Origin of the sequence: Albimonas marina, assembly GCF_029223255.1 — a bacterium.
Lineage (GTDB): Bacteria > Pseudomonadota > Alphaproteobacteria > Rhodobacterales > Rhodobacteraceae > Albimonas.
In genome coordinates this window covers 1-57,229 of record NZ_JARHUC010000013.1, presented here as the reverse complement: position 1 = coordinate 57,229, position 57,229 = coordinate 1, and the positions used below count along the sequence as shown (strand labels likewise).

Sequence of the window (57,229 nt, the reverse complement as noted above, 5' to 3'; positions counted from 1 at the left end):
GTCACGTGATGCCCGTCCGCCGCGGCGACCAGGGTCGCTCCGGAATAGGAGACCGCGACGACGGCGGCGCTCACGGCGCAGGCGGGCGAACGGGAGGGTTCTCTGGCCGCCGGCAGTCCTCCAACACGTCGGACAGCGGCATTGTCCGCCGCGCCGACCTCTGAGCCAACCAAGCTGCTGCAATCCGCACGAACGTCCGCTTTTGGATCAGCGCTCCGGCGGGCGGTGACGGCGGCTCTGGGCCGCGACCGGACCAGGTCGCGACGGACGGTTTCCGGACCGTGACTTCCCCCGTCGAACTGTCTGAACTTGCCTCGCGCTCTGCGCACGCCAGCAGACGATAGCGGCCCCCGCGCTACGCAGAATGACCTCACGCGGCTCTTGGATCGCTCGCGTCCAGGCGCCTATGTCCCGAAAACCCATCGAGGAACGCTGCGCGGCCTCCCGGCCCCTCCAAGCCCCTCATATCGGCCAATGGCCACGTGTCGGTTGCCGGAATGGTTAAGAAACCCGAGGCAAAGGTCAATTCATGGCGGCCGCTACAGCACCGCCGCCCCGCCCCTCACGCGCATTTCGAATAGCCGCAGCTGAGGCAGGTCATGCAGCCTTCCATCATCTGCATCGCGTACTCCCCGCAGGAGGGGCAGACGGCGCCGGGGGCCTCGCCCACCGCGACGGCGCGGGCCTGGGGGTCGGACTTCAGGCCCAGGCCCTCGCCCTCCAGGAAGCCGGTCTCGACCATGTGGCGCTCGATCACGCCGCCGATGGCGGCGAGGATCGAGGGGACGTAGCGGCCCTCCATCCAGGCGCCGCCGCGGGGATCGAAGACGGCCTTCAGCTCCTCGACCACGAAGCTGACGTCGCCGCCGCGGCGGAACACGGCCGAGATCATCCGCGTCAGGGCCACCGTCCAGGCGTAGTGCTCCATGTTCTTGGAGTTGATGAACACCTCGAACGGCCGCCGGCGCCCGCCCACCACCACGTCGTTGAGCGTGATGTAGATCGCATGCGCCGAGTCCGGCCAGGTGATCTTGTAGGTCCGCCCCTCCAGCGCCTCGGGTCGGTCCAGCGGCTCGTGCATCCAGACCACCTCGCCGTCGTGGGCGGCGGCCGCGGCGACGCCGGGGTTCTCCGAGGCCTCCTCCGGCGCCGCCGCCGCAGGGGCCGGAGTCGTCGCCGTCAGCACCGACCCCGTCACCTGGTTCGGCCGGTAGGTCGTGCAGCCCTTGCAGCCGCTGGTCCAGGCCTCGAGGTAGACGTCCTTGAAGGCGTTGAAAGAAATGTCCTCGGGGACGTTGATGGTCTTGGAGATCGAGCTGTCGACCCACCGCTGCGCCGCCGCCTGCATCCGGACGTGGTCGGCGGGGGCCAGCGACTGGGCGTCGACGAAATGCTCGGGCCAGGGGGCGTCGCCCTTCAGCTCGCGCCACAGGGCGAGGGCCTGGTCGACCACCTCCTCCTCGGTCCGGGTCCCGTCGCGCTGCAGGACCTTGCGGGTGTAGGCGAAGGCGAAGACGGGCTCGATCCCGGACGAGACGTTGCCGGCGTAGAGGCTGATGGTGCCGGTGGGGGCGATGGACGTGAGCAGCGCGTTGCGGATGCCGTGCGCGCGCACCGCCGCGACCACGTCCTCGCCCAGCGCCTGGAGGGAAGGCGAGGCGCAGAACTTCTCGGCGTCGAAGAGGGGGAAGGCCCCCTTCTCCTTCGCCAGCTCGACCGAGGCGAAATAGGCCGCCCGCGCCAGCGCCTTCATCCAGGCGCCGGTCTGCGCCACCGCCTCCTCCGAGCCATAGCGCAGGCCGGTCATCAGCAGCGCGTCGGCGAGGCCGGTGACGCCCAGGCCGATCCGCCGCTTGGCCTGCGCCTCGGCCGCCTGCTGGGGCAGCGGGAAGCGCGAGGCGTCGACCACGTCGTCCATCATCCGCACGGCGGTGGCGACCAACTCGGCCAGTTCGGCCTCGTCGATATGGGCGTCGGCCTCGAACGGCCGGCGCACCAGGCGCGCGAGGTTGATCGAGCCCAGCAGGCAGGCGCCGTAGGGCGGCAGCGGCTGCTCCCCGCAGGGGTTGGTGGCCGAGATCGTCTCGGCGTAGGCGAGGTTGTTCAGCCGGTTGATGCGGTCGATGAAGATCACGCCCGGCTCGGCGTAGTCGTAGGTGGCGCGCATGATCCGGTCCCACAGCTCGCGGGCGCGGACGATGCGGAAGGTCTCTCCGGCGAAGACCAGGGGCCAGTCGGCGTCGGCGGCCACCGCCTCCATGAACGCGTCGGTGATCAGGACCGAGAGGTTGAAGTTGCGCAGGCGCGCGGGGTCCTTCTTGGCCTCGACGAAGTCCTCGACGTCGGGGTGGTCGCAGCGCAGCGTCGCCATCATCGCGCCGCGCCGCGCGCCGGCGGACATGATCGTGCGGCACATGGCGTCCCAGACGTCCATGAAGCTGATCGGGCCGGAGGCGTCGGCCCCCACCCCCGCGACCGAAGCGCCCTTGGGCCGGATGGTCGAGAAGTCGTAGCCGATCCCGCCCCCCTGCTGCATGGTCAGGGCGGCCTCCTTCAGCGCGTCGAAGATGCCGCCCAGGTCGTCGGGGATCGTGCCCATCACGAAGCAGTTGAAGAGGGTGACCGAGCGGCCGGTGCCCGCGCCCGCCAGGATCCGGCCGGCGGGCAGGAAGCGGAAGTCGCGCAGCGCCGCCTCGAAGCGGGGCGTCCAGGCCTCGGGGTCGGCCTCCTGGGCGGCGAGCGCGCGGGCGACGCGCGACCAGGTCGCCTCGACGTCGGCGTCGATCGGCGCGCCCTCGGGGGTCTTGAAGCGGTACTTCATGTCCCAGATCTGCTCGGCGATGGGGGCGTCGAAACCGGACATGCTGGGCCTCCGCGCTCAGGTCTCCACCATATTTGGGGGAGGGAGGAGGGTAATGCCACCCCGCCCCCACGGCAAGCGCGGGGCCGGCGCGGACAGGGTTTCGCGGTTCTTTCCGGCGCGGTTCCGGACGCCGCCGCCGGCCCCGGGCGCCCCGCGAGGGGGACGGCCGGGCGGGGCGATGCGGGCGCGCAGCGACCGCGAGGGCCGCCCGCGCCGGCCCCTTGCCGCCGCGCCGCCTCCGGCCGATAAGAGCCGTCGATGGCCAAGCTCTACTTCAACTACTCGACCATGAACGCGGGCAAGTCGACGCTGCTGCTGCAGGCGTCGCACAATTACCGCGAGCGGGGGATGCGCACCCTGCTGCTGACCGCGCGCCTGGACCAGAGGGCGGGCGCGGGGCGGATCGGCTCGCGCATCGGCATCGGCTCGGACGCCGAGACCTACGAACCCGGCGACGACCTCTTCGCCCGCATCCGCGCGCGGCTGGCGGAGGGCCCCATCGCCTGCGTGCTGGTCGACGAGGCGCAGTTCCTCGAACCCGCGCAGGTCCGGCAGCTCGCCTGGGCCGCCGACGACCTGGGCGTGCCGGTGATGGCCTACGGGCTGCGGGTGGACTTCCGGGGCGAGCTGTTCCCCGGATCGGCCGCCCTGCTCGCGCTCGCCGACAGCCTGCGCGAGGTGCGCACGATCTGCCATTGCGGGCGCAAGGCGACGATGGTGGCGCGCATCGGCCCGGACGGGCGCGCGGTCACCGAGGGCGCGCAGGTCGAGATCGGCGGCAACGACCGCTACGTCTCGCTGTGCCGCCGCCACTGGCGCGAGGCGGTGGGCGAGGGCCCCGCGGACTGAGGCCGGGCCGCCCGGCCGCCCCTTACGGGCCGATGTCGCGCATCGGCAGCTTCGCCACCGGCAGGCCGGACATCCGCAGGCCGTCGCGCAGCTTCTTCCACTCGTGGTCCTGCCGCCAGGGGAACACCTGCAGCACCCAGCGCGCCATGTTGCGCGGCGTGGCGGGCACGTCGCCCCACCAGCGCTCGTCCAGCACCGCCAGCAGCTTGCGCGCCTCGGCCTTCGCCTCGGACGTGCGGCCCAGGTGCGCCAGCGCCGCCGCGCGCCAGCCGCCGTTGTTGGGATGGGTGTCGCCCGCGATCCGCGCGGCCTCCAGCGCCCCCTCGTAGTCGCCCGCGAAGAAGCGGATCGAGGCGTGGTAGCCCCAGCGCGTGTGGTTGGGCAGCGGGGTCGCGGCCAGCGCCTGCCCGGCCAGCCGCATCGCCTCCTCGTGGCGCCCGGCCACCGCCCAGGCCTGCGCGACCGAGGTCATCGTCCACGGGTCGTGGCCGTTGAGCTGCAGCGCCAGGTCGAAGTTCATCAGCGCATGTTCCCAGCGCTGGTTGTAGGCCAGCGCCCAGCCCAGCGCGAGCTGCGCCCGGCTGTCGAGCGGATCGAGCGAGGTCGCCTTCTGCGCCAACTCCAGCGTCCGCGCATGCAGCGCCTCGGAGCGGTACACCCCTGGGCGCGAGATATGCGAGGTGTTGCCCAGCTGCACGCGCGAGGAATAGGCCGGCGCGAATTCGGGCGCGAGGTCGGTGACCTCGGTCAGCAGGCGGTCGGCCTCGTCCCAGCTCGCGGCGTTGAACTGCAGGATCAGGCTCTGCCCGCGCAGCCACATGTCGTGCAGCGAGGCGGTGATCTCGGGCAGGTGCGCGGTGCGCCGCAGGCGGTCGGCCGAGAGGTTCACGTTCAGCGCGATGGTGGCGTTGCGCAGCAGCTCCTCCTGCCGCGTGGTCCAGGTCTCGTAGGACAGGTCGAAGGCCTGCGACCAGACGAACACGCCGGTGTCGAGGTCGCGGATGGTCAGCGCCACGCGCAGCCCGTCGTCGCGCGTCCGCTCGGCCGTGGCCCGCACGCCGAAGCGGCTGCGGGCGGGGGCGTCGGGGTCGGCGCAGTTGGCGATGGGCGCGTCGCTCTCGGCCACCTGCCACTCGCGGAACCGCACCAGCGAGCCGATCAGCGAATGCCGGAACCCGTCCAGCATCATCCGCGCGTCCGGGTCGTCGCCGCGCAGCTCGAAGCCGCCCACCACCAGCAGCGGCGGCAGCCGCGGCGGGGCGCGGCGCAGCGGCGCGCGCCGCGCCTCGGCCGCGGGAATGCGCGCGATCCCGGCCTCCGAGGCGTGCTCGGCGAAGCCCGTCGCCGCGCCGGGCCCGGCCAGGATCCGCGCGCCCGGGCCCCGGGTCTCGCCCGGACCGGGCAGGTCGCCGCTCTTGATCCGGGCGACGAGCTCGCGGGTCGGCGCGGCCGGCTCGATGTCGTGGTCGTCGCCCAGCACCGTCCACAGGGTGTTGTAGACGGTCAGCGCCCCCGCCACGTCGCCGCCGCGGGCCAGGTTCTCCATCAGCCGGCGGGCGGCGACCTCGTGGGTGGGGTCGAGCCGCAGGAGCGCGCGCGACACCTCCCGCTCGGGCCGCCCGTCGGGCTCGGCGCGGTCGAGCGCGTCCAGCAGCCCCCGCTGGATCTGGTCGCGCAGCGTCACGCGCCGCACCGACAGCCAGCCGGCGAAGGAAGGGTCCACGTCCTCGCATCCCGCCATCAGGGTCGAGGGCAGATCCTCGGTCGACAGCAGCAGCGGGTGGATGCGGTCGGGGCCGAGCTGCGACAGCACGTCGGCCACGTCGCCGCGGAACCGGTCGGGATCCAGCGTGACGTGGGAGCGGTCGGTCTCGAACCCTTCGAAATCGAGGTCGCCGGTGATCCGGCGAAGCGCGGTGACCACCTGACGCAGGGAGCCGCGGGCGTGCTTCTCGTCCGACTCGGACCACAGCAGCCCCACCAGCCGCTCGCGCGATTCCGAGCTCGTCTCGCTCAGCGCGAGGTAGCCCAGCATGCACAGCAGCTTGCGGTTCACCACCCGGAGCGAGCGGCCGTCGTAGAGCAGGGCGGGCGCCCCCAGCATCCGGATCGTCAGTCGCGCCGACTCCACGGCCGCCGGCGGATGAAGCAACACGTTCAAGGCGTTGGACCCCCCTTTGATCACCATAGCGACGGCCCCTGCGGACGCGGAATTCCCCCGGCGGCGGACGCGGCGCTGGCTGCGGCCGCGCGAAGCCGCGACGTCTCCAGCGGCGACGGATCGGGCTGGAGGGTCGGCGCCATCGCCCAGACCACATGCAATCCCGGCCTGGGGCGAGTAAGCGTCACGCAGAGCACATGATGGTCGGCCGCAGCCAGTTCATCAACTACTCGTTGCAAATTTTGTTCATCTTTCGCGCCCTGAGATCCGCTTCCGTCGCCGTCCCCGGCGGGCGCGGCGTGCCGGCGCGGCCGCCCCCGCGGCGCGAGGCGCGGGTCCGAGGCGGGGTCGAGCGCGGCGCGCGCCAGCAGGGAGAGGTCGCCCTCGGTCGCGACGCCGTCTCCGTGATGCTCGAGCCGCTCGGCCAGCAGGGCCAGCGCCAGCTCCCCCTGGATCGCCTCGCGCGCGGCCGACAGGATCGCGTCGGCCATGACCGGGCGGGCGGCGACGCCGACGGTCAGGGCGGGGCTCTCGGCCTCGGGGTCGGCGTCGGCGGCGAAGGCGGCGGCGACGGGGATCCCGAGGTCGGTGGTCAGGTCCGCGAACCACATGGCGCGCCCCGTCTCCTCGCCGCGCCAGGAAGCGACCCGGGCGAAGGCGGCGCCCAGCGCGGGGTCGGTCGGATCGAACGCCCGCGGGGCCGCGCCGCCGCGCCACCACAGGGCGGCGGCGTCCCGCTCCACCAGCTCCAGCACCGCGTTCAGGCGGGCCTCCGTCTCGGTCCGGCCCGCGGCGCAGCCCAGGCCCAGGCGCACCGGCGGCTCGGGGATCTCGCGCCCCAGCCGGGCGGCGAGGCCGGGCCGGCGCAGGCAGCGGTCGGCCGACACCGCGACCTCGGCGCGATCATGCAGGCGCAGCGCGCGCACGTGATCCGCGGTGGGCGGCGTCCAGTCGAGCCCGCTGTCCACCACCTCCAGCCCGTGCCCCTCGGGCAGCAGGTCGCCCGGACGCTCGAACTGGGAGAGGAACTCTGAGGCCTCGCCCAGGCAGGCGGCGAAGGCGGCGGCCTGGGTCTCGGCCCCGCCGGCGTGGCTGCCCGAGATCGCGGGATCCACCCCCTCGACCAGCTTCGCGGGGGTCGAGCGGGCGCCCACGAACACCAGCCCCGGCGCGGTGGCGAGCGGGAAGCGCATCACCCAGTCCATGTCCTCGGCCGCCCGGCGCAGGCGCAGGGCGGGATCGTCCGGGGCCGCGGCGCCGGCCCCGTCGCCGGGCGCCGCGCCCGTCGCGGAGGTCGACGGAACCGGGGGCATGCAAGACTCCTTATCCAATGGGCTCGAGCATGGGTTGCATCGTGCGATTTCGCAACGTCTTGAAGCGCGACGCTCCCGCGACCAGTATGCGCGGCGCGCGACGCCCCCCACGATCCGCGCGCCTAGAGGGAGAACCGGGATGACCTCCGCAGCCGCCTCCGCCGCCGAGCTCGTGGGCGAGTTCGATTACGTGATCGTGGGCGCCGGCACCGCCGGCTGCGTGCTCGCCAACCGGCTGTCGCAGGACGCCTCGAAACGGGTCCTGCTGCTTGAGGCCGGGGGCAAGGACGACTGGATCTGGTTCAAGGTCCCGGTCGGCTACCTCTACTGCATGGGCGATCCGCGCGCCGACTGGGGCTTCAAGACCGAGGCCGAGCCGGGGCTCAACGGCCGCTCGCTGGGCTATCCGCGCGGACGGGTGCTGGGGGGCTGCTCGTCGATCAACGGCATGCTGTACCTGCGCGGGCAGTCGGCGGACTACGACCACTGGCGCCAGCTCGGCAATCCCGGCTGGGGCTGGGACGACGTGCTGCCCTACTTCAAGAAATCCGAGGATCACGGCCCCGGCGCGGACGACATGCACGGCGTCGGCGGGGAGTGGCGGGTCGAGGTCCAGCGCCTGAAATGGCAGGTGCTCGAGGCGTTCAAGGCCGCGGCCGTCGCCGCCGGCCTGCCCGAGACCGACGACTTCAACCGCGGCGACAACGAGGGCGTGGGCTACTTCAAGGTCAACCAGAAGGGCGGCTGGCGCTGGAGCGCGGCGACCGGCTTCCTCAAGCCCGCCATGAAGCGCCCCAACCTGACCGTGATGACCCATGCCCAGGCCGAGCGGCTGGTCTTCGACGGCGCCCGCTGCGCCGGCATCGACTTCCGCCACGGGACCGGGACCGACGCGGTCCTGAAGCGCGCCGCGGCGCGGGGCGAGGTGATCCTCGCCTCCGGCGCCATCGGCAGCCCCCACCTCCTGCAGCTCTCGGGCGTGGGTCCGGGCGACCTGCTGCAGGAGCACGGGATCGAGACGCGGGTCGAGGCGCCGGGCGTGGGCGCGAACCTGCAGGATCACCTCCAGATCCGCTGCGCCTACAAGGTCACCGGCGTGCCGACGCTGAACACGATGTCCGCCACCCTTCTGGGCAAGGCGAAGATCGCGATGGAATACGCGCTCAAGCGCTCGGGGCCGATGTCGATGGCGCCCAGCCAGCTCGCGGCCTTCGCCCGCTCCGGCCCCGACGTGGCGACGGCGGACCTCGAGTATCACGTGCAGCCCCTGACGCTGGAGGCCTTCGGCCAGCCGCTGCACCCGTTCGACGCCTTCACCGCCTCGGTCTGCCACCTGCGCCCCGAGAGCCGCGGCACCGTGCGCCTGAAGTCCCCCGACCCGCGCGCCCATCCCGCCATCGCGCCCAACTACCTGTCGACCGAGGGCGACCGCCGCGTCGCCGCCGCCGCGATCCGGCTGACCCGCTCGATCGTGGCGCAGGCGCCGCTGGCGAAGTACCGGCCCGAGGAGTTCAAGCCCGGCCCCCAGTACCAGACCGACGCCGAGCTGGCCGAGGCCGCGGGCCACGTCGCCTCGACCATCTTCCACCCCGTCGGCACCTGCCGGATGGGCCCGGACGCGGCCTCGGTGGTGGACCCCGAGCTGCGGGTGCGCGGCGTCGAGGGGCTGCGGGTGGTCGACGCCTCGATCATGCCCACGATCACCTCGGGCAACACCAACTCGCCCACGGTGATGATCGCCGAGAAGGCCGCCGACATGATCAAGGCCGCGGCCCGCGCCGGCGCCCGCGCCGCCTGAGCCGCGGCGCGCCCCGGCCTGCCGGGCGCGCGCCCCGGCCCCGAGCCGGGGCCTCGCCGCCACGCGCCGGGCCTCGGCCGTCCCTCCCGATTGACCGGGCCACCCCCTCTGCCCGCCCGGGACGCGTCGGCTCCCGTTGCGCGGGACCCGGGTTCCGATGCACTCTCGCGGGAGGGGCGCCCCGGCCCCGACGAGTCTCCGGAGCCTGCGCCATGTCCTCCGCCTTCCGCCGCCAGCCCCCCGCCTCCCGCCGTTCCCGCCGCCGCGTCGCGGCGCGGCCGGCCGGGGCGCTCGCCGCCCTCGCGCTCGCCGGCCCCGCCGCCGCGCAGCAGAGCGCCGAGGAGCTCGCCAAGCAGCTCGCCAACCCGGTCGCGAGCCTGATCTCCGTCCCCTTCCAGTTCAACTGGGACGGCGGCTACGGCCCGCAGGACGGCTGGAAGGCCTTCGTCAACATCCAGCCCGTCGTGCCCATGGACCTCGGCGAGGACTGGAACCTGATCTCGCGCACCATCCTGCCCGTGGCCTGGCAGGACGACGTCGTCCCCGGCTCGGAGCAGTTCGGCCTGGGCGACGTGGTGCAGAGCCTGTTCGTCTCGCCCAAGTCCACCGCCTCGGGGCTGATCTGGGGCGTGGGCCCTGTCGCCCTGATCCCCACCGCGACCGACGACGCGCTGGGGTCGGGCAAGTTCGGCCTGGGGCCCACCGGCGTGGTCCTCAAGCAGTTCGGGCCCTGGACCGTCGGGGCGCTCGCCAACCACATCTGGTCGTTCGCCGGCGAAGGGTCGCGCAACGACGTGAACGCCAGCTTCGTGCAGCCCTTCGTCAACTACACCTGGCCCAGCGCCACCTCGGCCTTCCTCAACACCGAGGCGACCTACGACTGGACCTCCGAGCAATGGGCCGTGCCGATCAACGCGGGCGTCAACCAGCTGGTCTCCATCGGCGACCAGAAGGTGCAGTTCGGCCTGGGCGCGCGCTGGTGGGCCGAGAGCCCCCGCGGCGGGCCCGAGGGCTTCGGCGTGCGCTTCAACGTGATCCTGCTGTTCCCGCGCTGAGCGTAGCTCCGGCGCCGCCCTCGGGCCGCGCCGGATCGTTCCCGCCCGCAACGGGTTGACCTTCGCAGCCGCTCCGTCACCTTTGCCGGGCGGAGAGAGATGGCGATCGGGGATGCGCGTGCCGGACATCGAGACCATGGACCTCGCGGGGCTGCTCGCCGCGACGGCCGAGGGCGACAAGCCCGCCTTCGCCGAGCTTTATCGGCGGACCTCGGCGAAACTCTACGGCGTGATCCTGCGTATCTGCAGGCGACCCGACCTCGCGGCCGAGCTGCTCCAGGAGAGCTACCTCAAGATCTGGACCCATGCCGGCCGCTTCGATCCCGGCCGCGCCTCGCCCATCGCCTGGATGGCCGCGATCGCGCGCAACCGGACCATCGACGCGATCCGGCTCCAGGCCGAGCGCGTCTCGGCCGCCTCGGACCAGATCGACCCCCCGGACGGATCGGGGGAGGGTCCCGGGCTCGCCGCCGCGGCGGGGCTGGACCAGACCGAGTCCCTGGCGCTGCGCGAGTGCCTGGAGGGGCTGAAGACGGACGACCGGCGCATGGTGCTGCTGGGCTATCTCTACGGGTTGAGCCGGGAGGAGCTGGGCGAGCGTTTCGCGATGCCGGTCAACACGGTGAAGACGCGCCTGCGCCGGGCCTTGTCGGCGCTGAAAGGATGCCTCGATGGCGAACCCGCCTGACGAGAACATGACCGCCGCCCCCTGGGAGGACGCCGACGCGGCCGAGTACGTGCTGGGCACGCTCGACGCCGCCGAGCGGCGCGCGGCCGGGGCGCGCATGGGCTCCGATCCGGCGTTCGCCCAGGCGGTGCGCGCCTGGGAGGGACGGCTGTCGCCGCTGGCCGGGATCGCCGCCGACGCCCGCCCCGCCATCCCCCCCGCCTGGGTCTGGCCCGCCATCGAGGCGCGCCTGCCCGGCGCCGCCCCTTCGGCTTCGGCGGCGCCGTCCGCCGCCCCCGCCGTCGCGCCCAGGCGCGAGGCCGAGATTATCGACCTGCGCGCGCGCCTTCGCTACTGGCGCGGCACGGCCGCGGTGGCGACGGTCGCGGCCGCTGCGATGCTGGCGCTGCTGATCGTGCCGCCCGGCGTCGTGCCCTTCGATCCGCGCTCCGCCCCCGGCCCGGTGGCCGAGGGGCCGCCGGCCGAGGCCGGGACCTGGGTGGCGGTGCTCCAGCCCGGCGGCGACGCGCCCGCCTACGTGGCCGAGGTGAACCTCGCCGCCGGCACGCTCAGCCTGCGGCCGCTGCGCCCCACGCCCCCGCCCGCCGGCCGGGTCTACGAGATGTGGGCCGTGGGCGGCGACCGGGCGCAGCCCGTCTCGCTGGGCCTGCTGGGCCAGGGCGGGGAGGTGCCGCTCGACGCGCTGGGCGGCCCGGTCGCGGGCGCGGTGCTGGCGGTCTCGGTCGAGCCCGAGGGCGGCTCCCCCACCGGCCAGCCGACCGGCGACGTGGTGTTCACCGGCGAGCTGATCCGCGCCGACTGAGGCCGAACGATCCCCTGACGCGACCCGATGCGGGCGAGTTGACAGCTGTCAACTCGCCCGTTTCGCATCTGGACGGGTCGGGACGGAGGGGCGCGAGGGAAAAGACGGCGGCCGCCTCCGTCTCGGGACGCGGACGGGCCGGAGGGCCCGCCGCGACGAAGGCGACCGCCGTCGGCGACGGGGCTCCCCAGCAGCCCGCCGCCATGCGAACGGGGGCCCGCGTCCCACAACGCAGACCCCCGCCGGGCGCGCGCAGAGGGTGGGTCGCGCGCGCCATCGAGGCCGCGCGAGGCGGACGTCGGGCGCAGACCCGACGCGCGCCGTGGCGGTCTCATGACGACAGATACGCAGGGAACGGGAAAAGGTTTGACGCCCGGCGGAATCTTTTCAGGATCCGCCGGACGAGGCCCCCGCGGGGGCTCGAGGGATGGCGATCGACCCGCCCGCGGTCAGCGCCGGCGGACGGTCCGGGCCAGCACCGGGAAGTATTCCGCCCCGAAGCCCGCGGCCTTGGCGGCCTGCATCCGGGCCTCGGCCAGCTCCGCCCCCTCGGCGACGACGCCGGTCTGGCGGGCGAGGTCGAGGGCGTAGGAGACGTCCTTCAGCGCATAGTCCGTCGGAAAGGCCCCCAGCGGGAACGTGTCGGGGATCATCGCCTTCATGCCGTGGTTGCGCAGCGCGAAGCTGTCGGCCGAGCCCTTGGAGAGCGTGTCGAAGAGAAGCGCGCGGTCCACGCCCGCCCCCTCGCCCAGCGCCAGCGCCTCGCTCAGCGCCACCACCGTCTCGAACAGCACCATGTTGTTGAGGATCTTGACCACCTGCCCGCAGCCGATGCCGCCGCAGAGCGTCACGTCGGAGGCGGCGCAGCGCAGCAGCGGCTCGATCTCGGCGAAGAGGTCCGGCTCGGCGCCGACCATGATCGAGAGCGTGCCCTCGATCGCCGCCTGCCGGGTGCGCGCGACGGGCGCGTCGGCCATGCGGGCGCCCTTCGCCGCGACCTTCTCCGCCAGCTCCCGCGTCAGGCCGACGGGGGCGGTGGAGGTGTCGACCAGGATCTGCCCCTCGCGCAGCGTCTCCAGCACCCCGCCGGGGCCGGCGACCACCGCCTCGACCTGCGGGCCGCCGGGCAGCGACAGGAAGATCACGTCGGCGGCCGCGACCACCTCGGCGATCGAGCCCGCCGCGGCCGCGCCGTCGCCGACCAGCCGGGCGACGGGGTCGGGGGAGAGGTCGAAGACCACCCCCCTCCAGCCGCTTTTCGTAAGGATGTTGCGGCAGATGGGCTCGCCCATCACGCCCAGGCCGATGAAGCCGAAGGTCCTGGTCATCAGCTCGCCTTCCGGTCCGGGTCCGCGGCCGCCGCGGGAATGATCAGGGCGTCCACCGCCACGATGTCGTCGCCCCGGCAGATCAGCGGGTTGACGTCGAGCTCCTCCAGCGCCGGGCCCGCGTCGGCCGCGAACTCGGAGACGCGGGCGACGATCTCGGCGAGCTTGCCGCGGTCCACCGCCGGCAGGTCGCGGAACCCGTCGAGGATCGCCGCGCCGCGCAGCCGCGCGAGCATCGCCGAAGCCTCGCGCGGGGTGACGGGGGCGGGGGCGGCGACCGAGTCCTTCATCAGCTCGACCAGCACGCCGCCCAGCCCCACCACCACCAGCGGCCCGAAGGCCGGGTCGCGGCGGGCGCCGACCACGATCTCGACCCCCTTCGGCGCCATGCGCTGCACCAGCACGCCGTCGATCCGGGCGTCGGGCGCATGGGCCTTCACGCGCGCCATCATCGCGTCGAACTCGGCCGCGACCGCCTCCGCCGAGCCGAGGCCGAGCGCGATGCCCCCGGCCTCGGTCTTGTGGGCGATGTCGGGGCTGTCGATCTTCATCACCACCGGGAAGCCCAGCGAGGACGCGAGCCGACCGGCCTCCTCGGCCGTGGCGGCGGCCTTCTCCTCGATCACCGGGACGCCGTAGCCCGCGAGGATCGCCTTCGCCTCCCGCTCGGTCACCGCGCCGCCGGCGGCGGCGGCGATGCGCGGGCCCAGCCCCGACGAGGGTTCGGTCAGGCGCGGCTTCTCGATCGGTTCGGGCGTGCGGGCGTGCCATTTCCACCAGCTCGACAGCGCCTCCATGCTGTGGCGCACGTTGTGGAAGACGACCACGGCCTCCGACGCCTCCGCCTCCAGCAGGCCATGACCTTCGAGGGCGGAGCTCATCCACGGAACGATCACCGGCTTGCCGGCCTTCTTCGCGAGCTCCCCCATCAGCTGGATGCGGGGGATCGAGGTGGCGATGGCGATCGGATGCGGCACCACGAGGGAGCCGTAGTCGTCCTGGTCCAGCACCGCCTCGAGGCAGTCGATCAGGCTCTGGCGGTCCGAGACGACCTGCGCGGTCACGTCCACCGGGTTGGCGGCGGAGCCGAACTCGGGGATGCGGGCCTTGAGCACCTTCTCGACCTCGGCCGAGGGCGGGGGCAGCGGCACGCCCGCATCCTCGCAGGCGTCGGTCAGGAACACGCCGGCGCCGCCGGAGGTGCACACGATGCAGGTCCCCTCGGCCTTGGGCGCCGGGGCCTTGGCGAAGAGGCGCGCGGTCTCGACCAGCGCCTCCAGCTCCTCGACGAAGACGCCGCCCGCGCGCTCGACCATCGAGCGGTAGGCGTCGTGCGCCCCGGCGAGCGAGCCGGTGTGGGAGGCGGCGGCGGCGGCCCCCTTCTCGCCGCGGGCCATCTTGCACACCACCGTCGCCTTGCCGGCGGCGGCGGCCTGCTTGATCGCGGCCTCGAAGCGGTCGGGGGCGGGGGCGCCCTCGAGGATCACGGCGATGGCCTTGGCCTCGGGATCCTCGGCCATGAAGGCCACGCAGTCGGCGACGTCGACGTCGGACGAGTTCCCGCAGGCCAGCGCGTGGGAGAAGAACTGCCCCCGCCGCATCCCCTGGGTCAGCGAGAAGCCCAGCGCGCCGGACTGGGCGACGACGCCCACGCAGCGCTGGGCGGGCTCGGCGTCGAAGCCCTGCTCGAAGTCGAGGGGCGGGTGGAAGGTGACCGCGCCGCCGTTGGAATAGTTGATGAAGCCCAGCGCGTTGGGCCCGATCAGGGGCATGCCGGCGCGATGCGCGAGGAGCGCGTTCTCCCGCTCCAGCGCCTTGCCCTTCTCGCCCATCTCGCCGAAGCCCGAGGCGAAGACGAGCACGCCGCCGGCGCCGATGTCGGCGCATTCCTCCAGCACGCCGCGCACCGCGTCGCGCGGGGTGACGAGGACCACGCAGTCGGGCACGCCGGGCAGATCGCGCACCGACGGATAGCAGGGCGCGCCGTAGAGCTCCTCGTAGCGGGGGTTCACCGTCCACACCTCTCCCGCGAAGCGGTGCAGGTTGCGGTGGGTCAGCATGCCGAAGCTGCCCTCGCGGGTGGAGGCGCCGACGATGGCGACGGATTTCGGAGCCAGCAGGCGCTGCAGCTCCGAAGCCTTGTAGAGACGGCCGCCGGCGCTCATGCGCGGGCCCGCGCGGGGTGGAGATGGGTCATGGGGTCCTCCCGGAACCGCGCCGGATGCGCGGGGGTCGTCGCGCTCCGGGCTTTCGTTGTCGAGTCAGGGGGCGCGGGGCCTCACCTGCCGCCCGGCAGGATGTTGCGGGATCGCCCGGGACGCAAGGCGCCTGTCGGGCGACCTCCACGTCAGGCGCCGGCCGGCGGGCCGCGCGAGGCCCCGGGTCGCGCCCGGGGCGCGGCGCCTTCGCCTGGAGACGCGCGCCGGGCGGCGGCCGGGTCAGGCGCGGATGTGGCGCACCACGCCCAGGCCCATGTCCACGAGGTCGAGGACGCGGGCCGCGTAGTGCTCGCGCGCGGCGAAGCCGGCGCCCTCGCCTTTGAGGAACTCCTCCTCCAGCGCGTCCACGAGGCGGGCGAGGCGGCGCTGGTGCACGCCCAGCTTGACCTGCACCGGGTCGGCGATCACCCCGGCGAAGGCCGCGGCGACCGCGCCCGCCGCGGCCATGCCCGCGGTCGCGCCCGCCACCAGCGCCGGGGAGGCCGCGGTCGGGAAGACCCCGTACCACAGCGACCCCGCGGTGGCGCCCAGAGGAAAGGCCGAGACCGCCGCCTGCTGGGCGAGCGCGCCTGCGAGCGCGGGGCCCAGCGAGATCGCGCCCGGGGTCAGCTGCTGGAAGGCCGCCGCCCCCGCGCCCATGGTCGCGATGCCCGTCGTGATCTCGGCCGCGGCCGAGCGGACGCCGGCGTATTCGGCGAGCGTGTCGGAGGCGCGCAGGCGCGCGGCGGCTTCGGGCCCGCGGAGGCGGGCCAGCGCCTCGAGCCGGGGGGAGGCGAGGATCGCCTCGGCCAGCGCGTCGCGGCCGGGCTCGGGGGCGCCGGGCTCGGTCCAGGGCAGCTCCAGCAGGTCGACGACCACGCGCCGCTCGACCTCGCGCGCGACCTGGGTGCGCAGGATCAGCCGGCGGCGGGAGAGCCAGTCCCCCGCCCCGCGCGCGCCGGCCTTGCGGGCGGCGGCGGCGCCGAGGCGCACCAGCACGGCGGCGGGGGCGAGCGCGAGGTTCGCCGGCGCGCGGGCGAGGTCCCAGCCCACCGCGTGGCGGTGCAGGCCCAGCGTGCCGCGCAGGCCGAAGGTGCGGGCGACGAAATCGTCGATGCGCGCGCGACGCTCGGCGAAATAGCTCCGCGCGGCCTCGGCCACCAGGGCGCGGGCCTCGGCCTCGGTCACCGCGTCGCGCGCCTCGGCCCGCGGATCGGGGGACGCGGGCGTCGGAAGGGGGGCGGGGTCGTCCTGGGGGGGCATCGCCGGCTCCGCTCGTCGCCCCCGGCGGAAGGGTCCCGGGGGCGGCCTTTCATGTAGCGCAGGGAGGCGGGGGCGGAAGCGGCGCCGGGCGGGTCCGGCGCGGCTTTTCGCGCGTCAGTCGAAGGTTCCGACGGCCTGGGCGACCAGCATGAAGGCCCGCCCGGTGCGGCTGTCGGCGAGCTCCAGCAGCCGCCCGGCGCCGCGGGGCTCGGCCGCCGCCCGGCGCAGCACGCCGTCGAAGCGGCGCATCAGGTGCATGGCGGTGTCGCGGAAGACGGGGTCGGCCTTCATCATCCGGCGCACGGCGTCCACCGCCTCGGGGCTGTCGACGCCCCCGACGGAGGCGAGCGCCGGCCCCCGCTCGCCCTGCGCGAAGCGGGTCCACAGGGCCGGGGGCGCGAGGCGGACCGCGAGGTCCTCCATGTAGACCCCGTGCTGGGCGAGGATCGTCAGCGCGTCCTCGGCGGCCTGCAGCAGCTCGGCGATGGGCCGGTCGCGGGCGCCGGCGGCCAGGGCGGCCCAGCCGGCGTCGTCGCGCTCGTCCTTGGGGAAGTCGAGCGCCAGCGCCACCTGCGCCCAGTCCCGCGCGGCCTCGCCCTCTCCCCCGCCGGCCGCGGCGTCGGCGGCGAGCGGCAGGGAGCCCTGCGGATCCTCCGCCGCGGCCGGCGCCGGCGAGGCGGGGATCGCGGCGGGCGCGCGCGCCGGCGGCGGGGCGGGCGGATCGAGCGGCAGGGCGGGCTCCGCGTCCGCGCGCGCGGGCGCCAGCGGGACTGGCGCGGGGACGGGTGCAGGCGCCGCAGGCCGGGCGGGCGCGGGGGGCGTCGGCGCAGGGGCCGACGGGGACGGCGCGGGGCCGATGGCGGCCAGCGTCTCGGTCAGCCGTCGCTGGGTCTCGGCGAGCTCGGCCATGCGTCGGGCGATGGCCGAGCGCTCCCCGTCCAGCGCGTCGCGCGCGGCATGGGCGACGGCGTGGGTCAGGTCCTCGCGCGTCAGCCCTTCGGAGGCGGCGGGCCGGGGCGCGGCGGCGCGGGCGGCGGCCGCGCGGGCCGTGGCGCGCGCCAGCGCCTCCAGCCGCCGCTCCGCCTCCGCCCCCCGGCGGGCGAGCCCGGCCCAGAGCAGCGTGACGGCGACGGGCGCGGTGACGGCGAGCGCGGCGGCCGCGGCCTCGGCCGGGGCGACCGGGCCCCAGGGGGGCGTCAGGCGGGTGAGGAAGTAAGCGAGGCCGGCCTCGGCCCCCAGCCACAGCGCCGCGGCGCCCAGGGCCTTGCCCAGCGGCAGGCGCGCCGGGCCGCGGGCGCCGGCCAGCGCCTCATCGGCCGCGGCGGCGGCGCGGGAGGCGGCGTCGAGATCGGGCGCGTGGGAAGAGGGCGCGGGCGACGCGCCTGCGGAGAGATCGTCTCGGGACCGGCCGTCGGCGGCCATGCGCGGATCCTCCGCGGCTTCGGGGGCGGCGGGAGGCGACGGCGCCTCCCGCGGGGCGCCCGGCGCGCGAGGGCGCGCGGGCGCGGCCCGGTCCGGCGGACGCCCCGAGGGGGCGCCCCGGACGCGGGCTCAGACGAAGGCGACCTTGAGGACCTCGTAGGCCTTGCCGCCGCCGGGGGTCATCACCTCGACGGAGTCGCCCTCCTCCTTGCCGATCAGGGCGCGGGCGAGGGGCGACTTCAGGTTCAGCAGGCCCTTGGCGATGTCCGCCTCGGTCTCGCCGACGATCTGGTAGGTCTTCTCCTCCTCCGTGTCCTCGTCGACGAGGGTCACGGTGGCGCCGAACTTGATCGCGCCCGAGAGCTTGGAGGGGTCGATGACGTCCGCGCGGGAGATCAGGCCCTCGATCTCCTGGATCCGGCCCTCGATGAACGACTGGCGTTCGCGGGCCGAGTGGTATTCGGCGTTCTCGGACAGGTCGCCATGCTCGCGCGCCTCGGCGATCGCCCGGATCACGGCCGGGCGCTCCTGGCTCTTGAGCGTCTTCAGTTCGGCGTCCAGCGCGGCGAAGCCGCGGGCCGTCATGGGCACCTTGTCCATGCCTCGCCCTCCTCCGGGTCGGGACTTTCGAATGGGCCTCGGGAGGGACGCAGCGTCATGGCCCGGCCGCCCCCGAAACGCGACGCAGCCGCGCCTGAGCGCGGCGCGGCTGCTGCGTCTTGGACAGTATGGGCGGGCGCGCGGGGTTTCAAGACGTCCCGCGACCGGCCGTATCGGCAGGTCGGAACGCGCAGCGCCGGGCCCTGGGAAGGCCCGGCGCGGAAGAGGTTGGCAGGGGGCGCGGGCGGCGCCCCCCGGCAGGATCGGGGGGAGCCGCGCCCTCAGGCGCAGTTCAGGATGCAGTAGTCCGCGACGCGCTTGCGGTGCAGCTCGAGGTTGTCGTCGATCTGCGGCGCGGCGCCGGGGAACACGTCGGCGCAGTAGGAGGGGAGGGGGTACTCGCTCTCGGCCAGCATCCGCTCGGAGGCCTCGATCATCTTCTTGGCGGGCACGCGCAGCTCCAGCACGCCGGCTTCGGCCAGGGAGACGTTGACCTCGCGCAGCTCGCAGCCCTCGCGGGTGGGCAGCGTGTAGTCGATGCCGTGGGCGTCGAGGATGGCCGCGAAGCTCTCGACCGAGTGCTTGCCGACGGGGGCGGTCTCGGGGTTCTTGGCCCAGGTCTTCACCAGGCCGCCGAAGGCCTCCATCGAGTGGGGCGCGATGGTGAACATGTGGTCCGGCGCGACCGGCGCCGGCGCCAGGCCCGACGACTTGCGGGCCCAGGCGGCCAGCGAGGTGACGGTCGCGGCGCGGGCGAGCTGGCCCGGCACGCGGATCGCGGAAGCGGCGTGCGTCATATCGGTTTTTCCCTGATGTTTCGCGGACTTGTCCGCATCGCGAGCGCCGATCGCTCGCCAGGAAAGGCTCGACCGCCGGGCGCGAAACGCACGTGAATCAGGGTTCGACGGCGCGATGCGGAGACTTAGCGCCGAATCGCCCTGAGCGATTCACGAAGAATTCGCGCGGGCGCGTTAAGGAATTGTTCACGAGTTCCGACTCAGAGGGCCGCGCGAGCGAATCCGCGGCGCCGACGTCCCCCCGGACGGCGGCGCGGCGGAGGGCGCGGGAGGGTGAAGACGTGATCTATTCCATGGGTCGCGGCCGTCGCGCCGCTCCGTGGTCCGGGCGCGGCGGCGCGCTTCGCGACGGCGGAGACGCAGGCGCCGGCGCGCGGGACGACGACGGGCCCGACGGGCGCATGGCCTCGGCCTGCGACGCCCGCCGCACGCTGCGCCGGGCGCGGGCCGCGCCGGGCGCCTCCTTCGGCTTCCTGTTCCGCTGGGCGGAGGAGACGCCGGACGATCCCGACGCCGAGACGCGGCTCGCCTCGCTGGCCCAGGCGATGGCCGAGGACGAGTGCGTGCCCTGGCGCGCGGGCTCGGGCCTGCCGGCGATCGTGCCGATCTTCGGCCAGCTCCTCGAACACGACCTGACCGCGATGGCGGACGCGCGCACCACCGCCGGCCGCTCTCCCGAAGCCGCGCCCCTGCGCCCGCGCGCGCGCGACGAGATCGAGCGCTCGCTGGTGAACCTGCGCGACGGGACGCTGGAGCTCGAAAGCCTCTACGGCGTCGACGCGGTCGAGGGGCCGCTGGCCGAGAAGCTCGCCCGCCTGTCGCGGGAGCCGGGCGCCCCGGCGCGGCTGCGGCTGGACACGCCCGCCCCCTCGGCGCGGGGGCGGATGCCGCTGCCGCTCGACCGGGGCGCCGACCTGCCGCGGCTGGGCCGGGCGCTGTCGGAGGACCCGCGCGAGGGGATCACCGAGGCCGAGATCATGGCCCTGCCCCGCCGCGTGCGCCGCAGCTTCCTGCGCGACGGCGCGGTCAATCCCGCGCGGGCGCTGATCGGGGACCTGCGCAACGACGGCTCGCTGCCGCTGGCGCAGCTTCACGTGGCGCTGGCGCGGTTCCACAACCGCGTGGTGGACGAGCTGGTGGACCGCGGCGCGACCCCGCCCGAACGCCTGTTCGAGGCCGCCCGCGCCGAGGTGCGCCGCCACGTGCAGTGGCTGGCGCTGAACCGCTGGCTGCCGCGCCTGTGCGACGCCGAGGCGCTGGCGCGCGTGCGCCGGGCCGGGGCGCCCTTCTACACCGAGATGCGCAACGGCGTGCACGAACCCGGCCAGCGCCGCCAGCCCGCGGCGCTGGAGTGGTGGGCCGCCGCCGCGCGCTTCCGCATCGCCATGACGCCGGGGGAGACGGAGTGGAACCGCTTCCACCCCCGCGCCGACCAGGCGTTCCTGTGGCGCTCGACCGGGGCGGCGATGGCGGACGGACGGCTGCCGGCGGACCGGGTCGCGGACTGGTCGCTGCTGGCGGGCGAGCCGTTCTCGGGCGGGCCGCGGGGCGCGCGGGCGATCGGCACCAACATCTCCCCCGACGACCGCCACGCGGCCCTGTTCCAGGGGCTGGCGCTGTCGACCCTGCGCAAGGGGCACGCGCTGAACCTGCCGCCCGCGCAGGCCTGCGCGGCGGAGCTGAACATGGTCTACGGCGACCTCGTGCGCCCCCTCTCGCGCGAGGCGCTGTGCGGGGGGCATACCGGGGAGGCGATCCGCGACGGCATGGACGAGCGCACGCCGCTGTGGTTCTACATCCTGCGCGAGGCGGAGGTGCAGCGCGACGGGCGGGGCCTGGGCCAGCTCGGCAGCGCGATCCTGGCGGAGTCGGTGATCGGCATGATCGCCTCGGATCCGGCCTCGATCTGGCGGCTGCGGGGCGCGGACGGCAAGCCGTGGTCCCCCGCCGACGGCCTGCGCCCGGGCGGGATCGAGATCGACGACTTCGACGCCTTGCTGGAGGCGGCCGAGCTGCTCTGAACGCGCCGAGGCGCCCTTGGGCGCGGCGCCCGGGCGCGTCGCGCCGCTTTCGTGGGCGCCGCGGCGCCGCAATCGACGCCATTTCCGCAGCCGGAGCCCTCGATCCCGGCCCCGCGTTCCGCCGCGGCGCCGTCCGGGCGGGCGGATTGCACGGCTGGCACGCCCCGTGCATGATCCTGAACGCGCAGGACGCCTAGGGTTCCGGCCGCCGCGCGCCCGACCGTTTGAGGACGGACGCGGGGCGGCGCTGGTCCGAGAGGCGTCGCCCCTCCGCGGCAGCGGCGGGGGTACACGGCGGGAGAAAAGCCCGGGAGGCCACTGCGACGGTCCGCTACGCGTGCGCAGGTCCCGTCCGCGCGGGCGGATCGCAGCCTCCTTGGACGGGATCGCCGGAAGGACCCGAGATGACCCTATTCCGCAAGACCGCCCCGCGCCGGGGCGCCAAAGCCCTTGCGCTCGCCGCGGCCGGCGCGCTGGCCTTCTCCGCCGCCGCCCCGGCGACGGCGCAGGAGAAGACCGAGTTCTCGATCGCCTGGTCGATCTACGTGGGCTGGATGCCCTGGGGCTACATGGCCGACCACGGCATCATGGAGAAGTGGGCGGAGAAGTACGGCATCTCGGTCGAGATCGTGCAGATCAACGACTACATCGAGTCCATCAACCAGTACACGGCCGGCGCCTTCGACGGCGTCTCGGCCACCAACATGGACACGCTCTCGATCCCCGCGGGCGGCGGCGTGGACACCACGGCGCTGATCGTGGGCGACTATTCCAACGGCAACGACGCGATCCTGGTGAAGGGCGAGGGCAAGACGGTCGAGGATCTGAAGGGCCTGCCGGTGAACCTGGTGGAGCTGTCGGTCTCCCACTACCTGCTCGCCCGCGCGCTGGAGAAGGCGGGGCTGGCCGAGCGCGACCTGGGCGCGGTGATCAACACCTCCGACGCGGACATGGTCGCGGCCTGGCAGACCTCGGACGTCGAGGCGGTGGTGACCTGGAACCCGCTGGTCTCGACCATCCTCGGCATGGGAGACGCGACCAGCGTCGCCGACAGCTCCGACATCCCCGGCGAGATCATCGACCTGCTGGCGGTGAACACCGAGGTGCTGGAGGCCAACCCCGCCTTCGGCAAGGCGGTCGTGGGCGCCTGGTACGAGACCATGGCCCTGATGTCCCAGGAAGGCCCCGAGGGCGCCGCCGCGCGCGCCGCGATGGGCGAGGCCTCGGGCACCGACCAGGCCGGCTACGAGGCGCAGCTCGCCTCGACCGCGATGTTCTACACCCCCTCGGACGCGGTGGCCTTCGTCGAGAGCCCCGAGCTCGCCGAGACGATGAGCTACGTGGCCCAGTTCCTGTTCGACAAGGGCATCCTCGGCACGGGCGCGCCCTCGCCGGACTTCGTGGGGGTCAGCTATCCCTCGGGCCAGATCACCGGCGACGAGGCCAACGTGAAGTTCCGCTACACGGTGGAATACATGAAGATGGCGGCCGACGGCCTGCTGTGACGACGGCGGGGAGGCCGCCGCGGCCTCCCCTTCCCTGCCCCTCGCAGCGGGAGACGTCCATGAGCTTCCTTCGCGTTCCGCAGCCGCAAGCTCCCCGCCCCGCCCCCTGGCCGGCGGAGGGTTGAGGATGCGGTGGATCAACCGGCGGCCCGGGCGGCTGCTCGCCTTCGGCCTCGCCGCCCTGCCCTTCGCGCTGGCGGTTCTGGGCTACGTGATCGCCTCGGACCTGCGGCGGGCGGCGAACCCGGCCGACAAGCTGCTGCCGGCGCCCGCGCAGATCCTGGACACGGCGCTGAGCCTCGCGACCGAGGCCGACAAGCGATCCGGCGACGTGCTGCTGTGGCTCGACACCTCCGCCTCGCTGATCCGGCTGGCGGAGGGGGCGCTGATCTCGGCCTCCATGGGGCTGGTCTTCGGGCTGCTGATCGGGCTGATCCCCGGCATCCGCACGACGCTGGCGCCGTTCGTGTCGGTGATCTCGCTGATCCCGCCGCTGGCGATCCTGCCGATCCTGTTCATCACCTTCGGGCTGGGCGAGGTCTCGAAGGTCGCGCTGATCGCCATCGGCATCGCGCCGGTGCTGATCCGCGACATCGCCCAGCGCACCGCCGAGATCCCCGAGGAGATGATCGTGAAGGCGCAGACGCTGGGCGCCTCGACCTGGGCGATCCTGACCCGGGTGGCGCTGCCCCAGGTGCTGCCGCGGCTGATCGGGGCGCTGCGGCTCTCGCTCGGCCCCGCCTGGCTGTTCCTGATCGCGGCGGAGGCCATCGCCTCGACCGAGGGGCTGGGCTACCGCATCTTCCTCGTGCGCCGCTATTTCGCGATGGACGTGATCATCCCCTATGTCATCTGGATCACGCTGCTCGCCTTCCTGATGGACCTCGGGCTCCGCCAACTCCACCGGCGCGCCTTCCCCTGGGCGGGGCCGGCGACATGAGCTTCGTCAGCGTCTCCGACATCTTCCAGTTCTACGGCAAGCGTCCGATCCTGGAGCGCGTGAACCTCGAGGTCGCCGAGGGAGAATTCGTCTCCATCGTCGGCGCCTCGGGCTGCGGCAAGTCCACCTTCCTGCGCCTGCTGCTGGCGCAGGAGCGGCCCACCCGCGGCGCCATCTCCATCGACGGCCGCCCCCCGGCGCAGGAGCCCGACCGCGACCGCGGCGTGGTCTTCCAGCGCTACTCGGTGTTCCCGCACATGACCGTGCGCGGCAACCTGATCGCGGCGGAGGAGCTGGGGGGCGGGCGCGCCCGCCTCCTCCCCCGCTTCTTCGGCGCGCGCCGCCGCGCGGCCGCAAAACGCGCCGACGCGGCGCTGGAGCGGATCGGGCTGGCCCACGTGGCCGACCAGTATCCCGCCTCCCTCTCGGGGGGCATGCAGCAGCGCCTCGCCATCGCCCAGGCGCTGGCCGGCCGGCCCCGCGTGCTGCTGCTCGACGAGCCCTTCGGCGCGCTCGATCCCGGCACGCGGGTCGCGATGCACGGCTTCCTGCAGGACCTGCGGGCCGAGACCAACATGACCGTGTTCATGGTCAGCCACGACCTCGAGGAGGCCTTCAAGCTGGGCGACCGCGTGCTGGTCTTCGACAAGCCCCGCTGGGACCCGATCGAGCCCGAGGCCTACGGCGCCACCATCACCTACGACTTCGACGCGCGGGACGGCGGCATCCCCTACCAGAACCGCCCCTTCGCAGAGACCCCGACCTCGGACCACCAAGAGGACGACCATGTTCCCCAAGTCTGAACCCCGCCGCCGCATCTCCGCGCCGCTGTTCCCCGAGCGCCGCCGGATGCACCACCCCGACCTCTCCAAGCTGCAGGGCTGGAAGGCGATGCGGGCCGAGGCCGACATCCCCGGGACCGAGTGGGAGAAGGAGAAGGCCTGGGCCCTGCGCATGGGCCTGACCGGCGCCGACAGCATCGAGGACCGCTCGATCCCCACCTTCGCCCGCGGGGAGCTGCCCCACTACGCCGGCATCAACACCTTCCTGAAGGCCCCCTACGCCGAGGACGTGACCGAGGTCGGCCACTACGACGCCACCGTGCTGGGCATCCCCTTCGACGGCGGCACCACCTACCGCCCCGGCACGCGCTTCGGGCCCCAGGGCGTGCGCAAGATCTCGGCCCTCTACACGCCCTACAACTACGAACTGGCCGTGGACCTGCGCGAGCAGATGACGCTGTGCGACGCGGGCGACGTGTTCACCATCCCGGCCAACCTCGAGAAGTCGTTCGACCAGATCTCGCGCGCCGTCTCCCACGTGTTCTCCTCGGGCTCGCTGCCGATCATGATCGGCGGCGACCATTCCATCGGCTTCCCCTGCGTGCGCGGCATCGCCGAGTGCACCTCGAAGAAGATCGGCATCGTCCATTTCGACCGCCACGCCGACATCCAGGAGAAGGACCTGGACGAGCGGATGCACACCACGCCGTGGTTCCACTCGACCAACCTTCCGAACGTGCCGGCGAAGAACCTCGTCCAGGTCGGCATCGGCGGCTGGCAGGTCCCCCGTGAAGCGGTGAAGGTCGCCCGCGAGCGCGAGACCAACATCATCACCATGTCGGACATGGAAAAGATGGGCGTCGACAAGACCGCCGAGATGGCGCTCGAGATGGCCTGGGACGGCGTCGACATGGTCTACATGTCCTTCGACATCGACAGCATCGACTGCGGCTTCGTCCCCGGCACCGGCTGGCCCGAGCCGGGCGGGTTCCTCCCCCGCGAGGCGCTGGCGCTCGCCTCCAAGGTGGCGGCCGAAGGCATCTGCGGCATGGAGCTGGTCGAGGTCTCGCCCCCCTACGACACCTCCGACATCACCGCGCTGATGGGCACCCGCGTGATCGTGGACGTGCTGGGCGCGATGGTCGCCAACGGCAAGATGGGCGCCCACAAGCCGCACATCGACAAGCCCGTCAGCCTGCCGATGGGCGAGTGGTCCGAGGCCACCCACGGCCGCCGCTGGGGCCGCCCCGCCGGGAGCCGCTGAGCCATGCCCCACGATCATCCCCACGACCACGCGCATGGTCACGCGCACGGCCACGCCCACGGCCATGGCCACAACCACGCCCACGGCGACCACCTGCACAGCCACATGGAGCCCGGCGACCTCGCCGCCGAGCTCCAGATCCTCACCGCCCAGTTCATCGACGGCTTCCGCGAGGCGCGCGACAAGGCCGCCTACCTGCGCATCGCCGGCGTCCCCCTGGAGCTGGCCGACGAGGCCGGCGGCCCGCCCCTGAAGCTGGTGGACGTGACCCTGACGACGGAGTGGCAGGTGGGCACCGCCTCGCCGAGCTTCGGCAGTCGGGAGTTGTCCTACCTCCCCTTCCCGGGCGAGATGATCGCCGAGCGGACCAACATGGGCTTCGTCTATGTCTCGATGGACGCCAAGAAGGTGGTGGACCTGCGCGGCTTCCTGGCGGCGAAGGGCGCGCCGGGCTGAGCCCGGCGGCGAGGAGATGCGCGCGCGGCTGGCGCCTCCAATCCGCGCGCGCCTGAAGGAGTTCGACGACTGGATGTTCCCCTCGGGCGGCTGGCTGCGCGCGGCCGAGCCGATCGAGGGCCGCCTGCTGCGCCGCCTCGCCGGCCCGGTGCGCGACGACTACTGGCTGTTCGCCCCCGACGCGCCCCTGCCCGGCCCCGACGGCGCCCCGGTCGCGACCCTGCTCGTCGCCGCCCGCTGGGAGGGAGAGGCCCTGGACCTCGGCCCGCTGGAGACCTCGGTCTACGCCGCCGCGCCGGTTTCGCCGCCCCCGGACGGCCGCCTCGGCGCCGAGGCGCTCGGCCGCCCCTGCCTCGGCCGGATCGAGACCGACGCCCCCGCCGGCGCCGCTGCGCCCGCACGCCTCGACCGCAGCGGCGGCGTGATCGTGCCCTTCGCCCCGTCTCCCGCGCCCTGATCCCGCCCCGCTCCCCCCTCGGGCCCACCCCGCCCCGAGGCGCCCCCGCGCCGCCTCCGCCCCCCGCGACCGCGGCGCCGCAGATGCCGCCTTGAAACGCCGGCCGCCCTCGTTTAGAGGCACCCCCACGGAGAGGTGGCCGAGTGGTCGAAGGCGCACGCCTGGAAAGCGTGTATAGGGGCAACTCTATCGCGGGTTCGAATCCCGCTCTCTCCGCCACCACACCCCGTTTTTAGATTTATGTTCAGCGGCTTAATAACCGACCGCGATATCTGTTCCCACGATCATTCCCACACAGCGTCGACGCGCCACGCTCCCTTTGGCCTGATTGCTCAAAGACCGAGATATCGTTCGAGTCAGCGGAGCCGAGCGAGGCACAGACGAATTCTGCCAAACGGATCAGAAGTCGCCTCGTGCAGACCGACGTTCCTTCAACCGCAGCAACATGGACAGCATCCGCTCCAGCTTGCGGTCCAGATGCGCCTCGTACCTCGCCAGTTTGTCGAGGCGATCCGCATCGAGGGATTCTCCGATGGCCTGCATCCTGATCAAAGGGCGGGCCTCGATCGCGAGGCGGCGGCGGGCGACGAAATCCTCGATGCGCTCGATGAAGTAGGCCCCGAGTTCGTCGCCGTCGGCCAGATCGGCCAAGTCGTCCTCTTCCGGGTTCACGCCCGTCGCACGAAGGAAATCCGCCGCGAGGTCCTGGAGGATCGGCGGCAGGTCGTCCAGGAACGCCTCCAGCGCCGCCTCGCCCGGCCCTGACATTGCCGCGCATCCCTTGTGGACCGACGCGGCGAACGCCTCCAGCGCCCCTAGATCCGCGGCGTCGAGGCTTGGGTCCGCCTCGAGCGCAGGGCCGGTCGGCTCTTTGTGCACGCTCGCCCGACGGTGGGTCGTCGCCGCGCCCGACAGGTCTTTCCAAGTCTTCGCCCCCTCCTGCAGCCCTCTCTGGTGCGCCGCCCGCTCGGCCATTCGCAAGCGGCGCTTGCGCCAGATCACGCCCGCGATCTCCTCGGTTAGGTGCTCCTCGGTCGGGCCGGACGGCCGGTGCTCTTCCACCAGCGCCTGCAGCAACGCCTCGAACTCGGAAGGGTCCTCCCACGGCAGGAGGGCGTCTCGCGTCAGGACGCCATGACGGATCGCGTTGAACCGGGTCACGGCGAAGGAACCTGCATCGCTCATGGTCGTCCCCTTTTCGGCTGTCGCTTGCCATCGATGATCGCGAGGAGGGCCTCGGCCTTGTGGAAGAAGGCGCGATCAGCCGCATCTTCCAGGTTATGGATCTCGTCGACGGTCCGATCATAGGTCCGCCGCCACATGCCTTTGGGCCGGCGCGGAATCGCCGCGCCCAGGCCCGGCTCGCCGCCGAGCCGCCGGCGCAACTTGTTCGCGCGGCGCAGAGCCCGGTCCATGGCAACCTCGCGCTGGCTGGCGTAGGGCGAGCGGGCGCAATGCCGGCACAGGAACCACTTGCCAACCGCGTAGAGCATCGCCACCCGCCGACCGCAGGGCGCGCCGTTCACGACGCCGGGACAGCGGAACCAGGGACGGTCGCCGCCGAACCGGCAGGGCGTCCGCTCGACCGGCACGAACTCGTCGACGTCCTCCCAGTCGCGTCCCGCCAATCTCACGCGGTAGATCAGGCGCAGCCCGCCAGGCGCGGCGAGCAAGTTGATGCGCGCGATCTCATCGCCCTCGCTCGACCAGGTCCAGGACCCCGCCCACGCTTCGCGCAGACAGCCGGCGCGATGCAGGCGGCCGATCTCGATGCGGCGGCGGTGCTCCAGCGGCGTGCGTCCCCAGCCGGAGCGTCGCCCGGACCCTAGCCCGCCCATGATCTGCCCCTCGGATTTTCTCGAAATCGCCTGGCAAACCGGCTGGTCCATCGATTGCCATCGACGCCGCTCACAGCAACGGGGGGTGACGGGTGACACGTGGTGACGGGTTTTCGCATATCTCTCTTGAGGCGCGCGCGCGTAGGCTCGATATCCCCAAAAAATGCGTCACCACGTGTCACCCGAGGTGCAAGCCATTGATTTCGCATCATGTGAGGGTGACACGTCACGGGGGTCTGATCCGTCACCCGTTCCGTCATCGCTCATCACCCCAGTGCGGAGCCGCCTCTTTCAGCAGCGTCAGGCCGATCCGCCCGCGGGCCTGCTTGCCCCCGACCTTCCTCCGCGTGGCGAGGTATCCCCGCTGTTCCAACTGGTCGCCGAACACCTTCAGCGCGCCGGGCTTTTCACCGTTGGCCACGCACCATTCGGTCCAGGACGCGAACAGGTCCGCGGCGGGCTCGAAGCGCGCGGCGTTCCCGGCATCGACCAGGCAGCAATCGTCCAGCCACTGGCCGATCAGGTCCTGCGTCCCGAAGTAGGCGTCCGTTTCCTGAAGCACCGCCGCAGGCGGGCGCAGCCCGTGCGCCTGCCACTCGATGCAGCCCTCGATCGCCCAACGGAGGATGCCAGGCCATTCATTGCGCAGCCGCTCGCCCAGCGTCCGGTCCGGCCTCGCGGGCTTCAGCGTGAACGGGACGATCTGGAAGCGACGGCGGGCGGCCTCGTCGACATTCCGCAGAACCGGCTTGTGGTTGCCGACGATGACCAGCTTGAACTGCGGCTGGAAGGTGAAGAAGTCCTGCCGCATGAACCGGGCCGAGATTGGATCCCCGCCAGTCAACTGCTTGATGCGCGCCTCGGCCCAGCCTCGACCGCTCTCGGTCTCGGACGCGGTCACCAGGCGCGCGCCGTTCATCATTGCCAGCTCTGTGGCGTGACGGTCGTTGTTCGACGCCGTGAAGGCGTCCATCGGGGCGGTGACCGCGTAGTCGCCGAGAATGCCGTGGAGCGCGTTGAGGAAGACGGACTTCCCGTTTCCGCCCGGGCCATAGATGAAGACGAGCACGTGCTCGCGCGTATCGCCGGTCAGCGCGTAGCCGAAGATGCGCTTCAGGTAGCCGATCAATTCGTCGTCGCCGCCCGTCGCCTCGTGCAGGAACTCCAGCCAGGCCGGGCAGTTCGCGATTTCGGCGGGCGCGACGCAAGCCTGCCGCGTGACAAGGCTCGCACGATCCGGGCGAGTCAGCTCGCCGGTGGCGAGGTCCACCTCGCCGCCGGGCACGCCCAGCCGCATCGGGTCCGGGTTCCAATCGTCCTGGCGGACCGCGACCCGGCGGTCGACGCTGGCCAGCTTCTCGGCCCCCTGAGCGAAGCTCGACTTGCGGGCCGCCACGCGAGCCCTGGCATCGAGACCCTCGCTGACCTCGCGGGCCAGGGCGCGCACATGGTCCGCGGTGGCGCGGGTGACGTCCCTCGCCCAATGATCGCCCTGCCAACGGAACCAGGCCCCGGCGTCATGGTCGAACCGAAGGTTTTCGCCCTCTCGGTCGACCAGGAGCAGCGCGACACCGTCTTCCGTTGCCTCGCCGCCCGTGTCCGGCGTCTCGTCTCCATCGTTCGTCGTTGAGGTCCGGCCTGCCGCCTTCCCCCAGGAACGCTGGAACTCGGCGTCCAGTCGATCATGGAACTTGCGGGCCGGTCCGTCCGGATGCCGGCGCACGATCTCCAAGGCCACGTCGCGCGGAAACCGCTTGCGAAGCGCACTCACGATCGCCTGGAAGTCTGCGGAGCGGTCGCCGCTGCGGCCATACGCGAGCAGGCGCTTCAGCGCCGGGGACAGGGAAGCGAGCGCGGCCTCGACCTGGTTTTGGAAGGAGGCCTGCCCATGGTCCGCTCCGTCCTCGGCATCGCCTTGGACGTCGTCATCGTCTCCCTCATCGGAGCCGCTCTGTGATGCCCTTAGCGAGGCGATGGCATCGTCGATGGACGCCAATTCCGTCGGGGCGTCCTTCAGCGCCTCCCCGGTGACGGTGATGTAGCGTCCGGTTTCCGTGTTCGCGTAGATCTCGAACGAGCCGCCTTCCGGATGGGGCTGCCTGCGATGGATCGGCGGGCGGTCGTCCCGCACCCGGCCGATGACCCGCAGCCCTTCCCGGCTCGGCGTGATCTCGACATAGGCTCCAGGCGTTTCGGCGAGGCGCGCGGCCCAGGGCAGCAGAGCGCCCGTCTCTGCACCACGCACATCGTCGAGGTCGATCGCCGCCAAACCCTTCAGGTCGAGCAGCTGAAGGCCGATCCCATCGAGGCCGCCGGCATCGAGCGCGGCCAGCGCCTCGTCGAGGGTGGCCCAGGTCGAAGGATCATCGTTCTTCGCGTAGCCGCCATCGCGACCGTCCCCGACCCGACGGGGCGGCTTGGTCGCCCTGCCCTTGCGCGTTTCCCAGCGCCAACCGACCCACCGCCGCTCCGGCGCGAGGAAGGCAAGACACTCCGGAAGCGTGAAGCCGCCGGCAAAGGGCGCGCCGCCGTCCATCAGACCGCGCCCGTCCGGGCTTCCATCGCGGCGAGCCACGCCTCGATCGCCGCCACGCGCACCAGCCGGCGCTTGCCGAACTTGATGCTCGGAAGCTCGCCGCTGCCGATCGCTTCGTAGATCTTCGTGCGCCCGACGCCAGCCAATCGAGCCGCGTCGGCCGGCGAGACCGCCAGACCTCCGCCGCCCAAGCTCGCGCTGTTGTCCGAAATTCGCATTGGTCCGCTCTCCATCGTGACGGTGCGTCGATGGTGGCGGACGACAGGTGGGCGAAAACAGTGGGCGAAAACCACGGAGGTTTCTGGCCAGGCACGGTCGCGTCTTAGCCGGAATGGCCCCGCGGCATGGACCTCGGATCCACAGCCGAGCAGCGGTCACATCACCCGTCAGTCCGCCGCACTCGCTGCACCGGCGGCATCAGGCAGCCGGCTGAGCCCCACGATGGCCTCGAACCGCATGAATTCAATTTTCTTGATCGCGCCGCCACGGTTCATCAGCATGATGAGGAATCGCACAGGGAGCTGATCATGCTTGGGATCGCAATGCGGGCCTGCCTATTGCTGCTTGCAGTCGCGGTGATCCCTTTGGGGTTCGCCTCACGGTCTCAGGCCGCCGGATGGGTGCAGATCGCCAGCGAACCCAACATCCGCTCGGCCACCGCCCGGGCCGCGGCGTTCGCGTCGACCCACCGGGATGTTCGAGTCTACGCGACCACCTCGGGGTGGTTCGCCATCGTGCTCGGGCCGCCAGGGATAACCAATCCCGAAGATGCCCTCGCGCGGTTCAAGTCCAGTGGGATGGTGCCCGGGGACAGCTTCGTCACCGACGGACACACCTACCTCCGAGAGGTCTGGAGCAGTGGCTCCGCACTGACTGACATGGCTCTGGTCGATGCCGTCAAGCGTGAGTCCATGTGGTCCGAGCGTACCCGCATGGGCGTCCAGAACGCGCTGATCTGGTCGGGCGACTACCGGGGGCGGATCGATGGCGATTTCGGCCGCCTGACACGGGAAGCGATCATGGCGTTCCAGAGCAAGCTCGGCGATGCCCCGTCCGGATACCTTACCGAGCCCCAGATCGCCGAGTTGGAAGCCCGCCGGGTCGCTGCTCAGCAGCGAGCGGGTTATCGCGTGGTCGATGACTACCAGACCGGCATCCGCGTAGGCATGGCCGAGAACCTGCTCCGGCGCGAAGCCCAGGATGGGGTCCTGGTGCCCTTCAGCTCCTTCGACGGGCACGCGTTCATGATGCTCCTCAGCATGCAGGGCGGCTCCGCATCGCTGGCGTCGCTCTACGACACCACGTTGGAGATCGCCGCGGAGATCCCCGGACAGGCGGAGGTCTACAAGCCCCTGCGGGACGACTGGTTCGTGGTCTCGAAAAGCGGGTTCACGCAATCGCTCTATGCCTATGTCCGGCTCGAATACGGCGCCGCCAAGGGGTTCATCCTCCAGTGGGACAACGATGCGGCCCAGACCTACGGACCTATCGCGACCGCCATGTTCAACGATTTCGGAACGATCGCCGGCGTGGTTCTAGACCCGAACGCGCCCACCGTCGCCTCTGCTTCGGCCTCTCCCCGCCGAACCCCGCAGCCGCCAGTCCAGGATGAGCCCCCCTCCGCCGCGTCCAGCGGCACGGGGTTCTTCGTCACCCGTCAGGGGCACGTTCTGACCAACAGGCACGTCATCGAGTCCTGCAGCTCGATCACCGTTGCGGACGTCCCCGCCACGGTCGTCGCCTGGGACGAGGACCTCGATCTGGCTCTGCTGCAGACCAGCAACGGCTCCAGCCCCTCTCAAATCGCCAAGTTCGCGCCCCGCCCCGCCAGGCTGAACGCCGACGTGACCGCGCTTGGCTATCCGTTGCATGGGCTGCTCGGTGGCCTGAACGTGACCCGCGGGGTGGTCAGTAGTTTGTCCGGGGTGCTTGGAGACCGGAACGTCATCCAGATCAGCGCCGAGGTCCAACCCGGGAACTCCGGGGGGCCTCTGCTGGACGCTCAGGGCGCGGTTGTCGGCGTGGTTGTGGCCAAGCTGGACGCTTTGGCGGTGGCGCAGATTTCAGGCGATCTCCCGCAGAACGTGAACTTCGCGATCCGCGGCGAGCTCGCCAAGGCGTTCCTGTCCCGAAACATGGCGGACTTCGAAATCGAGATGTCCATGCACCCGCGGTCGCCATCTGACCTGGCCGAGGCCGCCAGCTCATTCACCGCGCTGATCGAGTGTTTTCCAGTCTAGACCGTCTTAACGACATTCCTACATGAGAGTGCCGTTAGAATCGACTTGGTCTTTGTGCCCATCGAGACTGCGGCAGACCAGAACGACAGGCGGCATGCTCGCCCTGACAAGGCGGACAGGGCGTCGACCAGGTACCGAGCGGGATAAAAATGCATCGGACGAGGGCCGTTTCGCCGCCGACTCGAGTGGCTGGTTTTTGCGGCGCCCGAGCGGCCGGCTTCTCCCCCGCCGATGAAACGCTTTATCGGCGGTTGCGGCTGGACCCCGATCTCTGAACAGCTACACTGAGGCCGAAGCCTCCGCTCTCAGGAAAGAGGTTGCGGCTGGACCCCGATCTCTGACCAGCTACACTCTTGGAGGGCAGTTTCGACGAAGCCCTGCAGTTGCGGCTGGACCCCGATCTCTGACCAGCTACACTCGCTCCACCAGCCCGCCCACGTCACCCCCGGTTGCGGCTGGACCCCGATCTCTGACCAGCTACACTGACGGCCGAGACCTCGACACCCCATGGCCGGTTGCGGCTGGACCCCGATCTCTGACCAGCTACACTGCGGACCGGGACGAACCGGAACCGGGTCGGGTTGCGGCTGGACCCCGATCTCTGACCAGCTACACTGTCTGCCAACGACTACCGCGCCACCATCCTGTTGCGGCTGGACCCCGATCTCTGACCAGCTACACTGCCCTGGATGTGATACCACCCCCAGGTCGAGTTGCGGCTGGACCCCGATCTCTGACCAGCTACACTACTGATGTCACTTGATCCATTCGCCTTCGTGTTGCGGCTGGACCCCGATCTCTGACCAGCTACACTGTCCTCACCAGCAACCGAGGACGAGACTTGTTGCGGCTGGACCCCGATCTCTGACCAGCTACACTTCGGAAGAGTGACGCACCGCCCGTATCGCCGTTGCGGCTGGACCCCGATCTCTGACCAGCTACACTGTCGGTGGTGCGCTCCGCGGCGTCCATGGTGTTGCGGCTGGACCCCGATCTCTGACCAGCTACACTACGACGTCCTCCTCGCCTCCCTCCGCAAGGTTGCGGCTGGACCCCGATCTCTGACCAGCTACACTTGTGCACGAGCTGCACGGGGCGGAGAGCGCGTTGCGGCTGGACCCCGATCTCTGACCAGCTACACTTGGTCAGGACGGCCTGATCTACCACAACGGGTTGCGGCTGGACCCCGATCTCTGACCAGCTACACTGTGGAGGCAGAACTCCTGTCCGTCGTTTTGGTTGCGGCTGGACCCCGATCTCTGACCAGCTACACTGACGGGTCGCCGATGATGGCGTGGTGCGTGGTTGCGGCTGGACCCCGATCTCTGACCAGCTACACTCCGGCGCTCGAACACCGCGCCGGGCAGCGTGTTGCGGCTGGACCCCGATCTCTGACCAGCTACACTTCGATCCCCTTGTGACGGCAGCGCGTCTCGTTGCGGCTGGACCCCGATCTCTGACCAGCTACACTCAGCTCATGAACCTCCTCGTCAACTCCTCGGTTGCGGCTGGACCCCGATCTCTGACCAGCTACACTCGCCGCACGCTGCCTCGCATCACGCTTCTGGTTGCGGCTGGACCCCGATCTCTGACCAGCTACACTTCCGAACAAGAACTTCCTCCACCTGACCCCGTTGCGGCTGGACCCCGATCTCTGACCAGCTACACTAAGCCGGATTTCCGAAGCCGTCGCAGTCTGGTTGCGGCTGGACCCCGATCTCTGACCAGCTACACTTCGGCGCTGTAGGCGTCCGCTGTAGCCGCGTTGCGGCTGGACCCCGATCTCTGACCAGCTACACTCGATCCCGCCAGCACCGCGACTCCCCCCGGGTTGCGGCTGGACCCCGATCTCTGACCAGCTACACTATCGCCATACTCGTCCCGGCCCTGAGGCTGGTTGCGGCTGGACCCCGATCTCTGACCAGCTACACTTCAGCTTGGACAGGCCCGTTCCCGAGAGAGGTTGCGGCTGGACCCCGATCTCTGACCAGCTACACTTCGAACCCACACAACCCGCTGAGAAACAACGGGAAATTGGAGCGCGCGTTCGCTCGAAAGTGTTTGGCGAGGCTCAAAACAGCACCATCTGCTCGGGATTTTGCGGGGCGCCGCGGCGACCCTGATCGTAGAAGCGAATCGTGTTCGCGTATTGCTTGTCCGTGAATTGCAGGATCTGGACATCGCCAGACGGGGGCAAGGCACGCTCAATTCTCCGGACGCGCGCGTCGAAAGCGGGACGTCCGTTGACGAACCGAGCATAGACCGAGAACTGGCTGCGCTCGAACCCTTCGTCCAGCAGGAAGTTTCTGAACTTCGTGGCCGCAGCGCGCTGACGCTTCGTATCGGTCGGCAGATCGAACATCACCAAGATCCACATCAGTCTGTACCCGCTGAGATGAGTGGCACTCATAGCTCGGCTCCAAGAGACCGAAGCTCCAACGCGCTTGGCGCTTCGGGAAACAGCAGCATGTCGCGCCCAGTCTCGAAGCTCCGCGCCAGCGAGAACGTCTGGCGCGACAAGACGGCCGTCAGAGGGCTGCGCTCGCCCTCGACATCCAGGTCCAGCGCGATCAGACGGCCAAGAACTCGCTTGGCCTCCGGCGTCACCTCGCTGACGCCCCGCGCCGACATGCCTCTGACGGCGCAATCGACCAGCGGGCGGAACGGCTCGACCATGTCGTCGGCCAGCGCGAAGGCGTTGCCGCGGTTCCTGTGGAACAGCCCCATGGTCGGGTTCAGCCCGGCGGCCACGACCGCACGGGCGACCGCCGCGCGCAGGACGGTGTAGCCGTAATTCAGCAGCCCGTTCATCCCGCCTCCGCCGACCTCCCTTCGGAACTCCTCACCCATCATCAAGGGCCAGTATCGGCGTGCGGCTTGGGCTTCGAGATTGCCTTCGTCTCCGCTGCGGACCGCACGGGCCAGATGCAGCAACGGCGCCGTAGGCGCCCCGAAGGCGTCGAGCGCCGCCGCCTGCATCAGGATCTTGCGAACCACGATTGCTTGCCACAGGCGCTTCTGCAGCGGGCGCTTCGCCTCCCACTGCGCCCTCATCCTGGCGCCCTGTGTGACATGTCCTTCCAGCGGCCAGAGGATCGCCTGTGGCGCGTGCGAGGCGGCGCAGACCACCACCGGCGCGCCTCGTTCAGCCAGTGCGACCAGAAGACTGTTGGACCAGGTCACCCCATGCGCGTGCACGATGACGGCTGCGATCTGATCCAGAGGAACTCGGCCGACCTCTTCATGCCCCTCGCTGACGACAAGAAAGCCACGGGCGCGGGACAGATGCCGGCCATCCGTCGCGATATCCAGAACCTGATCCAAATCGATGCTCCGCAATTCCACGCCAGCGTTGCAGATCGACAGATTCGTTCAAGATATTCATTCGAAAGGTCCAGGGTCGTGGATGCGACCAAGCATATCGACATGAATCAGTCGGCCCTGACATCTTCGAAAAGTGGACAGAGACATGCGGATCATGTCGAATGGATCGGACTTGTCCCGCGCTCTCGCGTCGACATTAGCCTCGTTATGCGGGGCCAGAACCAGGCGCGGCTCCCCGAACTGCTGCACCAGCGCGATCATGGGCGTCCCGGTCTTGGGGTGGTGCAGGGCGAGAAGGTCGTTCTTGTGGATTCGCATCAGCCGTTTCGCTGCTGGATGCGGACGGCTATCAAAGTCAGGCCGGTGCGCGTCGAAGGTCGAGACGACGACCCGCTCCCAGGATCCATCAGGCAGCCTCCAGACCTCATAGACGTGATTGCTGTTGCCGCTCACGCCCTTGTAGGGCCTACCTTCGCGGTCCTTGATCCCGATTGCGGACATGGCCGTCAGCAGACGAACCCGCCGGATGCCCTGATAGGGTCCGGGGCGCTTGGCGAAGTCGGATAGCGCGGCCTTGGTCTCCGCCTCCTTCAAGCCACGCGTCGCGCATTCCAGCAGGGCTGACAACTGCGGGTCGCGGATGTTGGGGATGTCCGACAGCTTCAGCGCATCGAGCGGCTTGCGCGTCACAACGATCGGCGCGCCGGTCGAGCTCACCTCCTCCGTCAGACCATAGGCCGTATCCTTGTGCAGCGCTCCGGCGGTGCTGTCCCGGCCTTGCGCGCGCCCCTCGAAAGCGATGCGCCCATGGTCGGGCCTGTGGCTGACGACGATGGCGTCCAGAATGGCGCGCACGTCCTCACGGAACCCAGCATAGGGCGGCTCCAGATCCGCCACCACATCCAGCGTCCCATTCTCCCTGCGCCGACCCGAAGCCTTCTGAATCCGCGCCATCAAGCCCTGGTCGATGGCTCCGACCACGGCGGCGTCGATCGCATGATGCCGATGATCCGTCCGCTTCTTCTCGGAAGAGGGATGATCCTCGCTGATCGAGAGATCGAAGTTCAGCCCCCACTGGCGACGCAGCATCTCGGTCATGCGCCCCGGAACGACATAGACTGGCGCGGTCCCCTTTTCCGGATAGAGACGGGAGAGATATTCGCGAGAGATCCGGCTCAGGTACTGCATGTCGACCAGCTGACGAGCCAGGAAGTCACGCTCCCCCTCGAAACGCGCCATGGCGTCCTTGGCGAACCGCCAGCGCTTCGCCGTAGGCAGGCGCTCGATCAGTGGTGCGATCGTAGCCCAGCGCTCCGCGTCCTGTCCGAACGCCTCCCAGGGTGACCGGTTTCGTTTGTCCCTGTTCGCTTCGCGCGTGCACAGAACCTTGTTAGCAATGCTATCATCCAGAGTGCGCGAGAATGGAAGGATATGATCCACCTCGACGGATCCATCGAAAAGCATTCCCGCCGTGATGATCTTCCCAGAGTAGGGACAGAAGCGAGGCAGTGGATCTTCGCCCTGCTTCTCCCACAACCGGAGGATCAGCCGGTTCGCGCCGGTGTCCTTTTGGCCGAGTTCCCGCAGCTTGTCGCCCCGACGCAACGCATCCTCGCGATTGCGCCGGTTCACGACCTCCAGCTCCCGCTTCTGATCCTGCGAGAGTTTCAGGTCGCGTCCCAACTCCACCACGATCCTGTCCGGCAGCCCATGCCGGTCAATCACAGCGTTCACGACGTGGCGAAGCTGTCCCAGCCCGATATGCACCGTCGGATTGGTAATCCGCCCGTAGCGCGTGACGTCGTCGTCCTGGGGCCGGTTGCTGCCAGGCAGGACATGACGATCCAGGACCTGCCCATAGTAGGGCAGGCGCTCCAGCACCTCGCCGGTACGGAAATCCGAGTGGTGCGAGAACGCCTCCTCGCAGGCGCGGCTGTAGACGATCACCTCGCGCTGTAGGATCGGCAGAAGCGCCCGCGTCGCCTTCAGGCCGATCCGCCCATGCCCTTCCGGCAAGGGCGCATTCAGCACCGCCTGGGCGTTCTCGAGGACGAGGCCATGCTCGCGCATCAGCCGCGCGACCAGCCGCTCGGCCTGCGCGTCGGTCTCAACGCGGCGGATCCGCGCGATCACCCGCCACTGGCGCTCCGCGGACAGCGCAGTCCAGCTAGGTCCGAAGCGGGTTTTGTGCGCCATGATCGCGCGAACGGCGTCGCAGGGCAGGTCCGGACGCGCCTGTCGCTCATGCGAGAAGCTCTCGCCCGTGGTCAGGCCCACCGCTTTGCGCAGGCGTGCGAAGCTGATCTTGGACGAGCTCGGCGACTTCGCCGTCTGCCCGTCCAGAGCCAGCAGCGCCCTGTCGCGCTCCTCCATCGTCAGGGGCCTTTCCTCCGCCCCGAAGACCACCCGCAAGGCGTTGACCGTCTCCAGCAGAACCCTGCGTTGATAGAGTGGATGCGCCTTCGCCAGGCGTCGATCCTCGAAGTAGAGGCAACGTCCGACGACAGGCGCTTTGAGGGGGCGCTGATGAAAGATCGTCTCGAACAGCGAGCCGCGCAGCGCCTCGGTCAGCTCCTGGTGATGGACCGCCTGAGCCTCCCACAGCCGATCGAACTCATCCTCCAGATGCCGGCGCTCCGGGTAGAAGTCGTATCCCGTCTCCGCGGCGCCGCGCGGGGTCAGCCCCAGGGTCTGCAGACGGGTCCGAACCGCCGGAGGCCGGTCTGGCGAGGCGGCCCGCCGTTGATGCAGGAACGCGCCAAGGGTCTTCGCGCCCTCCGCCATCATCGCCTGATCCAGCCGCGCGGCCGCGTCCTTGATCTTGCCGCTCTCGTTGTCGCCCCGGTCGGTCTTCCGGTTGGACTTGAAGCCCCGGCGCTGATTGAGGTGGAACAGCGCGCGTCCGAATTCGTGCAGGCTGAGCGGCTCGGTCAGACCCCGCGCACGCAGTTCGAACGGATCCAAGGCTTCCAGCGTCTTCGCCATCTCTCGATCCAGCGGCATCAGTCCCGCCCGAGCAAGCTTGCGCATCAGGCTGGCGCGCCGACGCAGATAGCGGTCTCGCCGCCGTCGCGCAGCCCGCGCGGCGCGACGGTCTTTCGCCAGGCTCTCCTTCGACTTCGGATCCCTGCCGTCCGAGAAAATCCTGACCCCCCCGTCAAGGGACCCGATTGGCGATCCATCCCTCGTCTCATAGAGCCACCAGCCGATAGAATTCGTGCCGATGTCCAATCCCAGCCGCTTGCTCATCGAAACCTCCCCAATCGGAGACAATTTCGATCCGCTCTGAAGTTTGCGTCAACACGAAACGCAACTTGGCCGCCGAAAGCCACTCGGCCGGCCGGCCAAGCCTTGACCAAAGGTCGCGGCCTTCCCATCATGGACACTCAGAGATCGGGGTCGAGTCGTTAACAAGCGTTCGATCGCACCACATGAAACGCGGGCTGCGGCCCGCGTTTTTTCTGACAAATGCAGTTAGACGCTCCCGCGATCGTCAGTGGTATCGGGCGCGCCGGCCTCCCCGCCGGCATTTTCCTTATCGAGGGTACTTGCGGACCAATCGACGCCCTCGAAGCGCTCCAACAGTGTCGGAACGGCCATGTTACCCGAGAAACAGTCGGGAGGGCTGGCGACTTTGCCTTGATGCCGAAGGAGCGCTTCTCCGGCGAACAGATCGCTTTTTCGCTCTGACCGGCCATGCCGCGCCCTTCATTCGCCAGTCCGCCCGGCGCTCTTCTCGAAATCACGCAAGTGCGCCTTGATCGTCGACTCGCCTGGCGGGCTCTCGCCTGCGAAAAGGTCGCTCCATGCCGCCCTTATGGCTCGCGTACCCTCGTTGCGACCCGTTCGGAGCAATCCGCGCTCGCCAAGGTGTTCGATGACGACCTGGATTTTTTCGTCGTAGCTCGGCCGGCCGCCCTTGCTCTTTGTCGCTGGAGACAAAAGCCGGACGGCCAGTTCATCAAGGAGCGCGGCATCGATAAGCGGACCTCGAAAGTCCGACCGCCCGAGAACGCCATCGAGTGGTTCGACATGCATACCCGGCATCGGTGAGTACGCGGCAATGCCATGCTCGGCCACAAGCACCAGGGTCAGGTGGCTTGGGCCGGAACGCGCCGCCACAGCCCTCCACGCCGCGGTCGCAGAAGCGCCGGAGCCATTTCGAGAGATGAGCGCCTCGACGCGTCGCTCTCCGCTTGGCCGCCGACCGAGCCGCCACACGCCGTCTCGCGCATCGCCGGCATCGAAGTCGCGTGGATCGAAGGCAGCCGAAGCCAGGCTGCGGACGATGGCCTCCATGTCGACCTTCCACAGGCGGAGGCGTTCGCGGTCGGCCACGACGAAGTCGGCTTCGGGACAACGCCACCCGAATTCATCACTGCCGACGTTGTGCTCGACCTGCGCCATGTGACCGAGATCGCAGGCATCGCAAAACACTGAAGGCGCGACGCCGCCATCCACGATGACGCCAAGGCTTCTCAGGGCATCGACGTGCCGCCCAAGCGACGCCGCAGGCACCCGCGACGCACCCTCCCGAAACAGCTGCAGGACCAGATCCGCAGGGTGTGAGGCGGGGTCAGGCATCACTCGGGTCATAGAGGCCCCATCGCTCCATCAAGGTCCCCGCGATGAACTGGTGGCGCTGGGTATGATCCCGCAGGTTCGACCTGTTCGGGGCAGAAAGCGAGACCAGGACCGCCTTGGGCCGCCGCCCGGGCTGCTCCGGTTCAAAGATCACGCGGATCGACGCCGCGACGACCCTCCAGCCGATCCGGCCCATCGGGGAGTGCGCCTCGAAGGCGTCGCTGGAGCGGTCGCGCAGACTTCCGTCGTCCGTCGGACCTGCACGCATCGCCAGCGTCACGGACATGCTCGAGGTCGGGTTGATCAGCGTCACCCTCTCGACCTCTGCAGACTGAACCCCGTCTTCGGGTTTCAGCGCCAATGGTCTCCCCGATGCCAAGCGCTGCAATTCCAGCCGCCGCGCGCGCACCGGTTCGATCGGCGCATCGGATGCGAGCATCGTTTCAGAGAAGGCGCGCGCGATCTTCTCCTGGAGGGGCCGCCCGCCCTTGGCGACCACTTCGATCTGCCGCGCCGCCGCATCGAAGACGATCGCGCCCTCGACCACCGCACGATGAGAACGCGTGACGATCTCTCCGTCGTCATCGAACGCCGTCTCGGCCCGCGGCGGCTGCTCGACGAAGACCGCAGCCTGCATGCAGACGTGGGACTCGCCGCTGGCCGGATCGATGATCTCGCGCTCGAACCAGTCGAAGTGGATGCGCGCGAAGGCATCGTGCTCGGAGAAGATCCGCCGGGTCTCTTCCTCGAACCTGACCTTCGCCTCCTCGCCTGGACGAAGTTCTACGTCTGCCGCGCCTCCGAACGCATAGCCGCTGTAGGACCGACCCTGCCGGTAGCGATCCGCATAGTGAGACGCCAGCGCCCGGTCGAAGCAGCGGCGGTCGCTCAGGTAGACGTCGATCGCCGCAGCCCGAAGGCTCTCGATGGCGTCGAAGGTTTCCGCGTCCATGCATGCGGACAGGGCCACGGACCGCAGTGCACGCCGGCCGAAGTCATCGTTCAACTGCTCGACCTGGTCGATGATCGCAAGGAACTCGTCGCGAGCGCCCTGCCCCGCGTCGGCCAGGGCCACAAGCGCCTGCCGCGCGCGCTCCTCTGGTTTCGCGTCTGGATCGATCGCGGCGATGCCGGATGCATCCACCGCGCAGGCTTCCATCAGCGCGACGATCTTCGGCCACGGCGTCTGCTTGATGAACGACTTTGGGGATTGAGCCAATGTTGTGCATTCCAGAGCAGCCACCCCAAAATCTGGGGATCGCTTCATCTGGGAGCAGGCGGAAGCAACGTCAACACCACTGTCGAACGAAAACGGACGAAGAGGATCAGCCCTGGATCACCTCGGACAGGTGCGCGTCCCACGCGTCCATCAGGGCACGCCGCTTGTCGAACAGGTCTCCGCGCGCATACGCGGCTTCGGCCTTGTCCTTGAGCCGATGGGCGAGCGCTGCCTCGATCACTTCCCTCGGGAAGGCTGTGGTCTCGCCCGCCCAGTCCCGGAAGGTCGACCGGAAGCCATGAACGGTGACGTCCTCTCGCTTCATCCGGCGCAGCACCGCCGTCAGCGCCATGTCGCTGAGCGGCTTGTCGAACGCGCGCCCGCCCGGGAAGATGAGTTCGTCCGCCGCGCCCGGTTCGCCCAATACGGCGAGCGCAGCCGATGTCAGCGGAACGCGATGCTCCTTGCCGGCCTTCATCCGAGCGGCCGGGATCGTCCAGACCAAGGCATCGAGATCGACCTCGCCCCAGCGCATCCCGCGGACTTCTCCCGAGCGAGCCGCGGTTCGGATCACGAAGGACAGGGCGCGCGCGCTCAGCCCCTCTCGGGCGTCCAACTCGGCCATGAACGCCGCCGCCTCCCGCCAGTCCATCGCCGGATGATGTTCCACGGCGCGCACCGCGGTCGGCTTCGGCAGGATGTGGTCGAGATGGCCGCGCCAACGGGCCGGGTTGTCCCCATCGCGCGCACCGATGGCCGAGGCGTAGTCGAGAACGGCCTCGATGCGCTGACGGACGCGGCTGGCGGTCTCAGGCGTGCGGGTCCAGATGGGGCGAAGCGCGGTCAGCACGTCCTGCGTTTCGATCTTGCGCACGTCGATGTCGCCCATCGTCGGGTAGGCGTGGGCCTCCAGGGTCGATGTCCATTGCGCCCCATGCTTGGCGTTCTTCCAGCCCTTGCGCTTCGCTTCGATCAGGGCGGAGGCGGCTTCGCGGAACGTGGTGCGCTTGACCTTCGCTTTCGCCGCGATGGGATCGCCGCCTTCGGCGAGCATCCGCCGCGCCTCCAGCGCCCTGTCCCGAGCCATGGCGAGCGTCACCTCGGGCCAGGCCCCCAGACCGAGATCACGCCGTCGACCGTCCTTCTGGTAGCGCAGGACCCACGATCGCGCGCCCGTCGGCTTCACGAGCAGCATCAGACCGCGCCCATCGACATGACGGCCAGGGCCAGCCGTTTCGACCTTTCGAGCGGACAGCGCCATTCGGGTTCCCACACTCGTTCCCACACATTGGACCGAATTTAGGCGAACGCTCGCGGACGTCAAGACATGGCAATAGCGACAAGTCATTGCCATAATGTGGTTTGCATGGATTTCGGCGAGCTCGCTCGGACGTCTGCGAACATAAGTTCGGCGGACGCTCTCTCCGCCACTCGCCCCGCGCGAACGGCACGAACAGATCCGGCTCCGGCCGGATTTTTTCGTTGGGGCAGAGGGTTGTAGGGTCTCGGCTATTCACCTGCCCGCTTGCGGAAACGCCCGAAAGCGGTCTCTCCGGGCCGATACTCTCCGAACCTGTTGACTGCGCCGTTTTGGTGAAGAGCCTTCCAAGCCATTGAGATGCATCAGACTTCACAAAGACGATGCTGTTGACTTCGATCCGGGTGGCACCTGTGCGATCGGGCCTGAGATCCAACGTTCTCCGAGACGCCGACGGCTTTAAGCACAGTCCCCGCTATCGCCCGCGGCAGCGGTGCCCAGTGATGTCGGACGAGGACCGCCAGGCAGCGCCACAGGACCAGCACGCTGCCTCGGCCTCAGTCGTTTCCAGTCGACGTCGATCGCTGCAATCGCAACTGGCGAGCGCAGTGATGCCAATCGGCAAGGCTGACGCTCACGGCCCATTGCTGCCGTTCACGGCTGTAACTGATGCTGTGATGCCGCACGCAGTTTCTGCCGTTGGGTGTGGCTGCGCAGACCCGGCCGGTTCGGTCGGAGGTTCGTCCGACGAAGCGAATGGGCGAGCGCATCGCTCCACGGTCGGCGGCAGGCCCACGGACGACCTCCCGGGAGTCTAGCGATGCCTGCGGGTTGGTCGGCGACGCCCGGACGGCTACCGCGAGCGAGCCGCCAAACGCCGACATGAGTGGAACCGGCACCCAAAACGATCATCGAGGCAGCGCCTCGGTCAAGGGCTCGCCGCTCGCCCCCGAGGGCGGCTTGATCCCGAGCCGGGCGGCGATCGTCGGCGCGACGTCAACGGTCTCGATGCGGCGGGCGATGCGGCCCGGCTGGATCCCCGGGCCGGCGAAGATCACCGGCACGTAGGTGTCGTAGGCCCAGGGCGAACCGTGCGCCGAGGCGACGTGAAGCCCGTCGAAGTCCGCGACGAACCAGTGCGGCTCGAAGACGACGTAGACGTCCCCGGAACGGTCGGGGTGGAAGTTCGCCGTCACGGCCCGGCCCACGGCGGTGTCCGGCGCGGCGCCCGCGCGCAGCGACGCGCTGCCGATGGCCAGCGCGATGCCCGGCAACTTCTGCAGCTCCTCCGCCACCGCGGCCTCGACCGCGCGCGCATCGAGGCCGGCCGACTCGATCGCGGACCTGTCGAGGTAGACGTAAGGGTTGGTGAAGCTCTCGATCAGCTCGCGCGAGAGGCCGAACTCGCGTTGCAACCGCTTGAAACCGGGCTCGGCGTCGACGTCGTCGAAGCTGAAGGTCCGCGCCTCGATCCCGAGGGTCGCCAGATATCCGGGCGCCTCCGGCGCGCCGTGATCGGCCGACAGGACGATCAGCGTGCGGTCGAGGCCGACCTTCGCGTCCACGTGCGCGAGCAGATCGGCGAGCGTGCGGTCGAGGCGCTTCATGTTGTCCTCGGCCTCGAGGCTGGACGGGCCGAAGACGTGGCCGACGTAGTCGGTGGAGGAGAGGCTGACGGAAAGGAAGTCCGGAACGTCGTCCTGGCCGAGCCCCTCCGCGTCGATCAGCGCCTTGGCGAAATCGGCGGTGATCTCGTCGCCCGCCGGGCTGACGGTCAGCAGCGTGGTGTAGGACTTGCCGTCCGCGGGACCGTAGGCGTGCGGAAAGGTCCGGCCCCAGCCGGGGAAGTCGGTCTCCCATGGCTGGTCGTCGCGGTCGGCGAAGGCGTAGGTCTCCGGCGGCAGCATCAGCGTCCAGTCGGTGTCGGCGTAGGACCCGACGACATCCTTGCGCGTCCAGGTCTGCACCCATTCCGGATAATCGCTGCGGTAGAAGGCGCTCGTGACGAAGCGGCCTTCGGCCTTGGAGAACCAGTAGGCCTGCCCGGCGTGTCCGGCGAAGGGGATGGCCCCGCGATCCTTCACCGAGACGCCGAAGACCTTCGCCTCCGGTCCGAAATGAAGCCTGATCTCGTCGCCGATGGTCGACGTCAGGATGTTGCGCGGCGAGCGCCCGTCGGTCGTGGCGGCCCGCTGCGTCGGGTCGACCTCGGCGTCCCGGTCGATGCCCGCCGCCCCGACCAGCGGGAAGTCGGGATCCTGGACGTTGTAGAACAGCTGGCCGGCGTCACGGTCGAACCAGACGTTCGCGACCATGCCGTGGACGCCCGGATCGGCTCCGGTGGCGAGCGTGGCGTGGCCGACGATGGTCTCGGTGTTGGCGTGCCGGTGATGAGCGTTGACGAACCAGGCGCCGTTCTCGACGAGATGCCGGAACCCGCCCTCGCCGAAGCCGGCGCCGTACCGTGCGATCAGGTCGCCGCGAAGCTGGTCGACCGTGATCTGGAGGACGAGGCGAGGCGCCGCGTCCTCGGCCTGCGCCGGGGTCTGAACGGCCGCGATCAGGGTCGCGGCCTTGAGGATGTTTCTCTTGCTCATCAGTCCCTCCCAGGACGCTCGGAGGTCGTCGAGCCGGGTCTCCGAACTCTGACGCCTTGATCCGCCGCCGCGCGCCGACGACTCGTTCGTCGCGGCATCCGATGGTCCGAACCTGCCGTTGGGCGCCGAGGCCAATGCCGAGATGCGGTCCGTCGGCGCCGTCGGTCGCCGCGTTCCGAAAGCGCCGACGACCGGATCGGCGGTCGAGCGCGCGATGCGGCCTCCGCGACCGCGGCGGCGATCAATCGACCGGCTCGATCTCGGGAAACGTCCAGCGTCCATCGAGGATCTCGGCCCGCGGCTGATAGAGCCGGACCGTGTAGTTCCAGCCCGGCGTGATCGGGATGCAGTTCACCCGGCCGTCCTCGCAGCCGCCGAAATGGATCGTGTAGGCGCCGTCCTGGTTCGGCGTGGCCGAGGTGTTGTTGTAGCTGTTCCGCCCCAGATCGTTGGGGGCGAGAAAGCCGTCGGCGTCGTAGACGGTGATCGACCAGAAGGCGTCCACCGGCACGTCGCGGACGGTCACCGCATGGGGGGTCTCGCCGTCGTTCATGTCGACGGCATCGACGAAGGCGCTGGCCGTCGTGGCCGGCTGCCCCGCCCAACCCGCCATTCCGATCAGGTGGCCGAGCGGGTCCACCTCGTCGCGTCGACCGAAGGCGATGCCGGCATCGAGACCGACGGCGGCGGCGAGGTCGCTGATCGCCTTCCGAGCTGCTGCAAGGCTTTCAAGGTCCCAGTCCGGCGCCTCGAAGGGGCCGCTTCCGCCGCCTTCGAGGCGGATTCCGTCCTGCACGGCATGGGCGCGGGCGGCATCGTCGGGATCGCCTGCGTCAATGAAGGTGCGGAACAGGAGCATCGCGAAGCGGGTCCCGACCTCGTCCTCGGTCAACTCGTAGGCGCCGGGCTGGGCATAGGCGAAGTTGTAGTGGTCCTGGCTGATCACCAGCACGGACTGGAACCGCCCGTCCCCCTCGGGCAGCGTCACCGTCACCGGGTCGGACAGGTCGATTATGGCGGCCGAGTAAAGAGTGTCTTGGTTGGGCCGGATGATCGGCTGCGGCGCGTCGGCGGAGACCACCTGGCGCTCATGGGCGATCTCGCCGACGCCGGTGGCGTTGGTCTGCATGGTGAGCCGGAACATCGTATCGCTCTCGGCGCGCATGAGGTTCTGGATCGTGATGTCCTCGGCGAGGACCGGCGCGGGCGCGCAGAGCGCAATGGCAAGAAGAAGACGTCGCATGGTCCGTGTCCTTTTCCGTCAGTTGATCGGCTGGACGGGCGGGAAGCTCCAGGATCCGTTCAGGATCTCGGGGCCGGGCTGGTAGAGGCGGATGGTGTACTGCCAGCCCTCGACCAGCGGCAGGCAGTTGACGCGCCCGTCCTCGCAGCCGCCCAGGTGCACGGTCATCGACCCGTCCGCGTTGCGCGCGCCGCTGACGGAGTTGACCACGTAGGCGCCCAGCGGGTTGGGCACGAAGTAGCGGGCCGCGTCGTAAAGGCTGACCGACCAGAAGGCGCCGACCGGCACCTCGGCGGGAACCTCGATGCGGTATTCGCCGACGGGCAGGCCGGGCGAGACGCTGACGTAAAGCGCCTCGGTCTCCGGCAGGCCGCCCCAGCCGCCGGCGGTCCCGATCAGGTGGCGCACGGGGTCGACCTCCTCCCGCCTCCCGAACATGCGGACGGAGGAGGGCAGGTAGGGCCCCAGCGCGACGGCGGCGCGCACGAAGCCCTCGTAGCTGTCTTCGTCGTAGATGGGCGGGATGAACGGCTTGGCCGAGGCGGCCTCGATCGACATCGCGTCCTGGATCGCGTGCACCGCGGCGACGTCGGCGGGGTCGGAGGCGTCGACCAGCACGCGCATGTAGACGGCGACATAGGGCGTGTCGAAGGTCTCGACGTCGAGCGTGTAGCTCCCGCCCCCGTGGAACACCTCATTGAGGTAGTGGTCCTGATTGACGATCATCGCCGACATGTAGCGGCCGCCGACATCAGGCAGGGTCAGGGTCGCGCCCTGGCTGATGTCGACGATCGCCGCGCTGTAGAGCGTGTCGCGGTTCATGCTGACCGTGGTCTGCGCCTCGACCGGGGTCAACTCGCGGAAGTGGAAGAAGCGGTTCACGCCGCCGGCCAGCGCCACGTACTTGTCGAACTCGATGTCCGTCGCGGCGCGGACGAAATTGTCGAGCGTGACCGGAATCTCCTGGGCGTCCACCAGGGCGTCCAGATTGTCGTCGGCGACCTGCGCCATGGCGGCGTGCGGGGCCGCGAAGCCGATCGCGGTCAGCGCGGCGGCCAACGTCTTGATGGGGCGAGAGATCATTTCGGTCCTCCTGAGAAGAGTCTGGTCGCCGGGCGCGCCTCAGCCGCCGGCGCGTCCTGCGGCGACGCCCCGTCGGTAGGCGGCGTCCTTGTCCTTCTGCACCTTGTCGACGACCAGGCCGCCCACGAGGCCGGCGCCGGCGCCGATGGCCGCGCCCATGGCGGTGTCCCCGGCGATCGCGCCGACGACGGCGCCGCCTGCGGCGCCCACGGCGGTTCCGGTCAGGGCGCGCTGTTCGGTGTCGGACATGCCCGCGCAGCCCCCGGCTGCGAGGCACATCAGGGCGAGAGAGACGGGTTTCAGCATGGCTGCGCTCCTCATCAGTAGGACGCCGGGCACGGGTAGGCGGCGGCGGCCCAGATCAGCAGGCCGTCGAGCGCCTCGCGGCTGCGGATGTCCGGGTTGGCCGCCATCCAGTCGACGAAGGCGCTGGTGATCTCGTTGCGGCTCGGCGCCTGCGTCGCCGGCGGCGGGCAGTAGATGTCCTCGCCCAGCTCCGCCGCGAGCGCGGCGTGGAAATGGTGCGCGCCCAGCAGATAGCCCTGGCACATGTGGATCGCGGCGACATGCAGCGGGCTGTCGGCCGGCGTCGCGCAGAGGTCTGCGAGGTCGCCGGCGGTGTCGAGCACGAAGTCGCTCTCCTCGGTGGCCGCCGCGGCGGCGACGGGCGTCGCAAGAAGCGCTGCGAAGATGAGTCGGCGCATGATCGGATCTCCCTGGTTGGGCGCGGCGCCGCTCAACGCGGCAGCATCACCGTGATTGCGAGCCGCGCGCGAAGTTCGTCCGGGCCGGCGGCGGGCGTCTCCAGCCAGTAGCCCAGCCCGGCCTGAAGGCTGACCGGGACCGCGCCGATGCGGGTGAGCTTGCTGACGGCGACGTTGACCGGGACGGCCCATGTCTCCGTCTGCCAGTCGTAGGTGGTTTCGGATTGCAGCGAGAACGTCCACGCCGTCGGCGTGGTGTAGGCGGCGAAGGGCTGCACGAAGCTGCGGTTGAGATCCGTGCGCTTGTCGTCGCCGGCGAAGGACCAGACATGGTTCGCCAGCGCCCCGACGGTCCAGGGCCCGCGCTGGACCAGCGCCACGCCGCTCGGGCCAGCCGCCCATTTCTCCGCGCCGAGCTGCGACCGCGTCGCGGTCGGCAGCACGACGACCGGACCCACGCCCCAGGTCAGGCCGCCCTCGGTCGGCCGGGAGGGGGAGAAGAACAGGGTCTGCGTGACGTCGCCCAGGCCGAACTGGGACCCCGCGCCCGCGAAGATGTCTTTCTGCCCGACCAGCGGCACGATGGTGCGCGAGATGAGGTTCCAGTCCTCGTTCAGGTGGAAGGGGATCACCGGCTGGACGTTTGTGGTCAGACGCCAGCCGTCGTCGGGCCCGTAGCCGCGGTCGTAGTTGGACTGGACGGGGACCGAGACGAGATCGGCGATCGGGTTCGAGAGCTCCCGCGCCAGCGCCGCATCGTCGCTCTGCCGCGCCACGGAGCCCGCTTCGGCCTGCGCCGGCTGGGCCTCCGCCCCCATCGGACCGAGCAGCGCCATCGCCAGAGCAGCGGCCAGCGTCGTCCACGTCTTCATGCCCATGCTCCTCCGCGTCTCTTGTTCCGGCCCGCGCGCCCGGGTCTCTTCGGTCCCGCCTGCCGTCAGAACGAGACCGTCAGGCCGACCAGCGGACCCTGCTGCTCGACGTCGTAGAGAAAGCCCGAGGCGTCGCGGTCGACCTTCATCCAGCGCCAGCCGGCCGAGACCGACGTCGCCTCGGTGACCCGCCAGCCGACCGCGGCGAAGGCGTCGACCATCAGGTCCGACCCCAGGCCGAAGCCGCCCAGGCCGAGCCAGCCGTGCAGGAACCACCGTTCCGACAGGTCCAAGGCGCCGCGCAGCGACACGACGGGGTCGACCCAGACGTCGTCGCCCCTCAGCTCACGCGGCCTCGCCGGGCCGCCGGAGAGCTTCAGGTCGGTTCCCACCGACCACAGCCGCAGCCCGCCGCCGGCCGACAGCGTCGCGCCCTCCCGGTCGAGAACGGCGTATTCGGCCACGGCCGTGGCGAGGAAGGTCTTCGAGGTCAGGCGGGTCTTCGCGTGGAACGGCGGCAACGCGCCGTCGGCGCGGGTCTCGACATACTGGATGTCGCCCGCCAGCCCGAAGCGGCCCTTGCGGGCCTGCCCCGCGAGCATGCCCGCGAACCGCAGGTCGTCGAAGATGTCGCCGAAGGACAGGTCGACCTCGGCCGGCGGCAGCGGCGCCAGCGTGCCGCTGGTCCCCGACAGCCCTGCCGCCCAGAGATAGGGAGAGACCTGGAAGCGCCAGCCGTCCTCCGCGGTCTCCTGCGCGCCGGCGACGCCGACCGACGCCAGCGCCGTCGCCGCCGCGATCCATGTTCTCGCCGCCCAGGTCATCGCGTCCCGCCTCGTCCACCCCTTGATCGGGCGCGACTGTGGAGGATTCCCGGCCGGCGGACGCGGGCATTTCACGACAAAACGCCCGCCGGCCTTGATCTGCCTCAACGACCGGCGCCCCGACGTCATTCACGTTGCGTCTGTTTCTCGGGGGAGGGCCGGCGGCGCAGGCGCCGGGGGGAGGATTGGTCATGATCGCCTGGATCAACGGCGGCCTTTATGCCGAGTCGTCCCGGCTGCTCGCCGCCATGACCACCCCGCGCCTCGCGGAGGAGCTTGCGCAGGCCGCGGGCCTGCCCCCCGATCCCGACGGGCCGGACCCCGCCTTCGTCCCCTACGCCGCCTATGCCGGCTGGGCCGAGCGCGCCGCGCGCCGGCTGGGCGAGCGGCATTTCGGCGCCGTCCTCGGCGTTCGTCACCGCTACGAGGATCTGGGCCCCTACGCCGACTACGTGCTCCAGGCGCCGAGCCTGCTGCGGGCCGTGGCGCGGGCCCGCCGCGCGCTGCCGCTGATCGCCAACGCCTCGCGGGTCGAGATGGTCGCGCGCGACGGACGGCTCGTGGTCCGGTTCCGCTCGGGCGTCGAGCGCGTGGTCGGCGCCCGCCATGTCGACGAATTCATGCCGCCCCTGATCGTGCAGCTGTTCGCACGCTTCCAGGACGAGGGCTGGCGTCCGGACTGGATCGAGCTTCCGGCGGCCGGCGGGCGGCTCGACGCGGATATCGCCGACCTGTTGGGCGGCATCCCCCTGCGTGCCGCCGACGCGCCGGGCGTGGCCCTGCGGGCGGAGGCTCTTCAGGCCCGCAACAACCGCCGGCCCGATCCGCGCCAGGCGCTGGTGTTCCGCGACCTTCCCGCGCTCGCCGGCGGCCGCGCGCCGATGAACTTCGGAGAGGCGACCCGCGCCGCAATCCGCCTCGACCTCCGTCTCGGCGAGGCCTCGGCCGAGACGGTCGCCGAGCGTCTCGGCCTGGGTCTGCGCACGTTCCAGCGCCGACTGCGGGCGGAAGGCCTCTCCTTCCGCGACCTGCGCCTTGAGGAGACGCTCGCCCGCGGCCTTGCGCTGCTGACCGAGACCGACCTGCCGGTCGAGACGGTTGCCGAGTCGCTGGGCTACGACGACCCTTCCAGCTTCCGCCGCGCTTTTCGCCGTCGTTTCGACCACCCCCCGAGCCTGGCCCGCGCCAACCCGCTCGCCGAGGCGCCGAAGCGATTGCAGTAGGACGAACGGCGATGCCGTGCACCGCACTATGATCGGAGCCTGCACGACCCGGCTCGACGCCGGGATTCGCGTTCATGCCCCGCGAGCATCCGCGTGAGGCATGGGATCTGGTCGCTGCCCTGTCGCCCTCCAAGCCGCGGCTTCCCCCCGTCCGCGGGCGATCGGACGCGGCGCCGGCCGGACCCGCCGCCCATCGCCGTCGCCGTCGCCGCGCCCGACCGCTTCCAACAACGTCAAAGCAACCACTGACGTCGCCCCGAAGCAGCCCTCCATCGGCCCTGCAGCGAACTTCCGCTTCCCGCCCTTATCGACGGAAGCCTTGGCGCTCCTGTCATGATGAGGGTTGAGGCCGGTCTCAGCCGCAAGGCAGAAGATCAGGCGAGCAAGACCTTCGCTTGCCCTCCCTCGGCGAGCGGTTCCAGCAGGTTTTCCGCGAGGAACCGCACCACCGGCACGACCACGCCGTCGCCGGCCAGCTTCAGCGCATCGTTGGTCCGCCGCGGCGTGATGTAGTCCGCCAGCAGCCCCATCAGGGACGCGGCCTCGCGAGGAGACAGGAGCCGGACCCGGACCCGTCCGTCCTCCACCACCAGGATCGACTGGCGGCTGGAGCCGCCGGCCGGGGTGCGCAGACAGCCCGCCAGGCCGTCGAGGCGGACCTCGATCCGCTGGCGCTTCACCCCGTCGGCCTCCAGCCGCGTCCGACGGAACAGCGCGCCGACGTGATGGCCGCCGGCGGCCTGAGCGGTCTCCACCTTGATCCTGTTCGTCGGCGACATCATCGCCAGCAGGCGTTCGGTTTCCGCAGGCGTCCGCCAGGGCGCATCGGCAGGGTCGACTTCGAGGATCGAGGCCAGGTCGACGTTCCTCCGGGGGGGCGTCGGCAGCGACCACCACGTCCAGGCTTCGACGAGATCCGGCGGCAATCGCGCCGCCGCCTTCGTCAGGGAAGCGGGATGCCAGCGCGGGTCGGGTCCGGACGTGACGAGAGCCGAGGGCGGCCTCCTCGGCGCAGGCACGCCGACGAAGAACAGCCGCGGGCGCGACTGGGGCACAAAGAGCGCGGCGTCGATCACCACCGCGCCGGTGCGCCAGCCGAGATCCCTGAAGGCCGCGACAAGAGCGGCGAAGTCCGACCCGCCGTTGGAGGTCAGCAGGCCGCAGACGTTTTCCAGGACGATCACACCGGGAGCCCGGCCCTCCGCCGCCAGGCCCTGCACCAGCCGCCAGAACGGATGGAAGGCGCCGCTGCGCCCGCCGCGAAGCCCCTGCCCCGCACCGGCCAAAGAGAGGTCCTGGCAGGGGAACGAGGCCCAGACGAGATCCGGGCGCCCCGGCAGCTCGGCGAGGGAGACCTCGGCCACGTCGCGCAGCAGGAACTCCTCCCCGCCATGGTTGGCGCGATAGGCGGCCGCCTTCATCGGATCGCGGTCGTTGGCGAAGGTGCAGGACCAGCCGGGGCCGAGGCCGAGCCGGGCCATGCCGCCCCCGGCGAAGAAGTCATGCCAGGTCCGGGTCATTCGGCCCCGCCCCTCGCCGCGAGCACGGCGCGCTGGCGGTCCCATTCGACCGGCAGCGGCTGGAGCAGCCGCGCCAGCGTGACCCCGGAGCCCTGCTCGCCCGCCAGGATCGCCTGCACGATGTCGGGCGCGAGAAACGCCAGCCGCAGGACGCGGGTCAGGTAGGACGGCGCGATCTTCTCGCGCTCCGCCAGTTCCGCGAGGGTCATGACCTCGCCGGCCTCCAGCATCCGCTTCCAGCGGAACGCGCGTGCCAGCGCCTTGATCAGCGTGTCGTCGGCCCGGCGCAGCTGGGCGGCGCCCTCCGGCAACAGCATCCGCTTGCGCCCGCCCCGCTTCGCCGCCCGGAACGGCACGTGCAGCGTCACCGTCTCGGGGGCCCGGGTCATGCCGCTTCCCCCGTGTCGCCGGACCGCATCTCGCGCGCGAGACCGGCGAGGCCGTCGACCCGAAGCCGGATGTCCAGCCCGTCCGGGGCGATGTCCACGCGCTCGACCAGCAGCGCCAGGATGCGCGCCTGCTCGGCCGGGAAGAGTTCGTCCCACAGCGGGTCCAGCTGGTGCAGGGCGTCCCGCGCCTCGGTCTCGGCGACGTCGCCATCCTGTTTCCGCGCCGCCTTCCACGTCCCCGCCACGATCTCCGGCTGGCGGAACACGGCGCGGAGACGGTCGACGACGGCCGCCTCGATCTCGCCCGCGGGGAGACGCCCGACCGGGCATGCCCCCGCACCGTGCTTCAGAACCGACTGGCTGACGTAGTAGCGATACAGGCGGTCGCCCTTGCGGGTGTGGGTCGGCGAGAAGGCCGCGCCGTCCGGCCCGAACAGCAGCCCCTTCAGGAGCGCCGGCGTCTCGGCGCGAGTGCGGGCCGCACGCGTCCTCGGGCTCTCCTGCAGGATCGCCTGGACCTTGCTCCAGGTCCCGTGGTCGATGATGCCGTCGTGCTCGCCCGGGTAGCCCTGCCCCTTGTGGACGGCTTCGCCGATGTAGGCGCGGTTGTTGAGCAGCCGGTAGAGGTACTTCTTGTCGATCCGGTTGCCGCGCGGCGTGCGCAGGCCCCGCTTCGCCGCCTCCCGCGCCAGCGCCGTGCAGGACCCGGTCTCGATGAAGCGGGCGAAGATCCAGCGCAGGTCCGCGGCGCGGGGCTCGTCCACCACCAGCTTGCGGTTCTCGACGCGGTAGCCGTAAGGCGGCGCCCCGCCCATCCACATGCCCTTCCTGCGGCTGGCGGCGATCTTGTCGCGGATGCGCTCGGCCGTCACCTCGCGCTCGAACTGGGCGAAGCTGAGCAGGATGTTCAGCGTCAGCCGCCCCATCGACGTGGTCGTGTTGAAGGACTGCGTCACCGAGACGAAGGTCACGGCGTTGCGGTCGAAGACCTCGACCAGCTTGGCGAAGTCGGCCAGCGACCGGCTCAGCCTGTCGATCTTGTAGACCACCACCACGTCGACCAGCCCGTCGTCGATGTCTTCCAGCAGGCGCGTCAGGCCGGGCCGGTCCAGCGTGCCGCCCGAGATGCCGCCGTCGTCATACTGATCTCGAACCAGGACCCAGCCTTCCGACCGCTGGCTGGCGATGTAGGCCTCGCACGCCTCCCGCTGGGCATGGAGCGAATTGAACTCCTGCTCCAGCCCTTCCTCGGAGGATTTCCGAGTGTAGACCGCGCAGCGCAGCTTGCGGCCGACCTTCGCTATTGCGAGCGGCTTCGTCATGTCCGCCCCCTGTGGCTCTTGAGGCCAAAAAAGGTCCAGCCGTTCCAGCGGGTGCCGGTGATGGCGCGCGCGATCGCGGACAACGACTTGTACGGGCGGCCCTGCCATTCGAAGCCATCGGCGGTGACGGTGACGATCTGCTCGACGCCCTGCCATTCTCGCAGCAGCCGCGTGCCGGTGATGGGACGGCCGCGGTCGGCGCGGACGCGGCTCCTCTTCCTGTCGCCGCCGTCGAGGTCTTCGCCCAGCAGCTCCAATCGCCGGACGGTCTCGGGCTTCAGCCCGCCGTAGGCCAGTTCCTGAATGCGGTAGGCGAGCCGGCTCTCCAGGTAGCGACGGTTGAACGGCGGCGGCTCGCTGTCGAAGAGATCCCGCCACTGCGCCTTCAGTTCAGGGGTGGGCGTCGTCTTCAGCGCCGCCAGGCGCGCGGGGATCAGGTCATGGGTCATGCGTCTCTCCCTGGGTTCGGGTTCGCATGACCGCTCCGGGCGGGCGGAGAGTGTAGGGTCGAACCGCTCTCCGCGACGCTCTTGTCCAGGTCGCGCGACCGCAGCCGGAGAAGGCCAAGGGCAAGCAGGCCGCACACTTCAGCGCGGCGCTCGGCGGGGGTCATGCGGGCCGAGGGGAGCGGGTTGGGGCCGGCCTGCATGCCGCTCGAGGCGGTCGCGCCGGCCATCATGCGTCACCATCGTCTATGCGAGGGGAGACGATGCTCTGCGGGTTTGGCGGGTTTGGCGGGTTTGCTTCCCCCTCCCCCATACGCGTATCGGGTTGGTTTTGATTTCCGCGCGGAGGGCTGGGATTAAACTCTCCAAACCCGCCAAACCCGCAGTCGACCGTGTTCCTGGCCCGATCCACCCGAAATTCATTGCCGTTTCGGCCGCCGCGCGCCTTCAGGCAAAGGCCGTGAACGATACGGTCCTTTCGGAACGACAGAACCTTTCCGATGCTGCGCGTGCTCCGGGTCGCACGGTCGCCGCCGAGATCGACGAGCGACTCGTGCAGAGCCGTTTCTGCATCGGTGCGCTCAAAACGCTCGTTGGCGCGCGAGGAAACGTCTCGCGCCGTGAACCATCGGTCTCCGAACAACGTGCGCAGAGCGTCAAGGAGCGCGTGCAGCCCCTCCTGCTCCGGGTCGCTCGCCTGGGCGGTATGCACGAGATCCATTGGGTCACCGTAGGCTCCGGGAGCGAGCCGCCGCCCAACCCAGCACACCGTCTGCCGCACCAGATCGTCCCAGTGCTCGAAGCTTGCCATCCTGCCCGCAGCGGGCGGGTCGTCCGAACTTATCGCAGCCCGAATGAGCGTCAGCGCGCAGGCCACCAGATGCATTCGCGTCCGGACAACCTGCTGAAGCGGATCGACTTCGAAACGCCGTGCGAAGGGCGCGTCGGTGCGGGGATCGATCCGGCAGACGATCACCCTGCGAGCGAGGTCGCCGGCCAGAGCGAGGTTGTTGCCGGTCAGCAGCGTCAGCATGCGATTGGGGAACGAGCCGCTCTCGTTCTTCCCGAGAATCCGGTCCGAGAACTGCGGGGCGGTGAGTTGCGCGGCCAGTGCCGCGGAATCGAAGACCCCGACGATGTTATCCCACACGATAGCCGGCGTGCCGGCGCGGAGCGCCGTGAACAGGCGCTTCCTGACCTCTTCATCGTCGCGGCCCGCAGTGTGCGGCCAGATCTCTGGCGCCCGGCCGGTCGCGAGCGCAGCGATGGCGGATGCCAGAAGCGTCTTTCCGGAACCCTGCACAGGCGCATCGATCGCGAAGGCTGAACCGCTCCGGGTCTGCCGGAGGCTCCCACTCCTGAGTAGGATGGAGCCCCATGAGCAAGACGACGAACAAGTTCTCCCCTGAGGTCCGCGATCGCGCGGTTCGCTTGGTGCTGGACAG

General features: G+C 70.6%; 45 protein-coding genes, 1 tRNA gene and 1 CRISPR repeat array. Of the genes, 15 read left to right on the top strand and 31 right to left on the bottom strand.

Annotated elements, in window-relative coordinates:
• Window positions 1-562: 562 nt before the first annotated feature.
• The gene (locus P2H44_RS24825; protein ID WP_275768118.1) at window positions 563-2,863 is read right to left on the bottom strand and encodes an adenosylcobalamin-dependent ribonucleoside-diphosphate reductase; all 2,301 of its coding nucleotides are present in this window, start codon (window positions 2,861-2,863) and stop codon (window positions 563-565) included.
• Window positions 2,864-3,121: 258 nt separating this feature from the next.
• Between P2H44_RS24825 and P2H44_RS24820 the strand changes: the two genes are divergently transcribed.
• The gene (locus P2H44_RS24820; RefSeq protein ID WP_275768115.1) at window positions 3,122-3,712 is read left to right on the top strand and encodes a thymidine kinase; all 591 of its coding nucleotides are present in this window, start codon (window positions 3,122-3,124) and stop codon (window positions 3,710-3,712) included.
• Between the two features lie 22 nt (window positions 3,713-3,734).
• Here P2H44_RS24820 and P2H44_RS24815 read toward each other — a convergent pair whose 3' ends face one another.
• Both P2H44_RS24815 and P2H44_RS24810 read right to left on the bottom strand, forming a co-directional pair.
• Window positions 3,735-5,867 (bottom strand): BTAD domain-containing putative transcriptional regulator, encoded by a 2,133-nt coding sequence (locus tag P2H44_RS24815; RefSeq protein ID WP_275768134.1) that lies wholly within the window; start codon window positions 5,865-5,867, stop codon window positions 3,735-3,737.
• Window positions 5,868-5,893: 26 nt separating this feature from the next.
• Window positions 5,894-7,186 carry a YcaO-like family protein gene (locus P2H44_RS24810; protein WP_275768113.1) on the bottom strand — a complete coding sequence of 431 codons (1,293 nt, stop codon included), beginning with the start codon at window positions 7,184-7,186 and terminating at the stop codon, window positions 5,894-5,896.
• A gap of 139 nt (window positions 7,187-7,325) precedes the next feature.
• Between P2H44_RS24810 and P2H44_RS24805 the strand changes: the two genes are divergently transcribed.
• The 4 genes from P2H44_RS24805 to P2H44_RS24790 all read left to right on the top strand — a co-directional run bounded on the left by P2H44_RS24805 (window position 7,326) and on the right by P2H44_RS24790 (window position 11,529).
• Window positions 7,326-8,984, top strand: coding sequence for a GMC family oxidoreductase (locus P2H44_RS24805; RefSeq protein WP_275768111.1), 1,659 nt, complete (start codon window positions 7,326-7,328; stop codon window positions 8,982-8,984).
• A 212-nt stretch (window positions 8,985-9,196) separates the two neighbouring features.
• A complete protein-coding gene (locus P2H44_RS24800) occupies window positions 9,197-10,039 on the top strand; it encodes a transporter (protein WP_275768109.1) in 843 nt (280 codons plus the stop codon).
• 112 nt (window positions 10,040-10,151) lie between these two features.
• Complete coding sequence (locus P2H44_RS24795; RefSeq protein ID WP_275768107.1) at window positions 10,152-10,727, top strand: RNA polymerase sigma factor; 576 nt, start codon at window positions 10,152-10,154, stop codon at window positions 10,725-10,727.
• Entirely contained in the window at window positions 10,711-11,529 is an 819-nt protein-coding gene (locus P2H44_RS24790; protein ID WP_275768105.1) for an anti-sigma factor, read from the top strand. Before P2H44_RS24795 ends, P2H44_RS24790 begins: the two co-directional genes overlap by 17 nt.
• 449 nt (window positions 11,530-11,978) lie before the next feature.
• Here P2H44_RS24790 and P2H44_RS24785 read toward each other — a convergent pair whose 3' ends face one another.
• The 6 genes from P2H44_RS24785 to P2H44_RS24760 form a co-directional block, all read right to left on the bottom strand.
• Complete coding sequence (locus P2H44_RS24785) at window positions 11,979-12,857, bottom strand: NAD(P)-dependent oxidoreductase (protein ID WP_275768103.1); 879 nt, start codon at window positions 12,855-12,857, stop codon at window positions 11,979-11,981.
• Window positions 12,857-15,022, bottom strand: coding sequence for an acetate--CoA ligase family protein (locus P2H44_RS24780; protein ID WP_275768101.1), 2,166 nt, complete (start codon window positions 15,020-15,022; stop codon window positions 12,857-12,859). The genes P2H44_RS24785 and P2H44_RS24780 overlap by 1 nt, the downstream gene beginning before the upstream one ends.
• Window positions 15,023-15,295: 273 nt before the next feature.
• Window positions 15,296-16,318 (bottom strand): DUF6635 family protein, encoded by a 1,023-nt coding sequence (locus P2H44_RS24775; RefSeq protein ID WP_275768099.1) that lies wholly within the window; start codon window positions 16,316-16,318, stop codon window positions 15,296-15,298.
• Between the two features lie 114 nt (window positions 16,319-16,432).
• Window positions 16,433-17,740, bottom strand: a complete 1,308-nt coding sequence (locus tag P2H44_RS24770; RefSeq protein ID WP_275768097.1) for a hypothetical protein — start codon at window positions 17,738-17,740, stop codon at window positions 16,433-16,435.
• A 129-nt stretch (window positions 17,741-17,869) separates the two neighbouring features.
• Entirely contained in the window at window positions 17,870-18,340 is a 471-nt protein-coding gene (greA, locus tag P2H44_RS24765; RefSeq protein WP_275768095.1) for a transcription elongation factor GreA, read from the bottom strand.
• 281 nt (window positions 18,341-18,621) lie between these two features.
• Window positions 18,622-19,137, bottom strand: a complete 516-nt coding sequence (locus P2H44_RS24760; protein WP_275768093.1) for a hypothetical protein — start codon at window positions 19,135-19,137, stop codon at window positions 18,622-18,624.
• 281 nt (window positions 19,138-19,418) lie between these two features.
• Between P2H44_RS24760 and P2H44_RS24755 the strand changes: the two genes are divergently transcribed.
• The 8 genes from P2H44_RS24755 (at window position 19,419) to P2H44_RS24720 (ending at window position 26,781) form a co-directional block, all read left to right on the top strand.
• Complete coding sequence (locus P2H44_RS24755; protein ID WP_275768091.1) at window positions 19,419-21,158, top strand: peroxidase family protein; 1,740 nt, start codon at window positions 19,419-19,421, stop codon at window positions 21,156-21,158.
• A gap of 404 nt (window positions 21,159-21,562) precedes the next feature.
• Complete coding sequence (locus P2H44_RS24750) at window positions 21,563-22,663, top strand: putative urea ABC transporter substrate-binding protein (protein ID WP_275768089.1); 1,101 nt, start codon at window positions 21,563-21,565, stop codon at window positions 22,661-22,663.
• 127 nt (window positions 22,664-22,790) lie between these two features.
• Window positions 22,791-23,603, top strand: coding sequence for an ABC transporter permease (locus P2H44_RS24745; protein ID WP_275768088.1), 813 nt, complete (start codon window positions 22,791-22,793; stop codon window positions 23,601-23,603).
• Entirely contained in the window at window positions 23,600-24,406 is an 807-nt protein-coding gene (locus P2H44_RS24740; protein ID WP_275768087.1) for an ATP-binding cassette domain-containing protein, read from the top strand. Before P2H44_RS24745 ends, P2H44_RS24740 begins: the two co-directional genes overlap by 4 nt.
• Window positions 24,390-25,649 (top strand): agmatinase family protein, encoded by a 1,260-nt coding sequence (locus P2H44_RS24735; protein ID WP_275768086.1) that lies wholly within the window; start codon window positions 24,390-24,392, stop codon window positions 25,647-25,649. Before P2H44_RS24740 ends, P2H44_RS24735 begins: the two co-directional genes overlap by 17 nt.
• A gap of 3 nt (window positions 25,650-25,652) precedes the next feature.
• Window positions 25,653-26,105 carry a hypothetical protein gene (locus P2H44_RS24730; RefSeq protein WP_275768085.1) on the top strand — a complete coding sequence of 151 codons (453 nt, stop codon included), beginning with the start codon at window positions 25,653-25,655 and terminating at the stop codon, window positions 26,103-26,105.
• 16 nt (window positions 26,106-26,121) lie between these two features.
• Window positions 26,122-26,562 carry a hypothetical protein gene (locus tag P2H44_RS24725; protein WP_275768084.1) on the top strand — a complete coding sequence of 147 codons (441 nt, stop codon included), beginning with the start codon at window positions 26,122-26,124 and terminating at the stop codon, window positions 26,560-26,562.
• A gap of 129 nt (window positions 26,563-26,691) precedes the next feature.
• Window positions 26,692-26,781, top strand: a tRNA-Ser gene (locus tag P2H44_RS24720).
• A gap of 180 nt (window positions 26,782-26,961) precedes the next feature.
• On the opposite strand, the gene P2H44_RS24715 is transcribed toward P2H44_RS24720, so the two are convergent.
• From P2H44_RS24715 to P2H44_RS24700, 4 genes are all read right to left on the bottom strand, one after another.
• On the bottom strand, window positions 26,962-27,747 hold the full coding sequence (locus P2H44_RS24715) for a hypothetical protein (RefSeq protein ID WP_275768083.1): 786 nt from the start codon (window positions 27,745-27,747) through the stop codon (window positions 26,962-26,964).
• The gene (locus P2H44_RS24710; RefSeq protein ID WP_275768082.1) at window positions 27,744-28,451 is read right to left on the bottom strand and encodes a hypothetical protein; all 708 of its coding nucleotides are present in this window, start codon (window positions 28,449-28,451) and stop codon (window positions 27,744-27,746) included. The genes P2H44_RS24715 and P2H44_RS24710 overlap by 4 nt, the downstream gene beginning before the upstream one ends.
• A gap of 205 nt (window positions 28,452-28,656) precedes the next feature.
• Window positions 28,657-30,936: a phage/plasmid primase, P4 family gene (locus P2H44_RS24705; protein ID WP_275768081.1), complete on the bottom strand. Its 2,280-nt coding sequence runs from the start codon at window positions 30,934-30,936 to the stop codon at window positions 28,657-28,659.
• Window positions 30,936-31,154 (bottom strand): helix-turn-helix domain-containing protein, encoded by a 219-nt coding sequence (locus P2H44_RS24700; RefSeq protein WP_275768080.1) that lies wholly within the window; start codon window positions 31,152-31,154, stop codon window positions 30,936-30,938. Before P2H44_RS24700 ends, P2H44_RS24705 begins: the two co-directional genes overlap by 1 nt.
• Before the next feature lie 309 nt (window positions 31,155-31,463).
• Here P2H44_RS24700 and P2H44_RS24695 point away from each other — a divergent pair, with 309 nt between their 5' ends.
• Complete coding sequence (locus P2H44_RS24695) at window positions 31,464-33,176, top strand: serine protease (RefSeq protein WP_275768078.1); 1,713 nt, start codon at window positions 31,464-31,466, stop codon at window positions 33,174-33,176.
• A gap of 250 nt (window positions 33,177-33,426) precedes the next feature.
• A CRISPR array of direct repeats spans window positions 33,427-35,174; the repeat unit is 36 nt; unit sequence GTTGCGGCTGGACCCCGATCTCTGACCAGCTACACT.
• Window positions 35,175-35,247: 73 nt separating this feature from the next.
• On the opposite strand, the gene cas2 is transcribed toward P2H44_RS24695, so the two are convergent.
• The 13 genes from cas2 to P2H44_RS24630 form a co-directional block, all read right to left on the bottom strand.
• The gene (gene cas2 / locus P2H44_RS24690) at window positions 35,248-35,553 is read right to left on the bottom strand and encodes a CRISPR-associated endonuclease Cas2 (protein ID WP_275768077.1); all 306 of its coding nucleotides are present in this window, start codon (window positions 35,551-35,553) and stop codon (window positions 35,248-35,250) included.
• A gap of 29 nt (window positions 35,554-35,582) precedes the next feature.
• The gene (gene cas1, locus P2H44_RS24685) at window positions 35,583-36,500 is read right to left on the bottom strand and encodes a type II CRISPR-associated endonuclease Cas1 (protein ID WP_275768074.1); all 918 of its coding nucleotides are present in this window, start codon (window positions 36,498-36,500) and stop codon (window positions 35,583-35,585) included.
• A 57-nt stretch (window positions 36,501-36,557) separates the two neighbouring features.
• Entirely contained in the window at window positions 36,558-39,749 is a 3,192-nt protein-coding gene (cas9, locus tag P2H44_RS24680) for a type II CRISPR RNA-guided endonuclease Cas9 (RefSeq protein ID WP_275768072.1), read from the bottom strand.
• A 459-nt stretch (window positions 39,750-40,208) separates the two neighbouring features.
• Window positions 40,209-41,096, bottom strand: a complete 888-nt coding sequence (locus P2H44_RS24675) for a hypothetical protein (protein WP_275768070.1) — start codon at window positions 41,094-41,096, stop codon at window positions 40,209-40,211.
• The gene (locus P2H44_RS24670; RefSeq protein ID WP_275768068.1) at window positions 41,077-42,327 is read right to left on the bottom strand and encodes a hypothetical protein; all 1,251 of its coding nucleotides are present in this window, start codon (window positions 42,325-42,327) and stop codon (window positions 41,077-41,079) included. The genes P2H44_RS24675 and P2H44_RS24670 overlap by 20 nt, the downstream gene beginning before the upstream one ends.
• An 82-nt stretch (window positions 42,328-42,409) precedes the next feature.
• On the bottom strand, window positions 42,410-43,564 hold the full coding sequence (locus P2H44_RS24665) for a tyrosine-type recombinase/integrase (RefSeq protein WP_275768066.1): 1,155 nt from the start codon (window positions 43,562-43,564) through the stop codon (window positions 42,410-42,412).
• Window positions 43,565-44,469: 905 nt separating this feature from the next.
• Window positions 44,470-46,158, bottom strand: coding sequence for an alkaline phosphatase family protein (locus P2H44_RS24660; protein WP_275768063.1), 1,689 nt, complete (start codon window positions 46,156-46,158; stop codon window positions 44,470-44,472).
• Window positions 46,159-46,399: 241 nt separating this feature from the next.
• Complete coding sequence (locus tag P2H44_RS24655; RefSeq protein WP_275768062.1) at window positions 46,400-47,401, bottom strand: DUF1214 domain-containing protein; 1,002 nt, start codon at window positions 47,399-47,401, stop codon at window positions 46,400-46,402.
• Window positions 47,402-47,419: 18 nt separating this feature from the next.
• Window positions 47,420-48,484, bottom strand: a complete 1,065-nt coding sequence (locus tag P2H44_RS24650; RefSeq protein ID WP_275768060.1) for a DUF1214 domain-containing protein — start codon at window positions 48,482-48,484, stop codon at window positions 47,420-47,422.
• Between the two features lie 39 nt (window positions 48,485-48,523).
• Window positions 48,524-48,790: a glycine zipper family protein gene (locus P2H44_RS24645; RefSeq protein WP_275768058.1), complete on the bottom strand. Its 267-nt coding sequence runs from the start codon at window positions 48,788-48,790 to the stop codon at window positions 48,524-48,526.
• 14 nt (window positions 48,791-48,804) lie between these two features.
• Window positions 48,805-49,188 carry a Rap1a/Tai family immunity protein gene (locus P2H44_RS24640; RefSeq protein WP_275768056.1) on the bottom strand — a complete coding sequence of 128 codons (384 nt, stop codon included), beginning with the start codon at window positions 49,186-49,188 and terminating at the stop codon, window positions 48,805-48,807.
• 32 nt (window positions 49,189-49,220) lie between these two features.
• Window positions 49,221-50,060, bottom strand: a complete 840-nt coding sequence (locus tag P2H44_RS24635) for a transporter (protein WP_275768054.1) — start codon at window positions 50,058-50,060, stop codon at window positions 49,221-49,223.
• A 65-nt stretch (window positions 50,061-50,125) separates the two neighbouring features.
• Entirely contained in the window at window positions 50,126-50,884 is a 759-nt protein-coding gene (locus tag P2H44_RS24630; protein WP_275768052.1) for a hypothetical protein, read from the bottom strand.
• Window positions 50,885-51,075: 191 nt separating this feature from the next.
• On the opposite strand from P2H44_RS24630, the gene P2H44_RS24625 reads away from it, so the two are divergent.
• On the top strand, window positions 51,076-52,107 hold the full coding sequence (locus P2H44_RS24625) for an AraC family transcriptional regulator (protein ID WP_275768050.1): 1,032 nt from the start codon (window positions 51,076-51,078) through the stop codon (window positions 52,105-52,107).
• Between the two features lie 374 nt (window positions 52,108-52,481).
• Here P2H44_RS24625 and P2H44_RS24620 read toward each other — a convergent pair whose 3' ends face one another.
• From P2H44_RS24620 to P2H44_RS24600, 5 genes are all read right to left on the bottom strand, one after another.
• Entirely contained in the window at window positions 52,482-53,627 is a 1,146-nt protein-coding gene (locus P2H44_RS24620) for a DNA cytosine methyltransferase (protein ID WP_275768048.1), read from the bottom strand.
• Window positions 53,624-54,016, bottom strand: coding sequence for a hypothetical protein (locus tag P2H44_RS24615; protein WP_275768046.1), 393 nt, complete (start codon window positions 54,014-54,016; stop codon window positions 53,624-53,626). The genes P2H44_RS24620 and P2H44_RS24615 overlap by 4 nt, the downstream gene beginning before the upstream one ends.
• Window positions 54,013-55,338, bottom strand: coding sequence for a recombinase family protein (locus P2H44_RS24610; protein ID WP_275768044.1), 1,326 nt, complete (start codon window positions 55,336-55,338; stop codon window positions 54,013-54,015). Before P2H44_RS24610 ends, P2H44_RS24615 begins: the two co-directional genes overlap by 4 nt.
• A complete protein-coding gene (locus P2H44_RS24605; RefSeq protein ID WP_275768042.1) occupies window positions 55,335-55,787 on the bottom strand; it encodes a DUF2924 domain-containing protein in 453 nt (150 codons plus the stop codon). The genes P2H44_RS24610 and P2H44_RS24605 overlap by 4 nt, the downstream gene beginning before the upstream one ends.
• Window positions 55,788-56,013: 226 nt before the next feature.
• The gene (locus P2H44_RS24600) at window positions 56,014-57,087 is read right to left on the bottom strand and encodes a hypothetical protein (protein ID WP_275768041.1); all 1,074 of its coding nucleotides are present in this window, start codon (window positions 57,085-57,087) and stop codon (window positions 56,014-56,016) included.
• Window positions 57,088-57,229 lie beyond the last annotated feature (142 nt).

Bases quoted from the DNA above. Each gene is read 5' to 3' on its own strand.
- P2H44_RS24715 (WP_275768083.1), bottom strand. From the start codon at position 27,747: ATGAGCGATGCAGGTTCCTTCGCCGTGACCCGGTTCAACGCGATCCGT.
- P2H44_RS24610 (WP_275768044.1), bottom strand. From the start codon at position 55,338: ATGACGAAGCCGCTCGCAATAGCGAAGGTCGGCCGCAAGCTGCGCTGC.
- P2H44_RS24705 (WP_275768081.1), bottom strand. From the start codon at position 30,936: ATGGACGGCGGCGCGCCCTTTGCCGGCGGCTTCACGCTTCCGGAGTGT.
- P2H44_RS24695 (WP_275768078.1), top strand. From the start codon at position 31,464: ATGCTTGGGATCGCAATGCGGGCCTGCCTATTGCTGCTTGCAGTCGCG.
- P2H44_RS24655 (WP_275768062.1), bottom strand. From the start codon at position 47,401: ATGCGACGTCTTCTTCTTGCCATTGCGCTCTGCGCGCCCGCGCCGGTC.
- greA (WP_275768095.1), bottom strand. From the start codon at position 18,340: ATGGACAAGGTGCCCATGACGGCCCGCGGCTTCGCCGCGCTGGACGCC.
- P2H44_RS24735 (WP_275768086.1), top strand. From the start codon at position 24,390: ATGTTCCCCAAGTCTGAACCCCGCCGCCGCATCTCCGCGCCGCTGTTC.
- P2H44_RS24740 (WP_275768087.1), top strand. From the start codon at position 23,600: ATGAGCTTCGTCAGCGTCTCCGACATCTTCCAGTTCTACGGCAAGCGT.
- P2H44_RS24725 (WP_275768084.1), top strand. From the start codon at position 26,122: ATGCGCGCGCGGCTGGCGCCTCCAATCCGCGCGCGCCTGAAGGAGTTC.
- P2H44_RS24760 (WP_275768093.1), bottom strand. From the start codon at position 19,137: ATGACGCACGCCGCTTCCGCGATCCGCGTGCCGGGCCAGCTCGCCCGC.
- cas2 (WP_275768077.1), bottom strand. From the start codon at position 35,553: ATGTGGATCTTGGTGATGTTCGATCTGCCGACCGATACGAAGCGTCAG.
- P2H44_RS24605 (WP_275768042.1), bottom strand. From the start codon at position 55,787: ATGACCCATGACCTGATCCCCGCGCGCCTGGCGGCGCTGAAGACGACG.
- P2H44_RS24825 (WP_275768118.1), bottom strand. From the start codon at position 2,863: ATGTCCGGTTTCGACGCCCCCATCGCCGAGCAGATCTGGGACATGAAG.
- P2H44_RS24660 (WP_275768063.1), bottom strand. From the start codon at position 46,158: ATGAGCAAGAGAAACATCCTCAAGGCCGCGACCCTGATCGCGGCCGTT.
- P2H44_RS24615 (WP_275768046.1), bottom strand. From the start codon at position 54,016: ATGACCCGGGCCCCCGAGACGGTGACGCTGCACGTGCCGTTCCGGGCG.
- cas9 (WP_275768072.1), bottom strand. From the start codon at position 39,749: ATGAGCAAGCGGCTGGGATTGGACATCGGCACGAATTCTATCGGCTGG.
- P2H44_RS24750 (WP_275768089.1), top strand. From the start codon at position 21,563: ATGACCCTATTCCGCAAGACCGCCCCGCGCCGGGGCGCCAAAGCCCTT.
- P2H44_RS24800 (WP_275768109.1), top strand. From the start codon at position 9,197: ATGTCCTCCGCCTTCCGCCGCCAGCCCCCCGCCTCCCGCCGTTCCCGC.
- P2H44_RS24620 (WP_275768048.1), bottom strand. From the start codon at position 53,627: ATGACCCGGACCTGGCATGACTTCTTCGCCGGGGGCGGCATGGCCCGG.
- P2H44_RS24700 (WP_275768080.1), bottom strand. From the start codon at position 31,154: ATGCGAATTTCGGACAACAGCGCGAGCTTGGGCGGCGGAGGTCTGGCG.
- P2H44_RS24745 (WP_275768088.1), top strand. From the start codon at position 22,791: ATGCGGTGGATCAACCGGCGGCCCGGGCGGCTGCTCGCCTTCGGCCTC.
- P2H44_RS24640 (WP_275768056.1), bottom strand. From the start codon at position 49,188: ATGCGCCGACTCATCTTCGCAGCGCTTCTTGCGACGCCCGTCGCCGCC.
- P2H44_RS24675 (WP_275768070.1), bottom strand. From the start codon at position 41,096: ATGACCCGAGTGATGCCTGACCCCGCCTCACACCCTGCGGATCTGGTC.
- P2H44_RS24780 (WP_275768101.1), bottom strand. From the start codon at position 15,022: ATGAGCGCCGGCGGCCGTCTCTACAAGGCTTCGGAGCTGCAGCGCCTG.
- P2H44_RS24710 (WP_275768082.1), bottom strand. From the start codon at position 28,451: ATGGACCAGCCGGTTTGCCAGGCGATTTCGAGAAAATCCGAGGGGCAG.
- P2H44_RS24625 (WP_275768050.1), top strand. From the start codon at position 51,076: ATGATCGCCTGGATCAACGGCGGCCTTTATGCCGAGTCGTCCCGGCTG.
- P2H44_RS24805 (WP_275768111.1), top strand. From the start codon at position 7,326: ATGACCTCCGCAGCCGCCTCCGCCGCCGAGCTCGTGGGCGAGTTCGAT.
- P2H44_RS24795 (WP_275768107.1), top strand. From the start codon at position 10,152: ATGCGCGTGCCGGACATCGAGACCATGGACCTCGCGGGGCTGCTCGCC.
- P2H44_RS24770 (WP_275768097.1), bottom strand. From the start codon at position 17,740: ATGGCCGCCGACGGCCGGTCCCGAGACGATCTCTCCGCAGGCGCGTCG.
- P2H44_RS24820 (WP_275768115.1), top strand. From the start codon at position 3,122: ATGGCCAAGCTCTACTTCAACTACTCGACCATGAACGCGGGCAAGTCG.
- P2H44_RS24650 (WP_275768060.1), bottom strand. From the start codon at position 48,484: ATGATCTCTCGCCCCATCAAGACGTTGGCCGCCGCGCTGACCGCGATC.
- P2H44_RS24790 (WP_275768105.1), top strand. From the start codon at position 10,711: ATGGCGAACCCGCCTGACGAGAACATGACCGCCGCCCCCTGGGAGGAC.
- P2H44_RS24665 (WP_275768066.1), bottom strand. From the start codon at position 43,564: ATGGCGCTGTCCGCTCGAAAGGTCGAAACGGCTGGCCCTGGCCGTCAT.
- P2H44_RS24645 (WP_275768058.1), bottom strand. From the start codon at position 48,790: ATGCTGAAACCCGTCTCTCTCGCCCTGATGTGCCTCGCAGCCGGGGGC.
- P2H44_RS24630 (WP_275768052.1), bottom strand. From the start codon at position 50,884: ATGACCTGGGCGGCGAGAACATGGATCGCGGCGGCGACGGCGCTGGCG.
- P2H44_RS24810 (WP_275768113.1), bottom strand. From the start codon at position 7,186: ATGCCCCCGGTTCCGTCGACCTCCGCGACGGGCGCGGCGCCCGGCGAC.
- P2H44_RS24635 (WP_275768054.1), bottom strand. From the start codon at position 50,060: ATGAAGACGTGGACGACGCTGGCCGCTGCTCTGGCGATGGCGCTGCTC.
- P2H44_RS24785 (WP_275768103.1), bottom strand. From the start codon at position 12,857: ATGACCAGGACCTTCGGCTTCATCGGCCTGGGCGTGATGGGCGAGCCC.
- P2H44_RS24730 (WP_275768085.1), top strand. From the start codon at position 25,653: ATGCCCCACGATCATCCCCACGACCACGCGCATGGTCACGCGCACGGC.
- P2H44_RS24775 (WP_275768099.1), bottom strand. From the start codon at position 16,318: ATGCCCCCCCAGGACGACCCCGCCCCCCTTCCGACGCCCGCGTCCCCC.